We start from the raw sequence: 43544 nt of genomic DNA on the forward strand, positions 1-43544 counted from the left end.
TCGAAAGATCATCGGCTTTTCTCATTTCCGCCCCACTCCGGCGCATCTGGCCTGCCCGGCTTATCCGGAATAAGCATCCAACAAAAAAATAGTTGTCTCCCGTCATGTCGGTAGGGAGGATGGACGTTTTGCTGAAGGTCAGCAGGTACGGGGGTGGGGGCTGCCATGCAGCGAGACACGGGGAACGACACAGGCCAGGCGACGACAGCGCCGATGACAGCTTCGGCGCACCCGGGCGATCCCGACCGGGTGGCCGACTGGTTGCTGGCCGGGCTGGAATTGAAAAGTACGTTATTCCACGTCGGCGAATATTGCGGCCTGTACCAGGCGTCCACGGCAGGCCATCAGCGCGCGAGCTTCCATGTCGTGCTCGATGGCGGCTGCTTCCTGCACGTCGGTGCGAACGGCTCGTTCGCCGCGCGCACCTTCACGCTGCGGCGTGGCGACGCCGTCTTCCTGCTCTCCGACATCCCCCACTGCCTGTCTCCGCACGCGACACCTCCCGCCGACTTCACGGCGCGCGCGGGCACGATGACGCCGCTGCCGGCGCTAGCGCGTGACGCTTCGGCGTCGCCCGCCGGGGCCGTCTCGCTGGCCTGTGGATTCTTCGACTTTCGCACGGACCTCGATGCACTGGTGCTCGGCATGCTGCCGAACCCGATCGTCGCGCGGCGCGACAGCGGTCGTCTCGAGGGCATGACGCAGATCTTCACATTGATCCAGGCGGAAGCGCGGCGCCCGGGCGATGCGCCGTCGCCGCTGCTCGCGCGCCTGACCGACCTGCTCTTCTACTATGCCCTGCGTGAAGCGGTGCATGCGGAAGACGTGGCGCCCGGAATGTGGCGTCTGATGCGACGCGATGCGTTCGGGCGTCTTGCCGCGGCGATCATCGAGTCGCCCGGCGAGCGCTGGACGACAGACGCGATGGCCGATTTCGTCCACATGTCGCGCGCGCGGTTCTGCAAGCAGTTTGCCGAGATCGGCGGACAACCGCCGGCGCAATTCGTCACGCTGGTCAGAATGAAGACGGCGGCCGCGCTATTGCGTGAAGGCGTGTCGTTGCCGGATGCCGCGGAACAGGTGGGCTACCAGTCGGAATCGGCGTTCGCGCAGGCGTTCAAACGGGTCACGGGGATTCAGCCAGGCGCGTGGCGCCGTCAGGCGGCCCGGACAAACACATCGGACGCGAACGCATCGGCCCCGATCGCCGTGCAGCCGGCCACCCTGCCCTACCCGTTGCACTGAGGCAGGACATCGCATCCGCTCGGAAACTCCCGACGCGTGGCGAGACAAATCCGCAGAATTTCCAGACAGGAACGCATTGAGCCCACGACGTGTCCTGCGCACAATGCAAGCTCGACTGTAAGGAGCCCGATATGAGCCGACTGCCGCTGCATACCCTGGAAACCGCCCCCGAGGCGAGCCGCCCATTTCTCGAAAAATCGCTCGCCGCGAATGGCTTCCTGCCGAATCTGGTGGCCTCCCTGGCCAACGCGCCGACGGCACTCGAGACCTACCTGACCGTGGGCGGCATCAATGCGCGTGCGAGCCTGACCCTGGCCGAGCGCGAAGTCGTGCAGATCACGGCCGCGGGTATCCACGGCTGCGGCTTCTGCGTTGCCGGCCACACGGCAGTGGCGCTGAAGAAGGCGCAACTGCCTGAGTCGCTCGTGGAGGAGATTCGCGACCAACGTCCGCTCTCGGACGCCAGACTCGATGCGGTCGCCGTGTTCACGCGCGCCGTGATCGCCACGCGCGGCGCAGTGTCGGACGCCGAACTCGCCGCGTTCAAATCCGCGGGCTTCGACGACGCGGCCACACTCGAGGTCGTGCTGGGCGTGTCGCTGGCCACGCTGTGCAATTTCGCGAACAACCTGTCGCAAAACGAACTGAATCCGCAGCTGGCGGCGTACCGCTGGGCGCCGAAGGAACGCGCGGCATGAGCGCGTCGGCCGGCCTGCGCGGACTCGCCGCACGTGCCCCGTCGCTCGCGACGTGGCTCGACACCCACGCAGAGACACTCGACACGGACGCCACGCTTTGCGGCGACGTCGTGCCCCGACTCGCCCAAGCAGGCTTGCTACGCATCGGTGTACCGACGACATTGGGCGGGGGTGGAGGCACTGTCGGCGACGCGATCGACAGCGTGGCCGAGGTCGCCGAACATTCCTTCGCGGCCGCCTTCGTGCTCTGGGGACAGCGGACTTTCATCGAATATCTGCTCCAGAGCCCCAATCACGGGCTGCGAGATCGCCTGCTTCCCGCCCTGCTGGCAGGTGAACTGGCCGGCGCCACCGGCTTGTCCAACGCCATGAAGTACCTGTCGGCGATCGAACCGCTGCAGATTCGCGCGACCCAGGCTTCGGCGTCGTCGGGCGCGACGCGCGTGCCCGCCTGGCGCGTGACGGGCGCGCTGCCGTGGATCACGAACCTGCGCAAGCAGGGCTTCGTTGCCGCCGCCGCGGCCGATCACGAGGCAGGAGGTCCGCCGTCGATTTTCGCCATCGCGCACAATGCGCCGGGTGTGACACGCAGCGACGATCTGGATCTGATCGGGCTGCGGGGCACCAACACTGCCGCACTGCAAATGACCGACACGCCGCTGACCGACGACGATCGCGTGACCGACAATGCCCCCGCCTGGCTGGTTCGCGTGCGGCCGGCGTTCCTCGGTTTGCAGTGCGGGATGTCGCTGGGTCTGGCGCGCCGCAGTCTCGCCGGCACGTACGACGGCGGGCCAGGGGCCCGCGCCGCGGTGGCCGAGGAAGCGGCGGCGCTCACCGAACAGCTCGATACCCTCGCGGCACGCCTGAAATCGGGCGTCGCACAGGGCGAATTCGTTCAGGCACCGGCGCATCTTTTCGAATTGCGCATCGCACTCGCGGGCGTGGTTCACGACGCCGCCTCGCTCGAAGTGCAAACAGGCGGTGGGCGCGGCTACCTTCGCGGGTTGTCGGGCGTCGCACGTCGTCAGCGTGAAGCCGCCTTCGTGCCCATCGTCACGCCAAGCCTCGTGCAACTGAAAAACCAACTTGCGGCCCAACGCACGCAGCAACGCCCAACCGGAACCGCGCCATGACGCAAACCACGGCAACGCAGCGCAAGCGCCCCCAACCGCTTGTCGGCGCCGCACGCGAGGCGACCTCGCCAGCGTCGCCGTTCCTCACGCTGCGCGGCGTCGGGCTGTCGTATGGCAGCCACGAGGTTCTCCGCAATGTGGACCTGAGCGTCGCCCCCGGCGAACTGGTGTCCGTGCTCGGGCCGAGCGGGTCGGGCAAGTCGACCCTGCTTCGCATCGCCGCCGGGCTGCTGCCGCCCAGCCACGGCGTCGTCGATGTCGATGGGGCAGCCCTGAGGGGGCCGCGACCGGACGTCGCGCTCGCCTTTCAGGATCCATGCCTGCTGCCGTGGCTCACGGTCGAGCGCAACGTTGCCTTCGGCCTCACCTTCGCGCGCCAGCCGTCGATCTCGCGCGATGCCCGGCGGCTGCGCATCGATGCCGCGCTGGCGGAAGTCGGCCTGGCCCACGCCCACGCGTTGCGCCCGCGCCAACTCTCGGGCGGGATGGCACAGCGTGTTGCGCTCGCGCGCTGCCTCGCCCGTCAACCGCGTGCACTGCTGCTCGACGAGCCGTTCGGCGCACTGGACGAAGTGACGCGCGCCGACATGCAGCGTCTGCTCGTGACGGTGGTACGCGATACCGGCGCGGCAACGGTGCTCGTGACGCACGACATCGACGAGGCGCTGCTTGTCTCGGACCGCGTCGTATTGCTCGGCAATCAGGGACGCACGCTGGCGCAGTGGACGCTCGACATGCCGGCGCCGCGTGAAGCGCAAGTGCAGGCGCTCGGCGCGCTGCGCATCGAGATTCTGGAAGCGCTGCAGCAAGCCATGTCCCGCGACGCGGCTGCCGCGCGGCTTCCCATGCGGCTGTCATGCGGTTGACGCCCTGAATCACACGACAACATCTACGGGGATTCCCAGACCATGTGCCAAATTTCCCGCCGAGAATGGCTGAAACTCGCATCGATGATGACCGTCGCGGGCGCCGCGCCCCTGCTGGCGTCGGGCGCCGCACGTGCCGCCGCCGAGCCGGATGCCCCGCTGCGCATCGGCTATCTGCCGATCACGGACGCCACGCCGCTGCTCGTGGCACACCACAACGGATTCTTTGGGCAGGCCGGCATCAAGGCGGAAAAGCCCACGCTCCTGCGTAGCTGGGCCCAACTGATCGAAGCCTTTCTGTCCGGACAGGTCAACGTTGTGCACCTGCTCTCGCCGATGACCGTCTGGGCGCGGTACGGCAGCCAGGCCAAGGCCAAGGTCGTTGCGTGGAACCACGTCAACGGCAGCGCCATTACGGTGACCAACGACATTCAGAAAGTGAGCGACCTCGGCGGCAAAACCGTCGCGGTGCCCTTCTGGTATTCCATCCACAACGTGGTGCTGCAGGGACTGCTCACCGCCAACGGCCTCACGCCCGTGCTCAAGAAAAGCGGCACGCCCGCAGCCAACGAGGTCAATCTGATCGTGATGGCGCCGTCCGACATGCCCCCGGCGCTTGCCGCGAGGCAGATCGCCGGCTACATCGTGGCCGAGCCGTTCAATGCCGCGGCCGAGAACCTGAAGGTCGGCAAGATCCTGCGCTTTACCGGCGACGTGTGGAAGAACCACGCATGCTGCGTTGTCACCATGCACGAGCGCGACCTGGACTCGCGCCCCGAGTGGTCGCAGAAGGTGGTCGATGCCATCGTCAAGGCGCAGGCGTGGACGCGCGCGCACCCGGACGATGCAGCGCGCCTGTTGTCGAAGGAAGGCGAAAACCGCTATACGCCGCATCCGTTCCAGGTCCTGCAGCGGGTGCTGGCACCGGCCGCCTCGGAGCAGGGTCGCTACCTCGCCGACAAGGCAATCGTGCATGCCGACTGGCACGAGAAGCGCATCGACTTTCAACCGTATCCTTACCCAAGCTACACCGAGGCGCTGGTGCGTCACATGCAGAAGACGCAGGTCGAGGGTAACGCGCAATTCGTCGCGAAGCTCGACCCGGCATTCGTGGCACGCGATCTCGTGGACGATCGCTTCGTGAAGAAGAGCATTGCGGCGGTGGGCGGCATGAAGGCCTTCGGATTGCCCGAAGGGTTCACGCGTCAGGAGGTCATCGTTGTCTGATTTCGCATCGCATCGCGGTGCCGCGGAGTCGCCGAACGTGCCGAACGTGCCGGACGTGCCGGACGTGCCGGACGTCGTGGATGCCCGCGCGACCCCACGCTCGCCTGGCGACGTCGCTGCCGCGCGTCTCGCCCCACAAGGATGGCTCGGCATTGCCGGTCTCGTCGGTATCGTTCTGGCGTGGTGGCTGGGCATTGCGTGCCTGACGACACCGGGGTCGCTCGCTGCCCAGTTCTCGCCAGCCGCGGCATTGCATGCCCTGCCCGACCTGTTTCGCGACGAACAACTGAGTCTGCACATCCTCGCGAGCCTGCGGCGCATCGGCGTCGGCCTGGCAGGCGCCATCGTGCTGGGCGTGCCGCTCGGCTTCCTGATCGGCCGCGTCCGTTGGCTCGACAAGACCTTGACCCCGTCGTTGCAATTCCTTCGGATGATCTCGCCGCTGTCATGGATGCCGATAGCGGTGATGTCGCTCGGCGTTGGCGACCCGGCAGTCTATTTCCTGCTCGCGTTCGCGGCGCTCTGGCCGCTCGTCATGAGTACGGCGGCAGGCGTGACGCACATCGACCGTCGCTGGGTGCAACTCGGCGAGAGTCTGGCGGCAACGCGCTGGGAAATGCTCTGGCATGTCTACGTTCCGGGCATCGCCGCGCATGTGCTGACGGGCGTGCGCCTTGCCATCGGGATTCTGTGGATCGTGCTGGTTCCGGCGGAAATGCTCGGCGTGAACGCCGGCCTGGGCTATCTGATTCTCGACACCCGCGATCGCCTCGCCTACTCGGAGCTCACGGCGGTGATCCTCGTGATCGGGGTGCTGGGGTTCGCGCTCGACTGGGCGGCCCGCTACGTTTATCGCCGCTTCAGCGGCATCCAGCCGGAGGAATAAGCGCATCCCGTCAGGGCCGTTACAATAGCGGCCTGAATTCACGATGCCTGACGGAGAACGCATCATCGAGCTAGATCGCTTATTGCAATCGCAGGGCTTCGGCAGTCGCAAGATGTGCCGCAAGCTCATCGCGACCGGCGCATTCGCCATTGACGGCGTGGTCCATGACAACCCGCGCGAGTCCATTGACCCGTCGGGGCTTCGGTTCACGCTGGACGGCGAGCCATGGGAGTACCGCGAGCACGTCTACGTGCTGCTGAACAAGCCTGCCGGCTACGAATGCTCCACGAGCCCCACGCATCATGAGGGCGTGCATTCGCTCCTGCCTCTACCGCTCGCCGTGCGCGGTGTGCAACCGGCCGGACGCCTCGATCAGGACACCACCGGCATGCTGCTGCTGTCCGACGACGGCCCGTTCCTTCACGCAATGATGTCGCCGCGGCGGCACGTGCCCAAGCGTTACGTGGCCACCACGAAGCATCCGGTCACGGAAGACATGCTCAAGGCATTGCGCGAAGGCGTACTGCTGCGCGACGAGACGGAACCGCTCGCGGCCACGGACGTCATGAGTCCTTCGCTGCATGAGATCGCCCTGACGATCACCCAAGGCAAATATCATCAAGTCAAACGGATGGTCGCCGCGGCGGGCAACCGTGTGGAGGGTCTGGTCAGAACGGCGATCGGCGGCCTGCCAATGGGCACGCTCGGGCCGGGCGAATGGCGCTACTTGTCGCCGGAAGAGTTGCTGTCCCTGCCCTACGACATTCCCGCATCGGGAAAATGAGCCCCGCCCGGACGGACCGCCAGGGTCAGCTCTGGCGGCCTTCGAGCAGGAATTGCGCGCCCTTGTCCTGGCCCAGCGTCTTGACCAGATAAGGCATCGTGGTCTTGAGGGTGTCTTGCAGCATGAACGGCGGATTCACGACGAACATGCCGCTGCCGTGCAGGCCAAGGCCGCCCGGCACCGGATTGCATACAGTGAGCGCCACATGCACCCAGTTCTTGATCGGCTGCCCGTTGATCGTGAGACGCTTCATGCGCTCTGGCAACTGCGAGGCCTCACGGCGCTGTACCAGCGGATACCACACGGCGTACATGCCGGTCGGGAAACGGTCGAGGCCTTCCTGCACGGTCTGCGTCGCGCGCGCGTAATCCCGCTTGTCCTCATAAGACGGATCGATGAGCGTGAAGGCACGGCGCGAGGCTGGCGGCAAAATCGTTTTCAGCCCCGCAAAGCCGTCCGCGCCGAATATCATCGTGCGGCGCGCCACCGCCCGTCCCTGCGCTTCAAAGTTCTCGCGCAGCACGTCCTGCTCGGTCGGGTGCATCTCGAACAGTCGCAGGCGGTCCCGATCCCCCAGCAGTTGCAGCGCGAAGTAAGGCGATCCGGGGTAATAGCGCAAATGGCCATCGGGATTGAATTCGCGCACCAGCGCAACGTAGTCGGCAAGCGCCGGCGGCAAGTCGTCACGCCCCCACAGGCGACCGATACCGGTCTCGTACTCGCCCGTCTTGTCGGCCCATTTGCCGTCGAGCGCGTAACCGCCCGCCCCCGCATGCGTGTCGATGTACCAGAACGCCGTATCCTTTTGGCGCATGTAATCGATGCATTCAACGGCGATAAAGTGTTTGAGTACGTCGGCGTGATTGCCGGCGTGAAAGGCGTGGCGGTAGCTGAACATTAGGCAGATCCTGATTCGTCAGGCGCGATTGTAGCCGACGACGCCCCCGCCCGGCGTTTCCGGGGAGGCGACACACGCAACAAGCTCGTTGCGCCCGGATGCGATTTGACGGCCTTGTGCCGCGGACATGCGACCAGATGGTCGTTCACCATGCCGCTCGCCTGCATGAACGAATAGCAGATGGTCGAGCCCACGAACGTGAATCCGGCCTTCTTCAGCGCCTTGCTCATTGCGTCGGACACGGCGGTGCTCGCAGGCACCTCGTTGAGCGATGTCCAGCGATTTTGTAGCGGCTCGCCTCCGACGAATTGCCAGACGAAATCGCTGAAACGCGTGCCCGAGGCCTCCATCGCCAGGTACGCCCGTGCCCCCTTGATGACGCCCGCGACCTTGAGACGGTTACGCACGATGCCCGCATTCGCCATCAGGCGCGCTTCGTCATCCGGGCCGTAGGCGGCGATGCGCATCGGATCGAAGCCGTCGAAGGCCTCGCGATAGTTTTCGCGCTTTTTCAGGATGGTGGACCACGACAACCCCGCCTGGGCGCCTTCGAGCATCAACAACTCGAACAACGCTTGCGAATCGCGCAGCGGCACCCCCCACTCCTCGTCGTGATATCGACGATATTGCTCGAAGCCCTCGCTCCACGGACAGCGTTCCATGCGTTCCTTGCCCCTCGATAGTTGCGTTCGCGCGACTGCGCCGCGAAACGATGCAGACGAATGGAGCCAGTTTGCCAGCAATCGCCGGCGAAGCGAAACGACATCCCGTGCTTGACGCGATTTTGCGTCACGAGGCTATATCGGTACGGAATCTTCCGCGGCCCGCGCCAGACAATGCCCAAGCCGCGCGGGCCGGCAGAGGCCGGCGCAGCAGCCCGTGACCGCCCCGCCCATTCGGCACAGACCGGCAATCCGGTGCTCTCTGACGCTCCGACGCTCCGACGCTCCGGCCCTCACCACGCCACCTCCCCGAGGCACACTCGCAGGCGGGGGACGTCGTCCAGACGCCTATACCATCAACTGCCCACCGTTGACCTCGATGATCTGCCCCGTCACATAGCTCGCCAGCGTCTCCGACGCGAGGTACAGAAACGCGCCGGCGCATTCGTCCGGCTCGCCCAGACGCCCCATCGGAATGCTCTGGCGGAAAGCCTCGATCTGCGCTTCGGTGCTGAACTGCTCGTGGAACGGCGTCATGATGACGCCGGGCGACACGGCGTTCACACGGATGCGATCAGGCATGAGCTCCTTGGCCATGCCGCGCGTGAGCGTGCTCACGAAGCCCTTGGACGCCGCGTAGATCAGCGCGCCGGGCCCGCCACCGTGGCGCGCGGCAATCGACGTCACATTGACGATCGCACCGCCGCCCTGCCTGCGCATGGCGGGCACGACAGCGCGCGAGAACGCAACGACAGAGCGTGCGTTGACGTTGATCACCTCGTCGAAGTACGCGTCCGTCACCTCGGTGAACGGCGTTCGCCGGACCAGACTGCCCGCATTGTTGATGAGGACATCGATGCGCCCGAACGTGTCGAGCACGCGCGCCACGGCCGCGTCCACCGCGTCGCTGTCGGCCACGTCCGCGGCCACTGTCATGGCCTGCACGCCATGCGCGCGAACCGCCTGCGCCACCGCTTCGGCCTTGCCCTCCGAACGGTTGTAGTGCACGGCCACGTTCGCGCCATGCGCCGCGAACGCCCTGGCCGCCGAGGCGCCAATGCCGGTGCTGGCGCCGGTGACGAGGACAAACTTGCCTTTCAGATCTTCCATGATGAATCGCTCCCGCGACGGTCTGGTCTCAAGGTGAGGACGATCGCGACGCTCCGCGCCGCGCAACGTCCTTCACCGTACACGATGCAGATGACGAGAATCGGGCACGCGCTCAATCGAGCCAGTGCGTGTCGTACGCAACGACTTCCTGCGTCTGCTCGCCCAATCCGTCGATGCCCAGGCGCATGACGTCGCCCGGCTTGAGGTACAGGGGCGGCTTGTGCCCCATGCCCACCCCCGGCGGCGTTCCGGTCGTCACCAGATCGCCCGGCCTGAGCGTGGCGAACTGGCTCATGTAGTGCACGAGGAAGGCCACGTTGAAGATCATCGTCGACGTATTGCCGGTTTGCCGGCGCACGCCGTTCACGTCCAGCCACATGCCCAGTCGCTGCGGATCGCGAATCTCGTCCGTGGTGACGAGCCACGGCCCGACCGGCCCGAACGTGTCGAAACCCTTGCCCTTGTCCCACGTGCCGCCGCGCTCGATCTGATACTCGCGCTCGGACACGTCGTTCACGATGCAGTAGCCCGCCACGTAATCGAGCGCGCTCTCCAGCGGCACGTAACGCGCCGTGGTGCCGATCACGAACCCGAGCTCCACTTCCCAGTCTCCCTTCACGGCGCCTTTGGGTAGCACCACGGGGTCGTTCGGACCGTTCAGACAGTTCTCCCACTTCGTGAAGAGTACCGGCTCGGACGGTGCGGCCAGCCCCGCCTCCGCCGCGTGATCGCTGTAATTGAGGCCGACGGCAAGAAACTTGCCGACCCCCGAATACGGCACGCCCAGCCGACCCGGCGAGCGCACGACAGGCAACGCCGCGACGTCGAGCGCGCGCAACGCCGCCAGTCCTTGCGGACTGAGCGTCTCCGGCGTGATGTCGGCGAGCACATTGGACAGATCACGCACCTGGCCGTCGGCGTCGAGCAGGCCCGGCTTTTCCTGGCCCTTCGGGCCGTAACGCAGCAGTTTCAAAGCAAATCTCCTTGCGACATCAATTGGACCAGCCACCATCGATCACATGGATGGCACCCGTGGTAAAAGCGGATTCGTCGGAACCCAGGTACACGGCCAGCGAGGCGATTTCGTCGGGAGACCCGACGCGGCCCATCGGCTGACGCGCCACGAATTGCTCGCGCACCGCGGCCAGCGTTACACCCGCGGCCTGAGCCTGTGTCGCGATACGCTCACGCAGCGAAGGCGACTCCACCGTGCCCGGACAAATCGCGTTGCAGCGAATCCCCCGGCCGACGAAGTCGGCGGCGATCGACTTCGTCAGTCCGATCACGGCCGCCTTCGTCGTGCCGTAGGCGAAGCGGTTGGCCACGCCCTTCACGCTCGACGCGGCCGACGACATGTTGATGATCGCTCCGCCGCCTGCCGCCAGCATCGCGGGCAGGAACGCGCGCGTGGTGCGGTACATGCTCTTGACGTTCAGATCGAACGAGAAGTCCCATGCCGCGTCGTCGCATTCGAGAATCGAGCCGTGATGGACGAAACCCGCGCAGTTGAATAGCACGTCGATCGCACCCAGTTCATGCGCGATCGCCGCGACCGCTGCCTGATCGGTAACGTCGAGCGGACGGCGCAACAGGTTCGCATGGTCGTCGAGTTGCGCGAGCGTCTGCGCGTTGAGATCGGTCGCGATCACGCGCGCGCCCTCGCGCAGGAAGGCTTCGACAGTGGCGCGGCCGATGCCTTGCGCGGCTGCCGTAATGACCGCGGTCTTGCCCGCCAGTCGTCCATTCATGGATGCTCCTCCCGGGCCAGCGAGGCCGATGCGGCATAGGCGTCACGCACGCGACAGAGATGACGTTGCATCGCCCGCGACGCCTGTTCCGGGTCGCGTGCTTCGAGCGCGTCGAGAATCCCTCGATGGTCCTCAAGACTGCGCGCCAATACACCGGCCACCTGCGACGTGACGCCACGGCTTTTCTTGCCCAGCAAATAAAGGCTGTTTGCGATGCTCTGCAGGAACGGGTTCCCGCAGGCGTCGATGATCGCCTCATGAAAGGCCATGTCCGCCGCGGCAAACTGCTCGGGGCTCGCCAGCAGCGCCTGCTCGTCGTCGACGAGCGCATGCAGGCGCGCCAGATCCGCGCCGTGCATCCGTGTGGCCGCGAGCGCGGCAACCCCCGGTTCGATCACCAGACGCGCATCGAACAACGCCTCGAGCGTGCCCGCATTGAGCTCGATCACCATCTCGAGCGGCTCGAGCAGTTCGCGCATCTCCAGCGAACCGACGAAGGTGCCCTCGCCCTGCCGGATGCGCAGCAGCCCGAGCAGCGCCAGGCCACGAATCGCTTCGCGTACCGCGGGACGCCCGACGCCGAGCATGCTCGCGAGGTCGCGCTCGGGCGGCAACTGCTGGCCGGGCTTGAGCAGACCGGTGCGGATCATCGTGAGCAAGCGCTGCGCGACCTGCTCCGAGACGGAAACCTGCACGATGGGTTCGAACGACATGTATTGAGGATGCAAGCCAGCGAAAAACCGCCCGCGCCCGCATTCAGTGGTAAGACCAATGACCGGAACACTACGCTTGTCACTGATGATGTGTCAACGGCGGCGCGTCCATCCGCTCGCCCGCCGCGCCTGCCGTCCCTGCGCACGCAGCACCGTTTGTCCGGGGAATGCCGTCGTGCATGCCGGACCAGGGTCATGGGTGTGAGCGGTGCAAATCGAGCGGCCATGCGCCTTACAGCGCCGCCGTGACTGGCGGGTCGCCGCGCTCGCGAACCACGTCTTTCGGTTGTCGGGGTGTCATTTTTCTGCGACCATGGTCCGCCGCCTCGACGTTCTCATCGGGGCAATGTTCCCGCCGTTGCCTGATCCGCCGTATCTCGCGCCGCACCCGTTTCCCGAATTCTGGAGTCTCCGACGATGTCCTCCTCAAAGACCGCCAAGCTGGGCCACTGGACCATGTATATGCCCATCGTGGCCCTCGTTGTCCTGGGTATTGCCGGCTTCATGCCCAATGGCGCCGCGCTCGTGTTGTGCGCGGCCGCGTTGGCAGGCGCCGTGTTCGCCGCCGTGCACCACGCCGAGACCGTCGCCCACAAGGTCGGCGAGCCGTTCGGCACGCTGGTGCTTGCTGTCGCCGTGACGATCATCGAAGTGGCGCTGATCGTGTCGGTCATGCTCTCCGGCGGCCCCGACAAGGCAGGTCTCGCGCGCGACACGGTATTCGCCGCGATCATGATCGTGTCGACCGGCATCGTCGGCCTGTGTCTGCTGTTCGGGGGTGTGCGCCACCACACGCAGGGCTTTCACGTGGAAGGCGCGAGCGCCGCGCTGGCGGTGCTGTGCGCCCTGTCGGTCCTCACGCTGGTATTGCCGAATTACACGAGCTCCGTGATCGGCCCGGGCCTCACGGCCTCGCAACTGGCCTTCGAAGGAATGATCTCGCTGGTGCTGTACATGGTGTTCGTGTTCGTGCAGACGGTGAGCCACCGCGACTACTTCCTCGCCAAGGCGCCCAGCGAAGAGGTGCACGTTCCCCCGCCGTCGCGTCGCACGGCGGTGCTGAGCCTGGGGCTGCTGGTCGTTGCGCTGCTCGCGGTCGTGGGGTTGGCGAAGAAGCTCTCGCCGGCGGTCGAACAGGCCGTCGCGCAAGCGGGTGCGCCCAAGGCCGTCGTCGGTATCGTGATTGCCGCCCTGGTCTTGTTGCCGGAAGGATTGGCGGCATTGCGCGCCGCACGGGCGAATAAGCTTCAGACGAGTCTGAATCTGGCGTTGGGCTCGGCGCTGGCCAGCATCGGCCTGACGATCCCCACGGTAGCGGCGGTCTCGCTGGTGCTCGATCAGCAGATCGAACTCGGCCTTGCGCCGAAGGAAACGGTGTTGCTGGCCGTCACGCTGCTCGTTGGCGTGATCACGCTGGGCACCGGCCGCACCACGGTGCTGCAGGGTGCCGTTCACCTGGTGCTTTTCGCGGCCTTCCTGTTCCTGGCGATCGTGCCCTGAACCGGGCGCGGCGCAGAAGCGAGGGCGACACGACGACAGACGGGCCCGGCATCGCCGACGGCGTTGCGCCGGGCCCACACGCCGAAATGCCCGACGTCCGGTCGACGTGCCGCCGGGGTCGGCCAGCGCCCTGCCGGCACGCTCCCGCTCAGTCTTTCTTGTCCTGCTGCCCGTTCGCGTCGACAGGCGTCGCGTCATCGGCCGGTGCGCCGAGCAGTGCGCCCAGCAGCTTGCTGCCCCCGGCGCCGCGCTTGCCCTGGGCGCCCACCTGCTTGCCGGTCGGCGGGCCTCGACGCACACCCGCGCCGATCTTCAGACCGCGGCGCTTCTGAAGTTCAAATTTAGTCTGTGTCATGTTGCAGTCAGTGATGGGCGGGCCTGCGCGGCCCGCGGAACCGTTTTCTTTTTCGGCTTTCAGCAATCGATCCCGAGCGCGCCCTCGGCCACCAGCGATGCGGCCAGTGCGTGAGCCGCTTCGAGGGCGTCGCCGGCCCAGCGATATGGCGCCGGGGTCACGTGGGTAAGCACCGGATCCAGCGTTTCGATGACGTCGTCAACGTCACGCCAGCCGGTGAAATGCACCACGCCGTGGAATTGCCCTTGCGGCGCGGGCGACGTCTCGGCCCAGTAGTAGAAATTCTCCGCCAGCAGGCAGCCTTCAAAACCCATATCGATCAATCGAAACGCCGCCGGACCATGCATTTCGCGCGAAACAGCGGAACGGCACAAGCGGCGGAAACGGTGGAAACAGCGGAAAAGGCGGCATCGTAGCACGACGCGTTGCGAGCGTCATATCGCCGCGAGGCAGTAGAATACGGCGTCATCGCCCTTACGACCTCATTTTACCGACATCACGATGTTCACCGGAATTGTTCAAGGCACGGCCACGCTGTCGTCCATCGAAGATCGCGACGGCATGCGCACGCTCGAGCTGGCGTTTCCCGAGGGTTTCTGTGAAGACCTCACCCTGGGCGCGAGCGTCTCCGTCGACGGCGTGTGCCTGACGGTCACACAACTGCTCTCGCCCACCGCGGCGTCGTTCGACGTCATTCTGCAAAGCCTGAACGTCACCACGCTCGGCGGCTTCGGCGCCGGGGCACAAGTCAATGTCGAGCGCGCGGCCAAGGATGGCGCGGAAATCGGCGGCCACCCGCTTTCGGGTCACATCGATTTCTCAACCGAGATCATCAGCGTGCGCACGTCGGACACGAACCGCGTATTGCGCATTGCGATACCCGAAGCGTTTCGCAAGTATGTTTTCGCCAAGGGCTATATCGCGATCAACGGCGCGAGCCTCACGGTGTCGGAAGTCAACCGTCAGGAGGGCTGGTTCGAGGTCTGGCTCATTCCGGAGACGCGTCGCATGACGACGTTCGAGGAAAAGGTCGCCGGCACGCGCGTGAATATCGAGATCGAGCGCAGCACGCAGGTCGTGGTCGATACGGTGCGCGAAGCGGTGCAGGAAAGCCTTGGCCGCCTGCAACCGGTGCTCGAAGCCTTGCTCAAGGAAAAGGGACTGTCGCTGGACGACTTCGTGCAGGCGCCGCAATTGCCGGCCGCGAGCGCCGCGGGATCCGACCAGCCTAGCCACGCCACGCCCGCCAAGGGCTGAGCCCGACGCCCAACTTCGAAGGACATTCATGCAATTAGCCACCTGGAACGTCAATTCGCTCAAGGTCCGTCTCGGTCATGTGCAGGATTGGCTGCGCAGCAATCCGGTCGACGTGCTGTGCCTGCAGGAACTGAAGCTCACCGACGAGAACTTCCCGATCACCGAGCTTGCAGCGCTTGGCTATACCTCTCACTTCACGGGGCAAAAGACGTACAACGGCGTCGCGCTGCTGGTCAATCACGCCAAGGTCGGCGAAGCGCAGGATCTCGTGAAGAACTTGCCGAATTTCGCCGACGAGCAACAGCGGCTGATCACGGCGACCGTCGGCGGCGTGCGCGTCGTCTGCGGTTATTTCCCCAACGGTCAGGCCGTGGGCTCCGACAAGTTCGCCTACAAGCTCAACTGGCTGGACGCCCTTACCCATTGGCTCTCCGACGAAATGGAGCGGCACCCGCAACTCGCCGTGCTGGGCGACTACAACATCGCCCCCGAAGACCGCGACGTGCATGACCCCGCGAAATGGGAGGGCCAGAACCTGGTGTCGCCTCAGGAGCGTCAGGCGTTCGCCCGGCTGCAAGGCCTCGGACTGCGCGACACGTTCCGCATGTTCGACCAGCCGGAGAAGACCTTCAGTTGGTGGGACTACCGAATGGGCGCGTTCCGCCGCAATGCCGGACTGCGGATCGATCACATTCTCGTGTCGTCGACGCTCGCCGAGCGGTGCACGGCGTGCGAAATCGATCGTGTGCCCCGGACCTGGGAACAGCCGTCGGATCACGCGCCGGTGGTCGCCACGTTCAAGGACTGAACCGCGCCCGCGCGCCGATCACTGACCGGCGCGCGGGTCCGCCAGGCGGGATTCGTAGACAAAGCAGCGGATTGCCGCCTTGTTACGCATGTCCATTTGCATGAATTCCACACCGTAGGCCCAGGTTCCGTCAGCCCGTGGGCCCTCCCCACTTCGCACGGCCGCCATACCGACGATCGGCACGACATCGGCGCCGATCGGTACCCGCAATTGCAACGCGACGTGCCGACAATCGGGCGGCAGCTGCGCCTTCGCCACAATGCCCGCGCCGTCGGCACTAATGTCGCGCACCAGCACGAGCCATTCGGGCGTGTCCCGCGGTTCGGCCAGCATGCGTGTGAACGATGCCCGCGTCGACTCGTCGAGCGGCGACAGGCGCGCCACCAGACGCGTATCGACGCGGGGCGTGCGGCGCACCGGAGTCTCGCGCACCTGCGACGGGCGCGACAGCACCAGATACTCGAACGGACCTTGATGCACGCTGTGGACTTCGCAGGTGAACTCGTAGAGGTTGTCGCCGGGAAACGTCCACATGGCGAGCTTGTCGCCCGCCTGCACCGGCAAACGCAACTGCGCCGACGACGGTGGCGTGACGATCAGCATGCCGTTCGGCGCGCGGCCGATGAGTCGAGCCCGCACGCGCGTCGTGTCATCCTCGGGTGACAATCGCACCTGAACCCACGCCCCGATCGGCAACGGCACCGGCAAACCCTGCAAGTACACGGTCGACGCCCCGCCAGCCAGCGGCGATGCACCGTTCGCCGCCTCGGTGCGGCCGGCAGCCTCCCCGGTCGCCGCGACCTCGGGCAGCGGCCGGTGCGGCGCGAACATGGTAAACAGCCAGTCCAGATCGGCTTCGGACGGCAAACGCTCGCCCGCGGCCAGCAACGGCGTGCCATCGGCGTCGAACAACGGCCAGGAAAGCGGAACGTGTGCGTCAAGATCGCGACGGTTGACCGCCACGAACCCCGGATAGCCTGACGCGATACCAGTCGAGTGCATGATGCCTGAGAGGGGGTGAGCCCCTGGAAAGCCTGGAACGAGGCTCCGGTCTTCCCCGCATTCCCGCGCACGGGGACGCGTCTTGGGCGACCCTCTTCGCACTGGCATCCGTGACCAAAACCCACCAATGTCGGCGACTTCGAAAAACCCACGCCCCGGCCGGACGGAACCGCTGCCCCCTTGAGGCAACGGAATGCGCGTACCTATTTTTACCATGAAACCCCTCGGCGCCCGAGGGCGAAATACGGGGCAAAAAGCAGGTCAATTACTCGCTCATCCAATCTCGGCAGCGGGGTCGGATATTGCGCCGGCGCCGTCGATCAGCGATATCGGGGGCCCGGCAGCGGCAGACGGATGGCCCAGAACCACGGCAGTGTCTGTGCGCATGTCTGCGCCAGCGCCGGCAATTGCCTCACCTCGTGGCACGTCAACCAATCGGCCAACCGTTCCGCCAGGCGACCAGACGTGCTGTCCGGATCGGCCAGGCATGCCCGCAACGCCAGCGCCTGTGGCAAATGTCGCGACGCAACGGCATCGGTCATGGTTTCGTTGAGCGCGGCGATCGCGTATGCGCGGCAGGTGTCCAGCGCGTCTGGCGGGCGCGCGTCGCCGGAACGTCCCGGCGCGACGCACCACGCCGGTTGCGTGGCCTGCCAGCTCAAGGCAGCGGCGAGGGCGGCCCACCGAGCCCGGCGAACCGCTTCGGGACCAGGCGCCGCTTGGTGTGCCGCTTGGTGCGCCGACAGGCCTGAAAGTCCCGAATGGCATAGGGGAGCGTCCCGAAAAACGTCGTCGACGTCGGCCTGCGCGGCGGGCAGCCAACGGGCGTGCTCCGGCGAACGTCCAGCACGCAGCAGCGCTTCGCGGCGGTCGGCAAGGCTCAGGCGGCCGCTCTCATCAGGGCCGGCCATCGACGCCTCCGGCCCGTCCATGCCAGCCATGACGGCCTCGGAGGACCGCGAAAGCCCTTGCTCCGTGCACGCCGAAACGGCGCGATGCCGGCCTGCTTCGCCGAACCAACGCCCCATCAGGCGAAAAAACGCGTCGAGCGGCGGTTCCGGCGGCCAGATCCCGGACAGGAAACCGAACTCGCGCAACAGGCTCCGAAGGTGCGCGATGGTGCCGGGCCCATAGCCCATCGCCGAATCCGGATCGCGGGTCACGACCCGTACGCCCCGCCAGCGCCAGCCCGGCAGCGTCTCGCACGCGAGCGACATGTCGCTCGCCTCGGGCATGCCGCCATCAACCGATCCGAGAACGCACCGGATCAGCGCGCTCGGCAACCGGGCCGCCACCTCGCCATCTCCCCGGATCAGTACCGAGTCGCCGGGGCCGAACGGATCGCCCCCGTCCGCCGACAATGCAGCGCGGACGCCTGGCGGCAACGCGCCGAACCAGGCGTCTCGCAACGCGTTCATGTGCCGCACATCGGTCTGGCCTACGCCCTCTTCCGTCCAGTGGAGCGTCTGGCAGATGGCACCGGCAAGCGGCCAGACGGCTTTCCCGACCTCGTCGCCCGCACGGCGGCATCGCCCATGCAGTTCCACGACGAGCGGCGCGGTGACCCATTCGGCACGCTGGCGGGACAACGGCGTCTCGCCGAGGTCGTGCAGCGTCTGTGCCAGCCATTGCCCACGCAGCACCGCAAACGCCTCATGGGCGCCAATCCCCCCCGCTTCGCAAGATGCCGTCAGCAAGGCGCCAAGCCAGTCGCCATGCCGCACGTGCCCGGGTAGACCATGCATCGGCGGAACCGCTTCCGGCGCCATTTCCAGCAAGCCGGGTTTCGGGCCGAGCGCGATCAACAATTGCCGGAAGACCTCCGCACGTATGGCGGGCTGATCGGGTGGCAACGTCATCCAAGATTGCACGACGCCCTCGAGCGCCGACGGTGCCAAACGTCGCAGCCACGCGTCGTCGAGTCGAATCCGAGCCCCATGCCACTGCGTGCCGCCCAATTGGCAGCCCGCGCCAAGGCGGACGCGCTTCAGCGTCGCGCCGGCAAAGCGCACGTTACGGAGATCGCACCGGTCGAAGTGTACGTCGCTGAGTTTCGCGCCCCGCAGGTCCGATTCGCGTAGATCGCACTGACCGAATTCCGCACCTCGCAGGTCGGCGCCTACCCACCTCGCGCCGCGCATGGCAACAGCCGTCCATTGCGACCGGGCCGCCGCCACACCCACTAGCCGCGCGCCGTGCGCACTCCCCCGAGTCAGCGACGCTCCACGCAGGCTGGCACGGTGAAACGACGACTCGTCGAGCTGCGCGTTGGTCGACACCAGTCCATCGCATCGGGCCTCGCTGAAGTCGGCATTGCGCGCCACCGTATGGATGAAGACCGCGCCGCGCAGATCGGTCGCAACCAGCCGCGCCTCGCTGGCATCGGTCGCCCGGAAACAGCTGTCGCGAAGATCGGCACGCTCGAAATCGGTGCGAAGCAGGTTGGCGTACGTCAGGCGCGCGCCGCGCAGCGAAGCGCCGTCCCAGCGTGCGCCGTTGAAATGACTGCCACGGAAGTCAGCGCCCGGCGCCACGAGTCCGCGCAAATCCGCGCGCGGAAGATGCAGATCGGGTAACGCGGCGTTGCGCAACTTCGAGAGAGTCAGCGCAACACCAAGCACCGGTGCCGGCCAGTCGCGCATGACGCGTGTCGCGCAGACGGACGCTTCCGCAGCCGCCTTCTCCGCCAGCGGCAGCCAATGCCAGAGCGACGTGGCCCCAGCGCGTGCGCGATGCCCGCGACACCATGCGATCAGGTCCCTGACGGCCGGCCCGGCCCGGCCATCGTCCAACAGGTGTGGGAATTGCGTGCTCCACGCTCGTTTCAGGGCCGCCTTGTCGAAGGGCAAGTCACCTCGCACGGCATCGGCGCCAGCGCTCGGCCGCCCGCACGCGTGAGCGCATGGTGTCCTGCCATCGTGCCTGAACACGTGAACCATCCACGCCACCTGCAGCGATATCACGCGTCGTTCGTCGCCATTGGCACGCAGGAATATGCGCCGCAGCGTCTCGGGCGGCGCGGCAGTCGCGTCGGAGGTCAATGCCGGATCGCGGGAAACACTGCCTGCATCCCGCGGGTGGGCGGCATTCGACGCGTGTCCCCAACGGGAAACGGCATAGGGAATCGGCATGCTGCATCGCTCCTTCGCACGCGCTCGGACGCGCGCAAAAAGCGACCATAGTGCCCAACGAACGAAGCGCTGCGTGCTAAGGAATTTCCGATTTCACGCAGCGCCGTGAGGGTGCGTCAACGGCGCGGCGGGTCAGGCGAGACAGAGCGCGAGCGCGTCGCGCCAGTCGGGTGCCCGCAGGCCGAACGTACGCGCCAGCTTGTCGTTGTCCAGCACCGAATACGCCGGACGCTTTGCCGGCAAGGGATAAGCGGAAGTCGGAATCGGCACAACGTTGGGACGCTTCTCCGGTTGGCTCAAGTCGAGGATTGCCTCGGTAAAGCCGTGCCAGGTCGTCTGTCCTGCGGCCGTCAGGTGGTAAAGACCGCCATGCTCGCGCCAGAAGTCGGCGTCGGCCCCGGATTCGCCCATGCCCTGCACCAATACCTGGGAGGTCAGCTCGGCGATCGTTCGGCACCAGGTCGGCGCGCCCTGCTGATCGGCGACGATGCGCAGCTCGTCACGCTCGCGTGCGAGCCGTTGCACCGTGAGCAGGAAGTTCGCCCCGCGCGTCCCGTAGACCCAACTGGTGCGCAGAATCAGATGATTCGCGCCACTGGCCGCGATGGCGGCCTCGCCGGCCAGTTTGGTGCGACCGTAGGCATTTTGCGGATGGGTGGGCTCGTCTTCGCGGTACGGCGTGGTGGAGGTGCCGTCGAAAACGTAGTCGGTGGAGTAATGCACGAGGAGCGCGCCGAGGCGCCGGGCTTCTTCGGCCATGATTCCCGGCACCACGGCGTTGACCTGGTACGCGGCCGCCTCGTCCGTCTCCGCCCGGTCGACGGCCGTATAGGCCGCCGGATTGACAATCACGTCGGGCGCGAAATCGCGCAAGGTGCGCACCACGCTGTCGGTATCGAGCAGGTCCATTGCCTGTCGGCCGGGCGCAAGCACCTCACCCATACCCTGCAGGCAACGCGCCAATTCCCAGCCCACCTGCCCGGTAGCGCCCGTCAACAGAATGCGTTTTGCCATATGCCCCGGCCTCCTCGTCGCTCGATCGTAAAGCCTGCGAGGCTACCGCGATTCGTCTCAGGTTTCCAGCCCGAGCTCCTGGATCTTGCGCGTGATGGTGTTCCGACCGATGCCGAGACGGCTGGCGGCCTCGACCTTTCGTCCACGCGTGAAATCGAGGGCCTCGTTGATGAGGGCCGTCTCGAAGCGGCGCGTGAGCTGGTCCATGACGTCGGGCGACGCCGAGCGCAACAGCCGGGCAACCTCACGACGCAAGATCGGCTCCCAGCTCTCCGCGCCGGCCATGTCCCCCGGCGTCGCGCCCACCCCGGCAGGCGCGGACGCGCCCGATGCCATCGGCATCCCGTTCGCCATGCCCGCCACGCCTGACACCGATGCGCCGCCTCCGACGCCATAACCGGGCGCGCCAGCGCCAGCGCCCGCGGGCGCGGCCCCGGCCGGTGCCCCGGCATACGCGGGAGCACTTGCCACTGCGGAAATCGATGCGGGCGCGAGCGTCTGGAATTCGGGTGGCAGATCCTTGATCTCCACCGTCTGCGCCGGGGCCATGACCGTCAGCCAGTTGCTCAGGTTTTCCAGCTGGCGCACGTTGCCCGGGAACGGGAAGCGCGTCAGATGCGCCAGCGCCGCCTCGCTGATGCGCTTGGTCTCGACGCCCAACTCCCGCGCGCTCTTTTGCAGGAAATGGCGCACCAGCAGCGGGATGTCCTCGCTGCGCTCGCGCAACGACGGCAAGCGCAGACGAATCACGTTAAGCCGGTGATACAAGTCCTCGCGGAACAGGCCCTGACGCACGCGGTCTTCAAGATTCTGGTGCGTGGCGGCGATGACGCGCACATTCGCCTTGATCGGGCTGTGCCCGCCCACGCGGTAGTAATTGCCGTCCGAAAGCACGCGCAACAACCGCGTTTGCAGATCGAGCGGCATATCGCCGATTTCATCGAGAAACAGGGTGCCGCTCTCGGCTTGCTCGAAACGGCCGCGACGTGTGGCCTGCGCGCCCGTGAACGCACCGCGTTCATGACCAAACAGTTCGGACTCCAGGAGGTCCTTGGGAATCGCCGCCGTGTTGAGCGCGATGAACGGGCCGGATGCGCGCGGCGAATGCCGGTGCAGCGCCCGCGCGACCAGTTCCTTGCCCGAGCCCGACTCGCCGGTGATGAGCACCGTGGCGCTCGAGTGGGACAAGCGCCCGATGGCGCGAAACACGTCCTGCATCGCGCTCGCCTGACCGAGAATCTCGGGTTCTTCGGTGATGCGCTCATCATCCGTGGCTTCACGCAGACTTTCTTCGACCGCGCGCAGGATCAGCTCGACCGCGCGATCCACGTCGAACGGCTTGGCCAGATACTCGAACGCACCGCCCTGAAACGCGGCAACCGCGCTGTCGAGGTCCGAGAACGCCGTCATGATGATGACCGGCAGGCCCGGATACCGCTGCTTCACGGTTTGCAGCAGCTCGAGCCCGGACCCGCCCGCCATGCGGATGTCCGAGACCAGCACCTGCGGCGAGTCGTGCTCGAGTGCCGCGCTCGCCTCGCGCGGGCCCGTAAAGCTGCGCACCGGCAAGTTGGCGCGCGTGAGCGCCTTTTCCAGCACCCATCGAATCGATTGGTCGTCGTCTACTATCCAGATCGGCTTCATTGTTCACCGTGTAACGTCTATGCCCGGCCGCAGGTGCTACGGCCAACGGCGTGAGGGCCGAATCAGCCCAGGGGCAGCAGGATTCGAAAATCCGTCCGTCCGGGCCGGCTTTCGCATTCGATCAGACCGTCGTGACGCTGCACGAACGACTGCGCCAGCGTGAGTCCCAGACCGCTTCCTCCCTCGCGCCCGGAAACGAGCGGGTAGAAGATGCGATCGCGAATGTCGGCGGGAATGCCAGGCCCGTTGTCGATCACATGCAATTCCAATGCCAGCTTGTGCAGTCGCTTGGCAATCGTGATCTTTCGCGCCACGCGCGTGCGCAGCACGATGCGTGCATCGCCGCGCGCGATCTGCTCGCGCAAGGCTTCCGCGCCGTTGCGCACGATGTTGAGCAACGCCTGGATGAGTTGCTCCTTGTCGCCGCGAAAATCGGGCAGGCTCACGTCGTAATCCCGCTCGATCGACAGACCCTGCGGGAACTCCGCGAGCACTACGGAGCGCACTCGCTCGCAGACTTCGTGAATGTTCACGTCGGTGGCGATATACGGGTGCCGGTGAGGTTCCAGCAGGCGGTCGACCAGCGTTTGCAACCGGTCGGACTCCTTGATAATGACCTGCGTGTACTCGCGCAACTCGCGTTGATCGAGCTCGAATTCCAGCAACTGCGCCGCCCCGCGAATCCCGCCCAGGGGATTCTTGATCTCATGCGCCAGATTGCGAATGAGCTGCTTGTTCATCAGCGCCTGATCGATGATGCGTTCTTCGCGCTCGTTTTTGAGCTTCTGCTCGTTCTCGATCAGCTCGACGATCACGAAATCGGGCGCCGACTCGGGGGCCGCGACGATCGCATGCGTGTGCAAAGGCTCCTGCGCGGTGCGCTCGAGCACCAGATCGAGGCGTGTGGTCTGAAAGCGGTTGGCGATGAGGTCGACCATCGTCGACGCCAGCACCTCACCGTTCGTGAACACGTCGTTCCACGTCATCTGCGACAGCGAACGGCGCGAGAGCGCGAGCAGGGCCTCGGCCGCCGGGTTCGCGAAGACGACACGCAGCGAGTGCTTTTCGAGCACGAGCAACACGGTGGGCAAGGCTTCGAGGCCGGGCAGGATGCCGGTGGCCGCGAGCTTCGCCTCCCACGGATCGACACTCGCAGGCAACGCCGGCGCCTGGCCAGGCGCGGCGCCGACGCCGGAGGGCGAATCGTCAGTGGCAGGCGCGCGCGGACTTGCGGTCGGTTTCGCACCAGCGCGGACACTTTTCATCAAGGATCGAGGCGATAGGTTCATGACCCGCTATGCAGGAATACGCCTTGCGGCGACGGATAAAAAAGGGGGACGGCCGCGGCCATCCCCCTTGCATGTCGAGCATGACGGTCGGCCGCTGGCGTTCCGTCATGCCGGCGCATTCCCTGCGCAGCGATTCGATTACAGCGAGTAGTACAGTTCGAACTCGAGCGGGTGCGTGGTCATGGCCACACGGCGCGCTTCGTCCGTCTTCAGTGCGATGTACGAATCGAGCATGCCGTCGGTGAACACGCCACCGCGCGTGAGGAACTCGCGGTCTTCGTTCAGATACTCGAGGGCCTGTTCGAGGCTCGCGCACACGGTCGGGATCTTTGCATCCTCTTCCGGCGGCAGGTCGTACAGGTTCTTGTCGGCAGCCTCGCCCGGGTGGATCTTGTTCTGCACGCCGTCCAGGCCGGCCATCAGCATGGCCGAGAATGCCAGGTACGGGTTGGCCATCGGGTCCGGGAAGCGCGCTTCGATGCGGCGGCCCTTCGGGTTGGCAACGTACGGAATGCGGATCGAGGCCGAACGGTTACGGGCCGAGTAGGCCAGCTTCACCGGCGCTTCGAAGTGCGGCACGAGACGCTTGTACGAGTTCGTCGACGGGTTCGTGATCGCGTTCAGGGCACGGGCGTGCTTGATGATGCCGCCAATGTAGTACAGCGCGAACTCCGACAGACCGCCGTAGCCGTTACCGGCGAACAGGTTCTGACCGTCCTTCCAGATCGACTGGTGGATGTGCATGCCCGAACCGTTGTCGCCAACGATCGGCTTCGGCATGAACGTGGCCGTCTTGCCGTAGCTATGCGCCACGTTGTGCACCACGTACTTCAGGATCTGCGTCCAGTCGGCGCGCTGGACCAGCGTCGAGAACTTCGTGCCGATTTCGTTCTGGCCCTGGCCTGCCACTTCATGGTGGTGGACTTCGACGGGCACGCCGAGTTGCTCGAGCAACAGGCACATTTCCGAGCGCATGTCCTGGAACGTGTCGACCGGAGCGACCGGGAAGTAGCCGCCCTTCGTGCCCGGACGGTGACCGGTGTTGCCGCCTTCGAAGTCTTGCGACGACGACCACGGGGCTTCTTCCGAGTTGATCTTCACGAACGTGCCCGACATGTCGGTCTTCCACTGGACCGAGTCGAAAATGAAGAATTCCGGCTCCGGACCGAAGAAAGCGGTGTCGCCCAGGCCCGTGCTCTTCAGATACGCTTCGGCGCGCTTGGCGATCGAGCGCGGATCGCGGTCATAGCCCTTGCCGTCGGCCGGTTCGATCACGTCGCAGGTCAGCACCAGCGTGCTTTCTTCGTAGAACGGGTCGACGTACGCGGTGTTCGCGTCCGGCACCAGCAGCATGTCCGAGGCTTCGATGCCCTTCCAGCCTGCGATCGACGAACCGTCGAAAGCGTGGCCGCTCTCGAACTTGTCTGCGTCGAAGTGCGACACCGGCACCGAGACGTGTTGTTCCTTACCGCGCGTATCGGTAAAGCGGAAGTCGACGAACTTGACGTCTTCTTCCTTGACCAGATTCATCACATCTGCCACAGATTTGCTCATGCTATCTCCCGAAAGATTCAATCTGGCGCTGCTGGCGCTCATCGCCCGCGTCGCCGCACCCTCTTAACGAACTCCGTGTTCGGATTCGCCTGTGTTAAGCAGGAAGCGTGCCAACGTGGCACCGACCCGCGTCGCATCATCCTCACCCACTGATTTCTAAGGAAATATTCGATTCTGGTGCGACCAGCGCCGAATTCCCGCTTGTGGACCGCGATTCTCCATTTCGGTGCGTCACGTGCTAAAACATCACCGATATGGTGCATTCAGAGATTATGCACCTTTTCGGTGCCGCCATCGGTTACCGACGAACCGAAGTTGTGCAGCGACTCGCACCGTCCGGATGCGCATTACCGCGCCACGCCTTTGCACGTCCGCCTCCCGACCACCGCCGGGCGACATTTGTCCGATTGACGGAATGCGCACCTCCCGTAAAGTGCACGCTAGAATGAAGGACAACCTTCGACCAGCGAGATCACAGCAATATGACAAGCGCCAAAGCCATTCTCGAACAAGCCGAACAACGCCGTGCCACCGGACAACTCGCCTACGCCGGGGCGGTGACGCCCGAAGAAGCGATGGCGCTGCTCAATGCCGACGCGAACGTGCGTCTGATCGACGTGCGCACCCGCGCCGAACTCGACTGGGTGGGCCGCCCGCAAGTGCCGGACGGCCAGTACGCTAACGTCGAATGGGTGCGGTATCCGGGCGGCGTGCCCAACGAGCATTTTCTGGAGCAGCTGACGTCGCAGGCCCCCGACAGGAATGCACCGCTGCTGTTCCTGTGCCGCAGCGCCGCGCGCTCCAAGGCGGCTGCCAAGGTCGCCTACGAAGCCGGGTTCACGAAGTCGTTCGACATCCTCGAAGGCTTCGAGGGCGACAAGGACAGCGCCGGCCACCGCAAGCACGTCAGCGGCTGGTGCTTCCGCAATTTGCCGTGGATCGGCGCCTGAGACGCCCGCCCCGCCTGGTGCACTGTCATCGCGCGCACGGGTAAGCGTCGGCGTCCGGTAAGCGCCCCCCTTTCGAATCATTCCGATCGTCATCACCGCGAGGAGACACCGCGATGGACTGGACACATTTGCTGACTTTCGCCCTGGCGCTGTTCGTGGGCGCAGGTACGCCCGGCCCGGGCATCGCCGCAATCGTGGCGCGCGTGCTCGGACGCGGCACGCAAGGCGCGATCGCCTTCTCCGCTGGCGTCGCGATCGGCGACGTTGTCTGGCTCACGCTCGCCGTGCTCGGTGTGGCCGCGTTGGCGCACACGTTCTCGGGCGTTTTCCTGGCGATCAAGTACGCGGGTGCCGCCTATCTCCTGTATCTCGCCTGGAAGATGTGGCACGCGCCCGCCAGCGCCCCCGCCGAGCCGTTGAGCGCCGCGCCGCGCGAACAATCGTGGCGCCTGTTCCTTGGCGGCCTGTCAGTGACGATGGGTAATCCCAAGGTCGTCGTTTTCTACTTCGCCCTGCTGCCCAACCTGCTCGATTTGCAACGCGTCACGGCACTCGGTTACGTCGAAGTCGTCGGCGTCACACTCGCGGTGCTCGCCATTGTGTTCGGCTCGTACATCGCGCTCGCCGCGCGGGCGCGAAGACTGCTAAGCTCGGCCCGCGCGGTGCGGCGCTTGAATCGCGCGACAGGCACGGTCATGGCCGGCGCCGCCGTCGCGATCGCCACGCGCTGAGTGCACCACGCGGCCCCGGGGCCGCGCAGCGCCGCTGCATCGGGAACGAATACGCCACCCTCGAGGTGGCGTTTTTTTCGCCTCGCTTAGGGCTACACAAGGGCCCATTGTTGCGATTTACGTAATGATTCCTTGGCGCAATCGCTGTTTTTCTGCGATAGCCGAAAGCCTATCCTGCTTTCAACGGCCACAGGCAATGCCTACCGCACCTGCTCCAGCAGGGTGCCGGTACCGATGCACAGCCCGCCCGCAGTCGAAGAAAACAGGAAACCTCATCATGAATCGCCAACGCATTGCCTCAGCCCTGATGTCGGCCGTGCTGATCACCGCCGCCGGAACTGCCCTTGCACAGGCAGGCCGCACCAGCGACGCGTACCCTGAAGGTTCGCAGCTCGCCTGGATCGCACAAACTTCGTCCGCTTCGCCGGCATCGCATGTGTCGCGCGAAAAGGTACGCGAGGAACTGGCCGAAGCCCGCGCACAAGGTCTCATCCCGCAAAACGATTACGAATACCCGGCGTTCGCCGATCGCGCCAGCGCGTCGACGAAGACACGTGCACAGGTGTACGAGGAACTGATCCGCGCCCGCGAGAGCGGCGAGATGCGGCACTCGAACCCCTGAACTGCGCCCGGCACGGCATCGCCATGCGCTTGCGGCCCCTCGCCGTGTCGCCGTACCCCGGTGGCGCGGCATGACGCGCACAGGCGGGACGGCATCGCCGGCCTGTGCTGCGTCACCTCTTCTCCTACACCGACCTCGGGCGTTGCCCTTCACTTGTCGCGACCTGCCCGGACTGCGTGCTACCATGCAGCCGTTTCAATTTGCATAGACAGGATCATCCGGTGAGTCAGATCGAATTCGATATCGAGTGGACCGAACGTGCGGCCAAGAAGGCCGAGCGACTCGTCCCCAAGGGCACCCCTCTCGCGTTGCCGCCGATCGAATGCATGCCGGCCGAAGGCGACGTGCTGTTCCTCGGCCAGGGCGAAAAGAAGCAACCGTTCATCGTGGTGGAGCGTCAGTACCATCACGAAGGCGAAGACGCATGGACCATCATTCTGATTCTCGATCTGCCTGAGTAACTTCGAATCGTAGAATCCGGGCAAGACGTTGGCGAAACGCCGGCACGGCAGCCGAGGAACGCAACGCATCGGAATATTCGTAACGCAAGCACGCACGGCGCGGCCACTGGGGAAATCCCGGTTGCCGTGCCGCTTTGCTTGGAGAGTGCCGCTTTCTATACTTGAAGCGCGTTCCACATCGCGTAATCCAGGCAGGGAGATTCGACGATGCTCATGCCCAACCTCTCCAACGCCCAACTCGTCACCATGTTCGCGATCGCGGTATTCGGTGCGATCGCGGTCGGCGCCATGCCTTGCAAAGGCACCCTGCGAATGTGCTGGCGTTCGCTGCTCGTCGTGGTCGGCGCCGTGCTCGCGGTGCTCGCCTTCGAGCTCGTCCCGCTGCTCGCCTGAGCCATTTTGCGGATTTTCATCATTAAGGGTTGACCCCATGCGGAAGAGCCGATATTATCTCGGTCTCGTTGGGGCGTTAGCTCAGTTGGTAGAGCAGCGGACTCTTAATCCGTAGGTCGAGTGTTCGAGTCACTCACGCCCCACCAAACGAATTTTGAAAAAGGCTGCTGCGCCGTGCAGCCTTTTTTATTCCCGGTTGTATCGGGGCGTTAGCTCAGTTGGTAGAGCAGCGGACTCTTAATCCGTAGGTCGAGTGTTCGAGTCACTCACGCCCCACCAGACCACATCAAAAAGGCTGCACCGCTTGCAGCCTTTTTTGTTCCCGGTAGCACCGGGGCGTTAGCTCAGTTGGTAGAGCAGCGGACTCTTAATCCGTAGGTCGAGTGTTCGAGTCACTCACGCCCCACCAAGCCATCCGACAAAAAGCCCGCCGCTTCGGCGGGCTTTTTGCTTCTCCACGCGGACACTCCCCCGTCTCGCCCCCCGCTTTCGCACCGCCTCGCGTTCCGCGCGACACCTCCGCCGCGCATGCATCACGATATTCGTTCACCGACGTCCGCTCGCACGTGGCGCACCCCGCACACCTTGGGCCGATCGCAGGCACCGGCACGCGCCCCACTGTCATCCATGTCCTACACGCGATTCAGTCGCAACCGATAGTCCGCGCTCGAGACGCACGCTATGCTGAATCCATGTCGCTGCTTACCGTTGCGTCGGATGCAGCGAGCCCGTCAAAGGAGACGCATCATGAAAGCAGCGAAGTCGATTCTGGTGGTTCTCGCCGCACTGACCATGGGCACGTCCATCTTCGGATGCACGCTAGGTGGCGCAGCCGCAGGCGGCGTCATCGGTCACGAGGCAACCGGTGGGAGTACCGCCGGCACGATCGGCGGCGCCGTCGTCGGCGGTGTCATTGGCCACGAACTGGGCAAGTAACGTCCAGCGCGGCACCCGCGCCCCATGACCTCACGCTGTCAACGCCCGACGATGTAAAGCGGGCCGTTGGCGGCGTAACCATACATGACCAGGACGTCCCCCACCACACCGTCGCCAGCCGCTCTGGCTTGCTCCACGCTCGCATACCGCTTCGCCTGCCCCGTGCACGCGACAAACTGACGACCGCCCCCGGAAAGCGCGCCGTCGTGTCGACCGATGAATCCGGCCTGACGCGCGCTCCACAAAAAATAGCCCTCGCATTTCGCCACGTCCGGCGGGCGTCGCACCGCCGGCGCATCGGCGGCATTGCCCCCCGCTTTCTGATGCAATCGCGTCAGACGCCTGATCACCGCCTCCGACAGGCGCCCCATTCCAATGTCCTTTCCTCGGCTCCTGGCCATCACTCCCTCCCGAAATTCGCCTGCGGCACTGCGCGCGCGGGCACTCCGATAATGGTGAACAATAACGAGGTCAATGGGGTTGGGGAGTGTCCGATATGCGATGCCACACCCCGCGGCCACGCTCCACACGCACCGAGACTCGCCGCGCGTCATGCAAAGGGCACCAAATACGCTCCAGATGGGCCAAATAGAACGCAATCCGCGTTATTTATGGAGCAACATAGCGCTGCGAACACGCAACATTCGCACGACGCCCGGTGTGCGGGCGTTCCTCATTGTCTACACTGAAAGCCTCACACGCGCGGTCTCACTGGCACCCTGACCCCGGCCTCGGCCTCATGGCCGGGTCCATCGGCCTCGGCAACTTCCGTACGGCAACGCCATGGCGACGGTAACTTTCGCACCTGCAATCCAGCGTCACGTGTCTGTCGACGAACAGGACGTCGACGGCGCGACGGTGCGCGACGCGCTGGCGCACTGCGTCGGCGCAACCCCGGCATTGCGCGGCTACCTGTTCAACGATCAGGGACGCCTGCGAGCGCATGTGGCGGTCTTCGTCGACGGTCGCCTGATCCGCGACCGCAGTGCGCTGAGCGACACACTGAATGCCGCCAGCCGCGTTTATGTCGCACAGGCGCTCTCGGGCGGATGACGCCCTCGGCGGCCTGCGCCGGGCGAGGCGCACCACGGGCTGGCTGGGACGAAACGGATCCGGTGAGATCGTCAGACGAATACGGCAAACGACAGCGGCAAACGACAACGACAAACGAAAACGACAAACCGGCAAGACGGCTGAAAAGTCCAACGCGCAGGCCGCCGCGACGGCCTGCGCGCGCCAAGGAGGCAGATCGTGGAACATGTCATTGGAGCGACGCTGCTGGTCGCGACCCGCAAGGGGTTGTTCACGTGGCAGCGCACGGCAGACATCTGGCAATTGACGTCGAGCACGCCCGATTTCCCGGGCGAACCGGTCAGCATGGTGATGCACGACGCGCGCGACGGCACCGATTATGCGGCGCTCAATCTCGGGCACTTCGGCGTGAAGCTCTGGTGCCGCGAGCGCGAAGCGAGCACGTGGACCGAGCTTGCGCCGCCCGCGTTCGCGTCGGACGATGCGCAGCCCGAAGACGATGCGCAGCCCGAATCATGGGTCGCGCCCCCCGCGAATCGTGCGGAGACGGCGACACCGGCACACGAGTCGCAAACCCAGGCGCCCTCCGTCGATCTGCTCTGGTCGCTGGAAGCGGCAGGCCCCGACGCGCCCGGCGTGCTCTGGGCCGGTACCATTCCCGGTGGTCTTTTCCGCTCGGGCGACCGCGGCCGGCACTGGGAACTGGTGCGCGGCCTGTGGGACCGTCCGGAACGGGCTGACTGGATGGGCGGCGGCTACGATCATGCGGGTATCCATTCGATCTGCATCGACCCGCGTGACAGCCGGCAGGTCATGGTGGCGGTGTCGACGGGCGGCGTCTGGCGCACGCGCGACGACGGTCGTACCTGGGCGCTCGCCGCATCCGGCATGGAGGCGGACTACATGCCGCCCGAGCGCCGTCTCGACCCGAATGCGCAGGACGTTCACCGGCTCGTGCAATGCCACGACGCCCCCAACGCCTTGTGGGCGCAGCACCACAACGGCATCTTCCGCACGCTCGACTACGGCACGACATGGCGGCGCATTCACGCGTCGCCGTCGAGCTTCGGCTTCGCGGTCGCCGTCGATCCGCATGACCCCGACGTCGCGTGGTTCGTGCCCGCGCAACGCGACGCCTGCCGCATGCCGGTCGATGCCCGGCTCGTCGTGACCCGCACGCGCGACGGCGGCGAGTCGTTCACCTCGCTCTCGCACGGACTTCCGGAGACCCCCTCCTACGATCTCGTCTATCGCCACGGTCTCGACATCGACGCCACCGGCCGCACCCTCGCCATGGGCTCGACGACCGGCGCCCTGTGGATCGGCGATAACGCCGGCGAACGATGGCAATGCCTCACCGCGCACCTGCCCCCCGTCTACGCGGTGCGATTCGTCTGACCCGAATGTCGGAATTTTCGCCCTGAGTCCGTCGCGATTCCGCCCCGTCTGTCCGACGGAAACCTTAAGAAGTCGCATTTTCTGTCGTATACGAAGGTAGACGGACTGGCTTCATCGAATCCCCCCGTCGCGCGTCACCGGACACGTCACCCGTGTCGAACGGGCGCGTGAGCCAACGTCGCGTCGTGCACTATCCGTCGTATCGACGCGTTCCGCGGCAGTCCGGCGACCACTCCTCGCAACGCCGACGGCAACCCATCCCTCGTTGCCCGGCTTCCCATCCCTAAAGGAGTCATCCCGTATGCGAATCGCCGATCTCAGAATCCGAACCCGCCTGGCCATCGGCTTCGGCACATTGCTGCTTTTGCTGCTCGCCATGCTGGTCATCGCGCTCGTGCGTTTCGTTGCCATCGAGCGCGCCAACGAAGCCCTGATCACCAGCGCCTGGGCGAAAGCCGACGCCGCGCACAACATCGACGCCATGGTTCGCGGCAACGCACGCCGCCTGCTCGAAGTCGTGGCTGCGCCGGACGCCGCCCGGCGCGATGCACTGAATGCGCGTATCGATGCCAATCTCGCGCGCATCGCCCAAGCACAGGAGGTGCTCGACAAGTACGTGTCGACGCCGCAAGGCCGGCAGCTCATCGCGGCGGTCAGGCAGCACAACGATGCCTTCGTCAAAGCCCGGGCCGCCGCGCTCTCGCAGTTGCGCTCGGGTCAGCAGGCGGGCGCGCTGGAGATCGCGGAGCGCGAGGCCCTGCCCGCGCTCGACGCCATGCAGGAAGAGGCCGTCGAGCTCGTCGCGCTCCAGCAGAAGATCGTCGACGACACCGGCGCGGCAACGAGCGCCGACATCGCGTTCGCCAAGTGGCTGCTCGCCGCCATCGGGATGACGGCCGTGATCGTGGGCATCGGCGCCGCCTGGTCGGTCACGCGCAGCATCACGCGTCCGATCGCGCGCGCCGTGCAGGTCGCGCAGCGGGTGGCGCAAGGCGACCTTACCAGCCGCATCGAAGTCACGAGTCGCGACGAGACCGGACAGTTGATGGCCGCGCTCAAGCACATGAATGAAAGCCTCGATCAAATCGTGCGGCGCGTTCGCAGCGGCACCGCCGCCATTGCCTCGGCCTCGGGCCAGTTGCTGGCGGGAAACACCGATCTCTCGGCGCGCACCGAAGAGCAGGCCGCCTCGCTCGAAGAGACGGCATCGTCGATGGAAGAGCTCACGGCAACGGTTCGCCAGAACGCCGACAACGCACGACAAGCCAGCCAGCTCGCCACGAATGCGTCGGAGATCGCCGACGAAGGCGGACGCGTCGTCGAACGCGCGGTGAGTTCGATGCACGACATTGCCGAGCGCTCGACGAAGATCAACGACATCATCGGCGTGATCGACGGCATCGCGTTCCAGACGAACATCCTCGCGTTGAACGCGGCCGTGGAAGCGGCGCGCGCGGGCGAACAGGGACGCGGCTTCGCCGTGGTGGCGGGCGAAGTCCGCACGCTCGCCCAGCGCAGCGCCGCCGCGGCCAAGGAGATCAAGGCGCTCATCGAAACGTCGGTCGGCAAGGTGCAGGACGGCTCCGCGCATGTGCGCGATGCGGGCCGCACGATGCATGACATCGTGCAGGCGGTGCAGCGCGTAACCGACATCATGGGCGAAATCTCGGCCGCGTCCGCCGAGCAGTCGGGCGGCATAGAACAGGTGAACACGGCCGTCATGCAGATGGATCAGGTCACGCAGCAGAATGCCGCGCTGGTCGAGCAGGCTACCGCCGCCGCCGGGTCGCTCGAAGACCAGGCGCGCCATCTGCGCGAAGCCGTCGCGGTGTTCCGCCTGGCCGACGGCGATGCCATCTCGACGAGCTGGGGTGCTCGCGCGGGCGACGGCGACAGCGCCGCCAATGCCGGCCTTTCCGACGACGCGGCACGCGCGAGCGTGGTCGCGTTCGCGCGTCGGCGCCATGCGGCCTGATCGCTGACGCCGCATCGGTCATCCACCGCAAATCCCCGTCCGCGCTGGCCTTCGGGCCGACGATGCGCTCAGCGCGGCGTTGCGACATTGGAGTATGATGGCTGCTGCTATGCTTTTTCCCCACCGTCTGGAAAAGAGGTGTACCGTGGCCCGAAAGACCCCCATCGAGCGCTACCGAAACATCGGCATCAGTGCTCACATCGACGCCGGCAAAACGACGACGACCGAGCGGATCCTGTTCTACACCGGCGTCAATCACAAGCTCGGCGAAGTCCACGAAGGCGCTGCCACGATGGACTGGATGGAACAGGAACAGGAGCGCGGCATCACGATCACGTCGGCCGCCACCACCTGCTTCTGGCGCGGCATGGCCGGCAACTATCCTGAACATCGCATCAACATCATCGACACGCCGGGACACGTCGACTTCACCATCGAAGTCGAGCGCTCCATGCGTGTGCTCGACGGCGCCTGCATGGTCTACGATTCGGTCGGCGGCGTGCAGCCGCAATCCGAAACCGTCTGGCGCCAGGCCAACAAGTACAAGGTGCCGCGCATCGCGTTCGTCAACAAGATGGACCGCGTGGGCGCCGACTTCTTCCGCGTTCACAAGCAGATCCACGAACGCCTGCGCGGCAATGCCGTGCCGATCCAGATTCCGATCGGCGCCGAAGACAACTTCCAGGGTGTGGTCGACCTGGTGAAGATGAAAGGCATCGTCTGGGACGAGGCGTCCAAGGGCGTGAAGTTCGACTACGTTGACATTCCCGCCAATCTCAAGGACACGGCCCAGGAATGGCACGACAAGATGATCGAGGCCGCGGCCGAGGCCGACGAAGCCTTGCTCGAAAAGTACCTCGGCGGCGAAACCCTCACGGAGGATGAGATCCGGGCAGGCCTGCGCAAGCGCACGGTCGCCGGGGAAATCGTGCCGATGCTGTGCGGCACCGCCTTCAAGAACAAGGGCGTGCAGGCCATGCTCGACGCCGTGATCGATTACCTTCCCTCGCCGGTCGACGTGCCCGCCATCGCGGGTCACGATGAAGACGACAAGGAAATCGAGCGCCACCCGTCGGACGACGAACCGTTCTCCGCACTCGCCTTCAAGATCATGACCGACCCGTTCGTCGGCCAGTTGATCTTCTTCCGCGTGTATTCCGGTGTAATCGAGTCGGGCGGCACCGTGCTCAACCCGCTCAAGTCCAAGAAGGAGCGTCTCGGACGCATCCTGCAAATGCACGCGAACACGCGCCAGGAACTCAAGGAAGTGCGTGCGGGCGACATCGCCGCCGCCGTGGGCCTGAAGGAAGCCACGACCGGCGATACGCTGTGCGACCCGAACCACGTGATCATTCTGGAAAAGATGGAGTTTCCGGAGCCGGTGATTTCGCAGGCGGTGGAGCCGAAGACGAAGGGCGACCAGGAAAAGATGGGCCTCGCGCTCAACCGCCTGGCGCAGGAAGACCCGTCATTTCGCGTGCAGACCGATGAAGAGTCCGGCCAGACCATCATCTCCGGCATGGGCGAACTGCACCTCGAAATCCTGGTGGACCGCATGCGCCGCGAGTTCGGCGTGGAGGCGACCGTCGGCAAGCCGCAGGTCGCCTATCGCGAGACCGTGCGCAGGAAAGTCGAGGATGTGCAGGGCAAGTTCGTCAAGCAGTCGGGCGGACGCGGGCAGTACGGCGACGTGGTCATCACGCTCGAGCCGGACAAGGAGAAGCCTTACGAATTCGTCGACGCCATCAAGGGCGGCGTGGTGCCGCGCGAATACATTCCCGCGGTCGACAAGGGCATTCGCGAGACGCTCACCAACGGCGTGGTCGCCGGCTATCCGGTCGTCAACGTCAAGGTCACGCTGACGTTCGGCTCGTACCACGACGTCGACTCCAATGAAAATGCGTTCCGCATGGCAGGTTCGATGGCATTCAAGGAGGCCATGCGACGTGCCGACCCCGTCCTGCTCGAACCGATGATGGCCGTCGAAGTCGAAACCCCGGAAGAGTTCATGGGCAACGTGATGGGCGACCTCTCGGGGCGACGCGGCATCATGCAAGGCATGGACGACATCGTGGGCGGCGGCAAGATCGTGCGCGCCGAGGTGCCGCTGTCCGAAATGTTCGGGTACTCGACGTCGCTGCGCTCGCTCACGCAAGGGCGCGCGACCTACACCATGGAGTTCAAGCACTACGCCGAAGCCCCGAAGAACGTGGCCGACGCCATCATCACGTCCAAGAAGTAACGTGTCGGGCATCGTGATGCGGCATTCGCCGCGTCCGGTGACCTGACGGTCAACGCCCGCGACGGGCGCGATTTCGTCTCCGGACGGGAGCGCACCGCCAGCGGGCGTTGTCCTTTTTCCGTCACCTCATGAAAAACATTCTCAGCATCCAGTCACATGTCGTTTTCGGCCACGCCGGCAACAGTGCCGCCGTATTTCCCATGCGTCGCCTCGGGATCAACGTCTGGCCGATCAACACGGTGCAATTCTCGAATCACACGCAATACGGCAAATGGGCCGGACAGGCGCTGCCGAGCGAGGAGATCCTGCATCTCGTGAACGGCATCGCCGACATTGGCGAGCTGGGCCGCTGCGACGCCGTGCTCTCCGGCTATCTCGGCGCCCCGGAGCAGGCGGGCTTCGTGCTGGCGGCCGTGCAGCGGGTCAAGACCGCCAATCCGGGGGCGATCTACCTGTGCGACCCGGTCATGGGACATCCGGAAAAGGGCTGCCGGGTCAAACCGGGCATCGAGCAGTTTCTGGTCGAGCACATGCCCGCGGCGGCGGACATCATGACGCCCAATCATCTCGAACTGGAGAAGCTGTCGCAGCATCCGATCGAAACGTTCGACGATGCGCTTGCCGCCTGCCGCGCCCTGCTCGTTCGCGGACCGAAGATGATTCTGGTGAAGCACCTGGAATACGCGGGCAAGCCCGCAGACCAGTTCGAAATGCTGGTCGTCACGCAGGATCAGGCGTGGCACGGCCGGCGGCCGCTCTACCCCTTCTCGCGTCACCCGGTGGGCGTTGGCGATCTGACGTCCGGCATTTTTCTCGCGCGATGGCTCAAGGGCGATTCGGTGCGCGACGCCTTCGAGCACACACTGGCCGCAGTCGACGCCGTGCTGCACGCCACGCATCGGGCCGGAAGCTACGAATTGGAGATCGTGCGGGCGCAGGACGACATCGTGGCGCCGCCGAACCGGTATGTCGCGCACGCGGTCTAGACCTGTGCGCGGTCGCAATCCCCGCCGGGGCTGGCTACCGTCAACCGGCTCGACGACCGCAATGGCACGCCCGGCGGCCGCGGGCGGGAGAATGACGCTCAGTACGCGCGCAGTTGCCCGGCGTGATGCGTCAGGTGGTCCGCCATGAAGGTCTGGATGAAGTAGTAGCCATGGTCGTAACCATTGTGGCGACGCAGGTTCAGCGGCTGGCCGGCGTCGCGGCAGGCGCGCTCGAAGATGTCCGGATGCAGTTGCGCCTCGAGGAACTGGTCGTTGAGGCCCTGGTCGACGAGGATGCCCTCGGGGAATACCGCCCGCCCCGCCTGGGCGATCAGCTCGCTCGCATCGTACTGGCGCCACGCCTGGCGGTCCGCGCCGAGATACCCGGTGAACGCCTTCTCGCCCCAGGGACAATGCATCGGCGCGGCAATCGGTGCGAAGGCCGACACCGAGCGGAATTTGTCCGGGTTGCGCAGCGCCAGCGTGAGTGCACCGTGCCCCCCCATCGAATGTCCGAAGATGCCGATACGTCCGGCATCGATCGGCAACGACGCGCTCACCAGCCCGTACAGTTCGTCGACGATATAGCTGTACATGCGGTAGTGCGTCGACCATGGCGCCTGCGTGGCGTCGAGATAGAAACCCGCGCCGACGCCGAAATCCCACGCGTCCGTCTCGCCGGGCACCCCCGCGCCCCGCGGGCTGGTGTCGGGAGCGATCAGCGCCACGCCGTGCTCGGCGGCCAACCACTGCGCGCCGCCCTTGATCATGAATGTCTCTTCCGTGCAGGTCAGACCCGCGAGATAGAACAACGCGGGCACCTCGCGACCGTCGCGCGCCTGCGGCGGCATGAACACCGAGAAGCGCATCGGCAGGCCGATGACGGACGAAGCGTGGCGATAGAAGCGTTGTGCGCCTCCGAAACAGCGGTGTTCGGAAATGAGTTCGAGCATGACGGAATCCGGAAATCCTCAGGGAGTCGGCAATGGCAGCGCGCGGCACTCGCGCCGCCGGCCATCGCGATGGGTGGCAGCTATCTTACCTCGCCGTACGACGCGTGACACCGCCGGCGTGCCCCCGCGCCGGGACGCGTCGACGCCGCGCGCCGCCCGCGGTGGGCGCAGGCCGCCGGCGCGTCGTTCGACGCTTTCGGCCTGTGTCGAAAAAAAATCGTCACGATTTCTAAACTTTTCCGCGCGCGCGTCGCTATACGTAGAAGGACGTGAAACGGCGTCGGCGAACCCGGTGCACACGGCCGGTCGAGCGTGCGACGACAAGTTGTCACATGCGCCGGCTATGATGCGTCGCGCAATGCGTGGCGCTGCGACACGTCCGGGGCATCCGGTGCACCGGGTCCCGTCCTGTCAGGCACGTCAGGCAGTCGCGTCAGAGTTGTCCGTCAAGCAGTGCACTACAGAAGCGTCGCGCCACAAGCACCGGCACGGTTCCACCACGAGAACCGGTCAGGATGCGGACGACGACGCATAAAACCGACCAGATCGACCAGAGACTCACCCGGGGGCCATATGAAGCTGATCCTGCTGGCGCTTGCCGCCTCGCTGTTTACGCTCGTCATGATGGTGCAGGCGCGCAGCGAAACGAGCGACGTCGCTGCCAACGACAAACGCACGTCGTCCGGCATCTCCGTGAACGACCGAACACCCACACGCAAGGACATGGCCATGTGGAACGCGCGCCGCAAGATGCACGCGGTGCGTCAGGAGGACTGACGGCCCCGCTACACGTTCCCGCACGGACCGGGGGCTCGCCTGCCGCGCCCCTCCCGTACGCGCAGCGCAACATGTTGCGTCGCACCAAACTTGGGCATCCTCCAACACCGTCCTATAGTGGAAAGGCGATTCAGGTGAGGAGACAAAAAGATGCCCGCATTCCACTTCAATCTTTACGACCTGACGTTGTTCCTGCCGATGGCGGTGGCGGGTGCGCTGCTCGTCGGCGGTATCCCCGTCGCGACCCGCACCACGCGCTACAGTTTGCGCGCCGTCGGTGCCGTGGTCGGCGCGCTCGTCGCGTTCCTCGTGGTGGAGGCGTTGCCCGTGCTCGTATAGCCGGCACCACGCACCGACCACTCCCGGACGTCGCATGGGGCGATCGACGCGCGGTGCGCGCGGCGGGTCGCCTTTTCCCGTTTGTATCCCCGCCTCCCATGCGCGCCACATGCGCCCCCCATGCGCCCCCCATGCGCCTCACGTCGCCGTCGTCGGCACGCGCGAGGATCGTCTTCGGCAACTTCGGTTGCGCTGTCACTCTCCCCGTTGTGCCGCCGACACGCCCGGCGGCTTTTTCATGCGCTGTCGCCTTCTGCGCGGCATCATCGTTTTGTCCCGACACGCGCACGGCCATCGCCTACAATCAGCGGAAGTGCACCGCGGGGTGCGCGACATCGGCGCCCGTCGTCCGGCATCGCGCAGCTCGCCGTCAAAGGAGATTCCCGCATGTCCGACGCGTTCTCCCGCGCCTTTGCCGTTGTCATCAACCAATACCGCTCGCCGCGCCAGTACACCGTGTCCGTGGAGCGCGCGAGCGAGATGATCGCCAAGAATGTCGGGTTGTTCTCCGACGGGTTCGCTGCGGAACCCCACCTCATCGTCGGCCTGTTCGAACGCGAGGCCGATGCCTGGGCGCTTGCCCGCCGCCTCCAGCGCACGCGCACGACCGTCCAGGCGCTGCTGCAAACGCCGGCGCGGGCCGCCACCGTCTCTCCTCCTGAACTCGACGCGAGCGACTGAGTTCGCCATCGGGCGAGGCACTGCCGCACCGCGTCGCCGGGTGTCGCCGCGTCCGGTCCCACCTGCGTCATTTCTCGGCTCGGGTCAGGCGCGTGCCCCTTCCCTCATTCGCCGTCATTCCGAAATAAGCCTCGCCCACATCGGCGCACTCACGTAGAATTCGGAATTCCAGATATCACGAATACCGGCGACGACCGGCATCCGATGGCCCACCTCACAACTTCCGGCGCGTCGGCCGAGGCGTCCTGCGTGCCGGACTCGCCGGACTCGCCACTACCGCCGCTCGAACCGGTGACCAATGCCCCGGTCCTCATCGATCAGGTCTACGCGCGTCTGCGCAACGCCATTGCCGACCTCACCCTGCCGCCGGGCGAGCGCATCCGGCAGGCCGAACTGGCCGACTCACTGGGCGTGTCGCGCCAACCCGTGAGCCACGCACTGCAATTGCTCAAGCGCGACGGGCTGGTTTGCGACAGCGGGCGTCAGGGCCTTGAGGTCGCGCCCATCGACGCCGATCATCTGCGCCGTCTCTATGAAGTGCGCACTGCGCTTGACGGTCTGGCCGCACGCCTGGCGGCGACACGAGTCGCGGCGAACACGATGACCGACGCCGAGTTGCGACGATTGCACGACGCCGTCGCCGCGGGGATGGCCATGACACACGGCACGCCGGTGGCGCGACAGGTTCGCGTCGAGGTGGCGTTTCACACGGCGCTGCACGACGCGTCGGGCAATCCGTTGATCGCGCAGACCGTTGCACCGCAATGGCCGCACATCATGCGCGCCATGGCCGCCACGCTCGGAGCGATGCCGATGCAGGAAGTCGTGTGGCACGAGCACGGCGACATCGTGGCGCGCATCGTCGCAGGCGACGCGCGGGGCGCTGAAACGGCAGCCCGCGAGCACACCGAAGCCGACGGCGGCAATGCACGCCGCGAATGGCTCGCCCGACTGGCGACGGGGCGCTGATCATGCAAGCCGTCATCTCCGCCGCATTGCCCGTGTTCGGCCTGATCCTTGTCGGCTATCTCTGCGCGCGTCGCGCATGGCTCGGCGACGCGGCACTCGACGCGCTCAATCGGTTTGTCGTCTATCTCGCCCTGCCTGCCGTGCTGTTTCAGTCGATGGCGCAGATCACCTGGGCGGAACTGGTCAATCCCGGCTTTCTGGGCGCATTCGGCGGCGGCATGGCCGCAACGTTCGCGCTCTCGCTACTGCTCGACCGCACAGTGCGCGGGCGCCTGACCGACGCGAGCATCGAAGGCATGGGCGCGGCGTATCCCAATGCCGGTTTCATGGGGCTGCCGCTTTGTCTCGTGGCCTTCGGTCCCGCCAGCGTTCCCGCAGTGGTCGTGGCCATGCTGCTCACCGCCACGGTGCTCTTCGCGATCTCCATCGCAATCATCGAGACGGATCTTCAGGCCACGCCCGACTGGCGCCGCACGGCTGGCTTCGTCGCACGCGCGCTCGCGCGCAATCCGTTGGTCGTCTCGCCATTCGTCGGCATGGCCTTTGCGGCGCTCGGCCTGACGCTGCCGGCGCCGGTGCTGCACTTCACCACACTGCTCGGCGGCGCCGCCAGTCCCTGCGCACTGGTGGCCATTGGCATGTTCCTCGCACAGCGTTCCGTCAAGGTTCGCGAGCCGCGCATCGCCCGCGCCGTAGGTCGCCTGGTCGGGCTAAAGCTCGTGTTTCAACCGGCTGTGACGGGCTTTCTTGCGTTTCGCGTGTTCGACCTGCCCCCGATCTGGGCGCACAGCGCGCTGCTGCTCTCTGCATTGCCGATCGGCACCGGGCCGTTCATGCTGGCACAGCTGTATGGACGTGAAGCGGCTGTCGCGTCGCGGGCGATCCTCATCTCGACAGTGCTGTCGGTGGTAACGGTGTCGTTGCTGATCGGGTGGTTCAGTTTGCGCTAGACGTGTGCGTCAGTCGCGCATACGTCTATCGGCCCGATCGTTGCGCCACCCGGGAAGGTCCCCCTCGTACCAGCGAGATACCCGATCAATGCCGCCTCAGAGCACTCTGAGCACTCGGAGCACTCAGAGCAGACTGGCCGCGGGTGCCACGACCACGCGGTCGCGCCCGGAGCGTTTCGCGGCATAGAGTGCGGCGTCGGCAGCGCCGAGCAGCCGCATCGGCAACGTGTCGTGATCGGTCATGTCGCGCGGATGCACGCTGGCCAGACCGATGGAAATCGTCAGCGGCACCGGCGTGCCGCCATCGTCGGGCACTTCGAGTCGGGCGACGGCACGCCGCACGCGCTCGGCCACGGTGCCCGCCCAGTTCTGTTCCGTCTGCACGAGCAGCGCCGCGAACTCCTCACCGCCATATCTCGCGAGCGTATCCGTCACGCGCAATTGCGCCCGCATGCACGCGCTTGCGGCCCGCAAGGCGCGGTCGCCGGTGGCATGCCCATAGCTGTCATTGACACGCTTGAAGTGGTCGATATCGATCAGCAGGCAAGCGAGCGGCGCCCCATAGCGCGCGCCTCGCACGACCTCCTCACGAAGACGCTGATCGAAGTAGCGTCGGTTCGACAACCCGGTGAGCGGGTCCGTCAGGCCGATGCGCTTGAGTCGCTCGCGATTCCACATGTTCTCGAGGCACACCGCCACCACGGCACCGAAGCGCTCGATGAAATCGGTCGCCATCTCGGCGGTAAAGCGGCGCGCGTCGCGGCTGCCCAGGGCGATCACCCCGAGATGACGGCCATTGCGCGCGAGCGGCATGATCACCGCGCTTGCCGGAATGCGCGCCCCGAACAACGGCGCATGACGCTCGCGCGGTGCGCCGATCCAGAGCTGCCCATCGCCGCAGACGGCGGAAAACGTACCGGCATCCTGTGCAATGCACAGACCCGAATCGAGCGCGCGGATACCCTCGGCCGTGTCGATGAGGTCGCGCAGCGTGTCGTCGACCTCCGCGAGCATCAGGTGAACGCCGGAGAGGTCGAAATCGTGGCGCAGGCGATTGAGCACCACTTCCAGGAACTGGCCGAAATCGGGCGCCCCCATGAGCGCCAGCTCGATGTCCTGAAAACGTTTTAGCGAGCGCTCATTGCGCTGGACGGTCGCCAGCAGCGATTGCAGTGCGTCGAGCATCGGTGCCTGGTTGGTTGCCACGTAAGGTCTCGAAAGACACGCGGCACTTCGCGGCCGCCTAGCGTGCTTGCCCGGTATCTCGCACCTTGTGGGCCCGGCGTTGCGACGAACGCGCCGGAACAAGAGCGGGCCTCAGCGATCGTTTCGTCCGCCGGACCTGGGTCGAGGCCTCGATGGCGCCGTGTCGAAACGGCCGCCATGAGGCCGTTAACGGCAATCGCCGATCATTTTGTAGGGTGGACAAATCGAATTTTGCCGCCCCGAAATCAAGCTGTGGCGCGGTTTTCTTTACTCCTAGGGAAAATACTTAGTCAGCGTGCAATCAATGTGGCACCGCACCAAATTTCCATCGATCGATGTCATGTGCCGCGCGGCCGGTCGGACGACCCTCTCGACAAGCGAATATGGCGGCCCGGCATGCGCCGCTGCCTCCGCCC

General features: G+C 65.7%; 43 protein-coding genes and 3 tRNA genes. 29 read left to right on the plus strand and 17 right to left on the minus strand.

Annotated features, from left to right (window positions below; genetic code table 11):
- Positions 1-213: 213 nt before the first annotated feature.
- The 7 genes from W930_RS28225 to W930_RS0119895 all read left to right on the plus strand — a co-directional run bounded on the left by W930_RS28225 (position 214) and on the right by W930_RS0119895 (position 6842).
- Positions 214-1245 (plus strand): AraC family transcriptional regulator, encoded by a 1032-nt coding sequence (locus tag W930_RS28225; RefSeq protein WP_023596360.1) that lies wholly within the window; start codon positions 214-216, stop codon positions 1243-1245.
- A 131-nt stretch (positions 1246-1376) separates the two neighbouring features.
- Positions 1377-1943: a carboxymuconolactone decarboxylase family protein gene (locus W930_RS0119870; protein ID WP_023874088.1), complete on the plus strand. Its 567-nt coding sequence runs from the start codon at positions 1377-1379 to the stop codon at positions 1941-1943.
- Positions 1940-3079, plus strand: a complete 1140-nt coding sequence (locus W930_RS0119875; protein WP_023874087.1) for an acyl-CoA dehydrogenase family protein — start codon at positions 1940-1942, stop codon at positions 3077-3079. Before W930_RS0119870 ends, W930_RS0119875 begins: the two co-directional genes overlap by 4 nt.
- Positions 3076-3945: an ABC transporter ATP-binding protein gene (locus tag W930_RS28230; protein ID WP_023874085.1), complete on the plus strand. Its 870-nt coding sequence runs from the start codon at positions 3076-3078 to the stop codon at positions 3943-3945. Before W930_RS0119875 ends, W930_RS28230 begins: the two co-directional genes overlap by 4 nt.
- A gap of 42 nt (positions 3946-3987) precedes the next feature.
- Positions 3988-5172, plus strand: a complete 1185-nt coding sequence (locus W930_RS0119885; RefSeq protein ID WP_023874084.1) for an ABC transporter substrate-binding protein — start codon at positions 3988-3990, stop codon at positions 5170-5172.
- 151 nt (positions 5173-5323) lie between these two features.
- Positions 5324-6058, plus strand: coding sequence for an ABC transporter permease (locus W930_RS0119890; RefSeq protein ID WP_038620919.1), 735 nt, complete (start codon positions 5324-5326; stop codon positions 6056-6058).
- A gap of 64 nt (positions 6059-6122) precedes the next feature.
- Positions 6123-6842, plus strand: a complete 720-nt coding sequence (locus W930_RS0119895) for a pseudouridine synthase (protein ID WP_023874082.1) — start codon at positions 6123-6125, stop codon at positions 6840-6842.
- Positions 6843-6867: 25 nt separating this feature from the next.
- On the opposite strand, the gene W930_RS0119900 is transcribed toward W930_RS0119895, so the two are convergent.
- From W930_RS0119900 to W930_RS0119925, 6 genes are all read right to left on the minus strand, one after another.
- Entirely contained in the window at positions 6868-7740 is an 873-nt protein-coding gene (locus W930_RS0119900; RefSeq protein ID WP_023596367.1) for a 23S rRNA (adenine(2030)-N(6))-methyltransferase RlmJ, read from the minus strand.
- Positions 7740-8402: a DNA-3-methyladenine glycosylase I gene (locus W930_RS0119905; protein WP_023596368.1), complete on the minus strand. Its 663-nt coding sequence runs from the start codon at positions 8400-8402 to the stop codon at positions 7740-7742. Before W930_RS0119905 ends, W930_RS0119900 begins: the two co-directional genes overlap by 1 nt.
- 348 nt (positions 8403-8750) lie before the next feature.
- Entirely contained in the window at positions 8751-9512 is a 762-nt protein-coding gene (locus W930_RS0119910) for an SDR family NAD(P)-dependent oxidoreductase (protein WP_023596369.1), read from the minus strand.
- Positions 9513-9624: 112 nt separating this feature from the next.
- The gene (locus W930_RS0119915; RefSeq protein ID WP_023596370.1) at positions 9625-10485 is read right to left on the minus strand and encodes a fumarylacetoacetate hydrolase family protein; all 861 of its coding nucleotides are present in this window, start codon (positions 10483-10485) and stop codon (positions 9625-9627) included.
- A gap of 19 nt (positions 10486-10504) precedes the next feature.
- A complete protein-coding gene (locus W930_RS0119920; RefSeq protein ID WP_023874080.1) occupies positions 10505-11260 on the minus strand; it encodes an SDR family oxidoreductase in 756 nt (251 codons plus the stop codon).
- Positions 11257-11973, minus strand: coding sequence for a FadR/GntR family transcriptional regulator (locus W930_RS0119925; protein ID WP_023874078.1), 717 nt, complete (start codon positions 11971-11973; stop codon positions 11257-11259). Before W930_RS0119925 ends, W930_RS0119920 begins: the two co-directional genes overlap by 4 nt.
- A gap of 417 nt (positions 11974-12390) precedes the next feature.
- On the opposite strand from W930_RS0119925, the gene W930_RS0119930 reads away from it, so the two are divergent.
- Positions 12391-13473: a calcium:proton antiporter gene (locus tag W930_RS0119930; protein WP_023596373.1), complete on the plus strand. Its 1083-nt coding sequence runs from the start codon at positions 12391-12393 to the stop codon at positions 13471-13473.
- A 148-nt stretch (positions 13474-13621) separates the two neighbouring features.
- Here W930_RS0119930 and W930_RS28235 read toward each other — a convergent pair whose 3' ends face one another.
- A complete protein-coding gene (locus tag W930_RS28235) occupies positions 13622-13828 on the minus strand; it encodes a hypothetical protein (protein WP_036656219.1) in 207 nt (68 codons plus the stop codon).
- 59 nt (positions 13829-13887) lie between these two features.
- On the minus strand, positions 13888-14142 hold the full coding sequence (locus W930_RS0119940) for a hypothetical protein (RefSeq protein ID WP_023874077.1): 255 nt from the start codon (positions 14140-14142) through the stop codon (positions 13888-13890).
- A gap of 187 nt (positions 14143-14329) precedes the next feature.
- Between W930_RS0119940 and W930_RS28240 the strand changes: the two genes are divergently transcribed.
- Positions 14330-15085 (plus strand): riboflavin synthase subunit alpha, encoded by a 756-nt coding sequence (locus W930_RS28240; protein WP_023596376.1) that lies wholly within the window; start codon positions 14330-14332, stop codon positions 15083-15085.
- Between the two features lie 28 nt (positions 15086-15113).
- Positions 15114-15893: an exodeoxyribonuclease III gene (xth, locus tag W930_RS0119950; protein ID WP_023596377.1), complete on the plus strand. Its 780-nt coding sequence runs from the start codon at positions 15114-15116 to the stop codon at positions 15891-15893.
- Between the two features lie 18 nt (positions 15894-15911).
- Here xth and W930_RS0119955 read toward each other — a convergent pair whose 3' ends face one another.
- From W930_RS0119955 to glnA, 6 genes are all read right to left on the minus strand, one after another.
- A complete protein-coding gene (locus W930_RS0119955; protein WP_023874076.1) occupies positions 15912-16895 on the minus strand; it encodes a flagellar brake protein in 984 nt (327 codons plus the stop codon).
- A gap of 320 nt (positions 16896-17215) precedes the next feature.
- Positions 17216-20026: a pentapeptide repeat-containing protein gene (locus W930_RS0119960; RefSeq protein ID WP_080685139.1), complete on the minus strand. Its 2811-nt coding sequence runs from the start codon at positions 20024-20026 to the stop codon at positions 17216-17218.
- 132 nt (positions 20027-20158) lie between these two features.
- Positions 20159-21040 carry a dTDP-4-dehydrorhamnose reductase gene (gene rfbD, locus W930_RS0119965; RefSeq protein WP_023874074.1) on the minus strand — a complete coding sequence of 294 codons (882 nt, stop codon included), beginning with the start codon at positions 21038-21040 and terminating at the stop codon, positions 20159-20161.
- A 57-nt stretch (positions 21041-21097) separates the two neighbouring features.
- Positions 21098-22684, minus strand: coding sequence for a nitrogen regulation protein NR(I) (gene ntrC / locus W930_RS0119970; RefSeq protein WP_023596381.1), 1587 nt, complete (start codon positions 22682-22684; stop codon positions 21098-21100).
- Positions 22685-22746: 62 nt separating this feature from the next.
- Positions 22747-23844: a nitrogen regulation protein NR(II) gene (glnL, locus tag W930_RS0119975; RefSeq protein ID WP_024788533.1), complete on the minus strand. Its 1098-nt coding sequence runs from the start codon at positions 23842-23844 to the stop codon at positions 22747-22749.
- Positions 23845-24111: 267 nt separating this feature from the next.
- Entirely contained in the window at positions 24112-25527 is a 1416-nt protein-coding gene (glnA, locus tag W930_RS0119980) for a type I glutamate--ammonia ligase (RefSeq protein WP_023596383.1), read from the minus strand.
- Positions 25528-26009: 482 nt separating this feature from the next.
- On the opposite strand from glnA, the gene W930_RS0119985 reads away from it, so the two are divergent.
- From W930_RS0119985 to W930_RS0120025, 9 genes are all read left to right on the plus strand, one after another.
- Positions 26010-26477 carry a rhodanese-like domain-containing protein gene (locus tag W930_RS0119985; RefSeq protein WP_023596384.1) on the plus strand — a complete coding sequence of 156 codons (468 nt, stop codon included), beginning with the start codon at positions 26010-26012 and terminating at the stop codon, positions 26475-26477.
- A 113-nt stretch (positions 26478-26590) separates the two neighbouring features.
- The gene (locus W930_RS0119990; protein WP_023596385.1) at positions 26591-27208 is read left to right on the plus strand and encodes a LysE family translocator; all 618 of its coding nucleotides are present in this window, start codon (positions 26591-26593) and stop codon (positions 27206-27208) included.
- Between the two features lie 277 nt (positions 27209-27485).
- A complete protein-coding gene (locus W930_RS29300) occupies positions 27486-27830 on the plus strand; it encodes a DUF4148 domain-containing protein (protein ID WP_023596386.1) in 345 nt (114 codons plus the stop codon).
- Between the two features lie 221 nt (positions 27831-28051).
- A complete protein-coding gene (locus tag W930_RS0120000; RefSeq protein WP_023596387.1) occupies positions 28052-28291 on the plus strand; it encodes a hypothetical protein in 240 nt (79 codons plus the stop codon).
- Positions 28292-28498: 207 nt separating this feature from the next.
- Complete coding sequence (locus W930_RS0120005) at positions 28499-28684, plus strand: hypothetical protein (protein WP_023874072.1); 186 nt, start codon at positions 28499-28501, stop codon at positions 28682-28684.
- Positions 28685-28754: 70 nt separating this feature from the next.
- Positions 28755-28830, plus strand: a tRNA-Lys gene (locus tag W930_RS0120010).
- A gap of 57 nt (positions 28831-28887) precedes the next feature.
- A tRNA-Lys gene (locus W930_RS0120015) sits at positions 28888-28963 on the plus strand.
- A 54-nt stretch (positions 28964-29017) separates the two neighbouring features.
- A tRNA-Lys gene (locus W930_RS0120020) sits at positions 29018-29093 on the plus strand.
- Between the two features lie 338 nt (positions 29094-29431).
- Positions 29432-29620 (plus strand): glycine zipper 2TM domain-containing protein, encoded by a 189-nt coding sequence (locus tag W930_RS0120025; RefSeq protein ID WP_023596389.1) that lies wholly within the window; start codon positions 29432-29434, stop codon positions 29618-29620.
- A 38-nt stretch (positions 29621-29658) separates the two neighbouring features.
- Here the strand turns inward: W930_RS0120025 and W930_RS0120030 are convergent, their stop codons facing one another.
- Entirely contained in the window at positions 29659-29991 is a 333-nt protein-coding gene (locus W930_RS0120030; protein ID WP_023596390.1) for a hypothetical protein, read from the minus strand.
- A 412-nt stretch (positions 29992-30403) separates the two neighbouring features.
- On the opposite strand from W930_RS0120030, the gene W930_RS0120035 reads away from it, so the two are divergent.
- The 5 genes from W930_RS0120035 (at position 30404) to pdxY (ending at position 37253) form a co-directional block, all read left to right on the plus strand.
- Positions 30404-30673, plus strand: coding sequence for a MoaD/ThiS family protein (locus W930_RS0120035; RefSeq protein WP_023596391.1), 270 nt, complete (start codon positions 30404-30406; stop codon positions 30671-30673).
- Between the two features lie 210 nt (positions 30674-30883).
- Positions 30884-32050 (plus strand): hypothetical protein, encoded by a 1167-nt coding sequence (locus tag W930_RS0120040; RefSeq protein WP_029754072.1) that lies wholly within the window; start codon positions 30884-30886, stop codon positions 32048-32050.
- Positions 32051-32351: 301 nt separating this feature from the next.
- Positions 32352-34025, plus strand: coding sequence for a methyl-accepting chemotaxis protein (locus W930_RS31080; protein ID WP_023596393.1), 1674 nt, complete (start codon positions 32352-32354; stop codon positions 34023-34025).
- Between the two features lie 145 nt (positions 34026-34170).
- The gene (gene fusA / locus W930_RS0120050; protein WP_023596394.1) at positions 34171-36267 is read left to right on the plus strand and encodes an elongation factor G; all 2097 of its coding nucleotides are present in this window, start codon (positions 34171-34173) and stop codon (positions 36265-36267) included.
- Between the two features lie 128 nt (positions 36268-36395).
- Positions 36396-37253 (plus strand): pyridoxal kinase PdxY, encoded by an 858-nt coding sequence (pdxY, locus tag W930_RS0120055; RefSeq protein WP_023874069.1) that lies wholly within the window; start codon positions 36396-36398, stop codon positions 37251-37253.
- Between the two features lie 98 nt (positions 37254-37351).
- Here pdxY and fghA read toward each other — a convergent pair whose 3' ends face one another.
- Positions 37352-38206 carry an S-formylglutathione hydrolase gene (gene fghA / locus W930_RS0120060; protein WP_023596396.1) on the minus strand — a complete coding sequence of 285 codons (855 nt, stop codon included), beginning with the start codon at positions 38204-38206 and terminating at the stop codon, positions 37352-37354.
- A gap of 573 nt (positions 38207-38779) precedes the next feature.
- Here fghA and W930_RS0120065 point away from each other — a divergent pair.
- From W930_RS0120065 to W930_RS0120085, 5 genes are all read left to right on the plus strand, one after another.
- The gene (locus tag W930_RS0120065) at positions 38780-38983 is read left to right on the plus strand and encodes a hypothetical protein (protein WP_023596397.1); all 204 of its coding nucleotides are present in this window, start codon (positions 38780-38782) and stop codon (positions 38981-38983) included.
- A gap of 150 nt (positions 38984-39133) precedes the next feature.
- Positions 39134-39322: a hypothetical protein gene (locus W930_RS0120070; protein ID WP_023596398.1), complete on the plus strand. Its 189-nt coding sequence runs from the start codon at positions 39134-39136 to the stop codon at positions 39320-39322.
- A gap of 387 nt (positions 39323-39709) precedes the next feature.
- Positions 39710-40003 (plus strand): hypothetical protein, encoded by a 294-nt coding sequence (locus W930_RS0120075; RefSeq protein ID WP_023874068.1) that lies wholly within the window; start codon positions 39710-39712, stop codon positions 40001-40003.
- Between the two features lie 204 nt (positions 40004-40207).
- Positions 40208-40972 carry a GntR family transcriptional regulator gene (locus W930_RS0120080; protein WP_024788535.1) on the plus strand — a complete coding sequence of 255 codons (765 nt, stop codon included), beginning with the start codon at positions 40208-40210 and terminating at the stop codon, positions 40970-40972.
- A 2-nt stretch (positions 40973-40974) separates the two neighbouring features.
- Positions 40975-41922, plus strand: a complete 948-nt coding sequence (locus W930_RS0120085; protein WP_023874066.1) for an AEC family transporter — start codon at positions 40975-40977, stop codon at positions 41920-41922.
- Between the two features lie 123 nt (positions 41923-42045).
- Here the strand turns inward: W930_RS0120085 and W930_RS0120090 are convergent, their stop codons facing one another.
- A complete protein-coding gene (locus W930_RS0120090) occupies positions 42046-43128 on the minus strand; it encodes a GGDEF domain-containing protein (RefSeq protein WP_023596402.1) in 1083 nt (360 codons plus the stop codon).
- Positions 43129-43544 lie beyond the last annotated feature (416 nt).

The sequence above is a fragment of the Pandoraea sp. E26 genome, assembly GCF_000681415.1.
GTDB lineage: Bacteria > Pseudomonadota > Gammaproteobacteria > Burkholderiales > Burkholderiaceae > Pandoraea > Pandoraea pnomenusa.

Coding starts and splice junctions, on each gene's coding strand:
- W930_RS0120025 (WP_023596389.1), top strand. CDS start 29,432: ATGAAAGCAGCGAAGTCGATTCTGGTGGTTCTCGCCGCACTGACCATG.
- W930_RS0119985 (WP_023596384.1), top strand. CDS start 26,010: ATGACAAGCGCCAAAGCCATTCTCGAACAAGCCGAACAACGCCGTGCC.
- W930_RS0120005 (WP_023874072.1), top strand. CDS start 28,499: ATGCTCATGCCCAACCTCTCCAACGCCCAACTCGTCACCATGTTCGCG.
- pdxY (WP_023874069.1), top strand. CDS start 36,396: ATGAAAAACATTCTCAGCATCCAGTCACATGTCGTTTTCGGCCACGCC.
- W930_RS0119940 (WP_023874077.1), bottom strand. CDS start 14,142: ATGGGTTTTGAAGGCTGCCTGCTGGCGGAGAATTTCTACTACTGGGCC.
- W930_RS0120035 (WP_023596391.1), top strand. CDS start 30,404: ATGGCGACGGTAACTTTCGCACCTGCAATCCAGCGTCACGTGTCTGTC.
- W930_RS31080 (WP_023596393.1), top strand. CDS start 32,352: ATGCGAATCGCCGATCTCAGAATCCGAACCCGCCTGGCCATCGGCTTC.
- xth (WP_023596377.1), top strand. CDS start 15,114: ATGCAATTAGCCACCTGGAACGTCAATTCGCTCAAGGTCCGTCTCGGT.
- W930_RS0119905 (WP_023596368.1), bottom strand. CDS start 8,402: ATGGAACGCTGTCCGTGGAGCGAGGGCTTCGAGCAATATCGTCGATAT.
- W930_RS28230 (WP_023874085.1), top strand. CDS start 3,076: ATGACGCAAACCACGGCAACGCAGCGCAAGCGCCCCCAACCGCTTGTC.
- W930_RS0120065 (WP_023596397.1), top strand. CDS start 38,780: ATGAAGCTGATCCTGCTGGCGCTTGCCGCCTCGCTGTTTACGCTCGTC.
- rfbD (WP_023874074.1), bottom strand. CDS start 21,040: ATGGCAAAACGCATTCTGTTGACGGGCGCTACCGGGCAGGTGGGCTGG.
- W930_RS0120075 (WP_023874068.1), top strand. CDS start 39,710: ATGTCCGACGCGTTCTCCCGCGCCTTTGCCGTTGTCATCAACCAATAC.
- ntrC (WP_023596381.1), bottom strand. CDS start 22,684: ATGAAGCCGATCTGGATAGTAGACGACGACCAATCGATTCGATGGGTG.
- W930_RS28240 (WP_023596376.1), top strand. CDS start 14,330: ATGTTCACCGGAATTGTTCAAGGCACGGCCACGCTGTCGTCCATCGAA.
- W930_RS0120080 (WP_024788535.1), top strand. CDS start 40,208: ATGGCCCACCTCACAACTTCCGGCGCGTCGGCCGAGGCGTCCTGCGTG.
- W930_RS0119875 (WP_023874087.1), top strand. CDS start 1,940: ATGAGCGCGTCGGCCGGCCTGCGCGGACTCGCCGCACGTGCCCCGTCG.
- W930_RS0119990 (WP_023596385.1), top strand. CDS start 26,591: ATGGACTGGACACATTTGCTGACTTTCGCCCTGGCGCTGTTCGTGGGC.
- W930_RS0119960 (WP_080685139.1), bottom strand. CDS start 20,026: ATGCCGATTCCCTATGCCGTTTCCCGTTGGGGACACGCGTCGAATGCC.
- fghA (WP_023596396.1), bottom strand. CDS start 38,206: ATGCTCGAACTCATTTCCGAACACCGCTGTTTCGGAGGCGCACAACGC.
- W930_RS28235 (WP_036656219.1), bottom strand. CDS start 13,828: ATGACACAGACTAAATTTGAACTTCAGAAGCGCCGCGGTCTGAAGATC.
- W930_RS0120030 (WP_023596390.1), bottom strand. CDS start 29,991: ATGGGGCGCCTGTCGGAGGCGGTGATCAGGCGTCTGACGCGATTGCAT.
- W930_RS0119910 (WP_023596369.1), bottom strand. CDS start 9,512: ATGGAAGATCTGAAAGGCAAGTTTGTCCTCGTCACCGGCGCCAGCACC.
- W930_RS0119900 (WP_023596367.1), bottom strand. CDS start 7,740: ATGTTCAGCTACCGCCACGCCTTTCACGCCGGCAATCACGCCGACGTA.
- W930_RS0119930 (WP_023596373.1), top strand. CDS start 12,391: ATGTCCTCCTCAAAGACCGCCAAGCTGGGCCACTGGACCATGTATATG.
- glnA (WP_023596383.1), bottom strand. CDS start 25,527: ATGAGCAAATCTGTGGCAGATGTGATGAATCTGGTCAAGGAAGAAGAC.
- W930_RS0120085 (WP_023874066.1), top strand. CDS start 40,975: ATGCAAGCCGTCATCTCCGCCGCATTGCCCGTGTTCGGCCTGATCCTT.
- W930_RS0119955 (WP_023874076.1), bottom strand. CDS start 16,895: ATGCACTCGACTGGTATCGCGTCAGGCTATCCGGGGTTCGTGGCGGTC.
- W930_RS28225 (WP_023596360.1), top strand. CDS start 214: ATGACAGCTTCGGCGCACCCGGGCGATCCCGACCGGGTGGCCGACTGG.
- W930_RS29300 (WP_023596386.1), top strand. CDS start 27,486: ATGAATCGCCAACGCATTGCCTCAGCCCTGATGTCGGCCGTGCTGATC.
- W930_RS0119920 (WP_023874080.1), bottom strand. CDS start 11,260: ATGAATGGACGACTGGCGGGCAAGACCGCGGTCATTACGGCAGCCGCG.
- W930_RS0119925 (WP_023874078.1), bottom strand. CDS start 11,973: ATGTCGTTCGAACCCATCGTGCAGGTTTCCGTCTCGGAGCAGGTCGCG.
- W930_RS0119885 (WP_023874084.1), top strand. CDS start 3,988: ATGTGCCAAATTTCCCGCCGAGAATGGCTGAAACTCGCATCGATGATG.
- W930_RS0120070 (WP_023596398.1), top strand. CDS start 39,134: ATGCCCGCATTCCACTTCAATCTTTACGACCTGACGTTGTTCCTGCCG.
- W930_RS0119870 (WP_023874088.1), top strand. CDS start 1,377: ATGAGCCGACTGCCGCTGCATACCCTGGAAACCGCCCCCGAGGCGAGC.